Annotated in this window: 44 protein-coding genes, 1 tRNA gene and 1 pseudogene (2 of these 46 running past the window's edge); 23 read left to right on the top strand and 23 right to left on the bottom strand. The window is 49.0% G+C overall.

The window, feature by feature from the left end; all coding sequences use genetic code 11:
• Nucleotides 1-1,008 carry the 3' portion of a cache domain-containing protein gene (locus OO017_RS13195; protein WP_266052970.1) on the top strand. Its footprint begins 792 nt before the window's first position, so 1,008 of the gene's 1,800 nt are visible here — the last part of the coding sequence; the start codon falls outside the window, past its left edge; it ends in the stop codon at nucleotides 1,006-1,008.
• A 69-nt stretch (nucleotides 1,009-1,077) separates the two neighbouring features.
• Here the strand turns inward: OO017_RS13195 and OO017_RS13190 are convergent, their stop codons facing one another.
• Together OO017_RS13190 and OO017_RS13185 are read right to left on the bottom strand one after the other, a co-directional pair.
• Nucleotides 1,078-1,482 (bottom strand): hypothetical protein, encoded by a 405-nt coding sequence (locus tag OO017_RS13190; protein ID WP_266052969.1) that lies wholly within the window; start codon nucleotides 1,480-1,482, stop codon nucleotides 1,078-1,080.
• Nucleotides 1,483-2,068: 586 nt separating this feature from the next.
• Nucleotides 2,069-2,548 carry a hypothetical protein gene (locus tag OO017_RS13185; protein ID WP_266052968.1) on the bottom strand — a complete coding sequence of 160 codons (480 nt, stop codon included), beginning with the start codon at nucleotides 2,546-2,548 and terminating at the stop codon, nucleotides 2,069-2,071.
• Nucleotides 2,549-3,025: 477 nt separating this feature from the next.
• Here OO017_RS13185 and OO017_RS13180 point away from each other — a divergent pair, with 477 nt between their 5' ends.
• A complete protein-coding gene (locus OO017_RS13180; protein WP_266052967.1) occupies nucleotides 3,026-3,406 on the top strand; it encodes a hypothetical protein in 381 nt (126 codons plus the stop codon).
• A 492-nt stretch (nucleotides 3,407-3,898) separates the two neighbouring features.
• Here OO017_RS13180 and OO017_RS13175 read toward each other — a convergent pair whose 3' ends face one another.
• On the bottom strand, nucleotides 3,899-4,099 hold the full coding sequence (locus OO017_RS13175) for a helix-turn-helix transcriptional regulator (RefSeq protein ID WP_266052966.1): 201 nt from the start codon (nucleotides 4,097-4,099) through the stop codon (nucleotides 3,899-3,901).
• Nucleotides 4,096-4,503, bottom strand: coding sequence for a hypothetical protein (locus OO017_RS13170; protein WP_266052965.1), 408 nt, complete (start codon nucleotides 4,501-4,503; stop codon nucleotides 4,096-4,098). Before OO017_RS13170 ends, OO017_RS13175 begins: the two co-directional genes overlap by 4 nt.
• A gap of 501 nt (nucleotides 4,504-5,004) precedes the next feature.
• On the opposite strand from OO017_RS13170, the gene OO017_RS13165 reads away from it, so the two are divergent.
• Complete coding sequence (locus OO017_RS13165) at nucleotides 5,005-6,816, top strand: cache domain-containing protein (RefSeq protein ID WP_266052964.1); 1,812 nt, start codon at nucleotides 5,005-5,007, stop codon at nucleotides 6,814-6,816.
• Nucleotides 6,817-6,827: 11 nt separating this feature from the next.
• On the opposite strand, the gene OO017_RS13160 is transcribed toward OO017_RS13165, so the two are convergent.
• Nucleotides 6,828-7,022 (bottom strand): hypothetical protein, encoded by a 195-nt coding sequence (locus OO017_RS13160; RefSeq protein WP_266052963.1) that lies wholly within the window; start codon nucleotides 7,020-7,022, stop codon nucleotides 6,828-6,830.
• A gap of 14 nt (nucleotides 7,023-7,036) precedes the next feature.
• Between OO017_RS13160 and OO017_RS13155 the strand changes: the two genes are divergently transcribed.
• Entirely contained in the window at nucleotides 7,037-9,130 is a 2,094-nt protein-coding gene (locus OO017_RS13155) for a cache domain-containing protein (RefSeq protein WP_266052962.1), read from the top strand.
• A 437-nt stretch (nucleotides 9,131-9,567) separates the two neighbouring features.
• Here OO017_RS13155 and OO017_RS13150 read toward each other — a convergent pair whose 3' ends face one another.
• Together OO017_RS13150 and OO017_RS13145 are read right to left on the bottom strand one after the other, a co-directional pair.
• Entirely contained in the window at nucleotides 9,568-10,593 is a 1,026-nt protein-coding gene (locus OO017_RS13150) for a pentapeptide repeat-containing protein (protein ID WP_266052961.1), read from the bottom strand.
• 216 nt (nucleotides 10,594-10,809) lie between these two features.
• Nucleotides 10,810-11,214, bottom strand: coding sequence for a spore germination protein GerW family protein (locus OO017_RS13145; RefSeq protein ID WP_266052960.1), 405 nt, complete (start codon nucleotides 11,212-11,214; stop codon nucleotides 10,810-10,812).
• A 235-nt stretch (nucleotides 11,215-11,449) separates the two neighbouring features.
• Here OO017_RS13145 and OO017_RS13140 point away from each other — a divergent pair, with 235 nt between their 5' ends.
• From OO017_RS13140 to OO017_RS13130, 3 genes are all read left to right on the top strand, one after another.
• Nucleotides 11,450-11,770 carry an ArsR/SmtB family transcription factor gene (locus OO017_RS13140; protein WP_266052959.1) on the top strand — a complete coding sequence of 107 codons (321 nt, stop codon included), beginning with the start codon at nucleotides 11,450-11,452 and terminating at the stop codon, nucleotides 11,768-11,770.
• Nucleotides 11,767-12,276, top strand: a complete 510-nt coding sequence (locus tag OO017_RS13135) for an SRPBCC family protein (RefSeq protein WP_266052958.1) — start codon at nucleotides 11,767-11,769, stop codon at nucleotides 12,274-12,276. Before OO017_RS13140 ends, OO017_RS13135 begins: the two co-directional genes overlap by 4 nt.
• Nucleotides 12,277-12,581: 305 nt before the next feature.
• The gene (locus tag OO017_RS13130; protein ID WP_266052957.1) at nucleotides 12,582-12,851 is read left to right on the top strand and encodes a hypothetical protein; all 270 of its coding nucleotides are present in this window, start codon (nucleotides 12,582-12,584) and stop codon (nucleotides 12,849-12,851) included.
• Nucleotides 12,852-12,928: 77 nt separating this feature from the next.
• On the opposite strand, the gene OO017_RS13125 is transcribed toward OO017_RS13130, so the two are convergent.
• A complete protein-coding gene (locus tag OO017_RS13125) occupies nucleotides 12,929-13,474 on the bottom strand; it encodes an REP-associated tyrosine transposase (protein ID WP_266052956.1) in 546 nt (181 codons plus the stop codon).
• Between the two features lie 275 nt (nucleotides 13,475-13,749).
• Here OO017_RS13125 and OO017_RS13120 point away from each other — a divergent pair, with 275 nt between their 5' ends.
• Complete coding sequence (locus OO017_RS13120; protein WP_266052955.1) at nucleotides 13,750-16,683, top strand: NACHT domain-containing protein; 2,934 nt, start codon at nucleotides 13,750-13,752, stop codon at nucleotides 16,681-16,683.
• 67 nt (nucleotides 16,684-16,750) lie between these two features.
• The gene (gene hrpB / locus OO017_RS13115) at nucleotides 16,751-19,204 is read left to right on the top strand and encodes an ATP-dependent helicase HrpB (RefSeq protein ID WP_266052954.1); all 2,454 of its coding nucleotides are present in this window, start codon (nucleotides 16,751-16,753) and stop codon (nucleotides 19,202-19,204) included.
• A 1,034-nt stretch (nucleotides 19,205-20,238) separates the two neighbouring features.
• Here the strand turns inward: hrpB (OO017_RS13115) and OO017_RS13110 are convergent.
• The 8 genes and pseudogenes from OO017_RS13110 to OO017_RS13080 all read right to left on the bottom strand — a co-directional run bounded on the left by OO017_RS13110 (nucleotide 20,239) and on the right by OO017_RS13080 (nucleotide 30,293).
• Entirely contained in the window at nucleotides 20,239-21,381 is a 1,143-nt protein-coding gene (locus OO017_RS13110; protein WP_266052953.1) for an MFS transporter, read from the bottom strand.
• Nucleotides 21,382-21,591: 210 nt separating this feature from the next.
• Complete coding sequence (locus OO017_RS13105; protein ID WP_266052952.1) at nucleotides 21,592-22,056, bottom strand: COG2426 family protein; 465 nt, start codon at nucleotides 22,054-22,056, stop codon at nucleotides 21,592-21,594.
• Nucleotides 22,057-22,378: 322 nt separating this feature from the next.
• A complete protein-coding gene (locus tag OO017_RS13100; protein WP_266052951.1) occupies nucleotides 22,379-23,833 on the bottom strand; it encodes an alanine/glycine:cation symporter family protein in 1,455 nt (484 codons plus the stop codon).
• 396 nt (nucleotides 23,834-24,229) lie between these two features.
• Nucleotides 24,230-26,764 carry an ATP-dependent helicase HrpB gene (gene hrpB / locus OO017_RS13095; RefSeq protein ID WP_266052950.1) on the bottom strand — a complete coding sequence of 845 codons (2,535 nt, stop codon included), beginning with the start codon at nucleotides 26,762-26,764 and terminating at the stop codon, nucleotides 24,230-24,232.
• Between the two features lie 214 nt (nucleotides 26,765-26,978).
• The gene (locus OO017_RS13090; protein WP_266052949.1) at nucleotides 26,979-28,793 is read right to left on the bottom strand and encodes an AMP-dependent synthetase/ligase; all 1,815 of its coding nucleotides are present in this window, start codon (nucleotides 28,791-28,793) and stop codon (nucleotides 26,979-26,981) included.
• 16 nt (nucleotides 28,794-28,809) lie between these two features.
• Nucleotides 28,810-29,022, bottom strand: a complete 213-nt coding sequence (locus OO017_RS20095) for a TOBE domain-containing protein (RefSeq protein WP_439651315.1) — start codon at nucleotides 29,020-29,022, stop codon at nucleotides 28,810-28,812.
• Nucleotides 29,023-29,307: 285 nt separating this feature from the next.
• Nucleotides 29,308-29,793 (bottom strand): annotated as a pseudogene (locus tag OO017_RS20090) (ATP-binding cassette domain-containing protein); the annotation flags it as partial.
• A 374-nt stretch (nucleotides 29,794-30,167) separates the two neighbouring features.
• Entirely contained in the window at nucleotides 30,168-30,293 is a 126-nt protein-coding gene (locus OO017_RS13080) for a hypothetical protein (protein WP_266052947.1), read from the bottom strand.
• A gap of 30 nt (nucleotides 30,294-30,323) precedes the next feature.
• Here OO017_RS13080 and OO017_RS13075 point away from each other — a divergent pair, with 30 nt between their 5' ends.
• The 5 genes from OO017_RS13075 to katG all read left to right on the top strand — a co-directional run bounded on the left by OO017_RS13075 (nucleotide 30,324) and on the right by katG (nucleotide 39,938).
• Nucleotides 30,324-30,740, top strand: coding sequence for a hypothetical protein (locus tag OO017_RS13075; protein ID WP_266052946.1), 417 nt, complete (start codon nucleotides 30,324-30,326; stop codon nucleotides 30,738-30,740).
• A 221-nt stretch (nucleotides 30,741-30,961) separates the two neighbouring features.
• Nucleotides 30,962-32,605, top strand: a complete 1,644-nt coding sequence (locus OO017_RS13070; protein ID WP_266052945.1) for an ABC-F family ATP-binding cassette domain-containing protein — start codon at nucleotides 30,962-30,964, stop codon at nucleotides 32,603-32,605.
• Between the two features lie 551 nt (nucleotides 32,606-33,156).
• A complete protein-coding gene (locus OO017_RS13065; protein WP_266052944.1) occupies nucleotides 33,157-35,748 on the top strand; it encodes a phosphoenolpyruvate carboxylase in 2,592 nt (863 codons plus the stop codon).
• Between the two features lie 544 nt (nucleotides 35,749-36,292).
• Nucleotides 36,293-37,153, top strand: coding sequence for an EF-hand domain-containing protein (locus tag OO017_RS13060; RefSeq protein ID WP_266052943.1), 861 nt, complete (start codon nucleotides 36,293-36,295; stop codon nucleotides 37,151-37,153).
• A gap of 529 nt (nucleotides 37,154-37,682) precedes the next feature.
• Nucleotides 37,683-39,938: a catalase/peroxidase HPI gene (katG, locus tag OO017_RS13055; protein ID WP_266052942.1), complete on the top strand. Its 2,256-nt coding sequence runs from the start codon at nucleotides 37,683-37,685 to the stop codon at nucleotides 39,936-39,938.
• 306 nt (nucleotides 39,939-40,244) lie between these two features.
• Here the strand turns inward: katG and OO017_RS13050 are convergent, their stop codons facing one another.
• Nucleotides 40,245-40,973 (bottom strand): LytR/AlgR family response regulator transcription factor, encoded by a 729-nt coding sequence (locus OO017_RS13050; RefSeq protein WP_266052941.1) that lies wholly within the window; start codon nucleotides 40,971-40,973, stop codon nucleotides 40,245-40,247.
• On the bottom strand, nucleotides 40,942-41,976 hold the full coding sequence (locus tag OO017_RS13045) for a sensor histidine kinase (RefSeq protein WP_266052940.1): 1,035 nt from the start codon (nucleotides 41,974-41,976) through the stop codon (nucleotides 40,942-40,944). The genes OO017_RS13050 and OO017_RS13045 overlap by 32 nt, the downstream gene beginning before the upstream one ends.
• A 258-nt stretch (nucleotides 41,977-42,234) precedes the next feature.
• On the opposite strand from OO017_RS13045, the gene OO017_RS13040 reads away from it, so the two are divergent.
• Complete coding sequence (locus tag OO017_RS13040; protein ID WP_266052939.1) at nucleotides 42,235-43,146, top strand: ABC transporter ATP-binding protein; 912 nt, start codon at nucleotides 42,235-42,237, stop codon at nucleotides 43,144-43,146.
• Nucleotides 43,143-46,757 carry an ABC transporter permease/M1 family aminopeptidase gene (locus tag OO017_RS13035; protein ID WP_266052938.1) on the top strand — a complete coding sequence of 1,205 codons (3,615 nt, stop codon included), beginning with the start codon at nucleotides 43,143-43,145 and terminating at the stop codon, nucleotides 46,755-46,757. The genes OO017_RS13040 and OO017_RS13035 overlap by 4 nt, the downstream gene beginning before the upstream one ends.
• 892 nt (nucleotides 46,758-47,649) lie before the next feature.
• On the opposite strand, the gene OO017_RS13030 is transcribed toward OO017_RS13035, so the two are convergent.
• Nucleotides 47,650-47,808, bottom strand: coding sequence for a hypothetical protein (locus OO017_RS13030; protein ID WP_266052937.1), 159 nt, complete (start codon nucleotides 47,806-47,808; stop codon nucleotides 47,650-47,652).
• A 15-nt stretch (nucleotides 47,809-47,823) separates the two neighbouring features.
• Nucleotides 47,824-48,189 (bottom strand): hypothetical protein, encoded by a 366-nt coding sequence (locus OO017_RS13025; RefSeq protein WP_266052936.1) that lies wholly within the window; start codon nucleotides 48,187-48,189, stop codon nucleotides 47,824-47,826.
• A gap of 327 nt (nucleotides 48,190-48,516) precedes the next feature.
• Between OO017_RS13025 and OO017_RS13020 the strand changes: the two genes are divergently transcribed.
• On the top strand, nucleotides 48,517-48,945 hold the full coding sequence (locus OO017_RS13020) for a hypothetical protein (RefSeq protein ID WP_266052935.1): 429 nt from the start codon (nucleotides 48,517-48,519) through the stop codon (nucleotides 48,943-48,945).
• Nucleotides 48,946-48,954: 9 nt separating this feature from the next.
• Nucleotides 48,955-49,308, top strand: a complete 354-nt coding sequence (locus OO017_RS13015) for a hypothetical protein (RefSeq protein WP_266052934.1) — start codon at nucleotides 48,955-48,957, stop codon at nucleotides 49,306-49,308.
• Nucleotides 49,309-49,344: 36 nt separating this feature from the next.
• Here the strand turns inward: OO017_RS13015 and OO017_RS13010 are convergent, their stop codons facing one another.
• The gene (locus tag OO017_RS13010; RefSeq protein ID WP_266052933.1) at nucleotides 49,345-49,545 is read right to left on the bottom strand and encodes a hypothetical protein; all 201 of its coding nucleotides are present in this window, start codon (nucleotides 49,543-49,545) and stop codon (nucleotides 49,345-49,347) included.
• Nucleotides 49,546-50,016: 471 nt separating this feature from the next.
• Between OO017_RS13010 and OO017_RS13005 the strand changes: the two genes are divergently transcribed.
• A complete protein-coding gene (locus tag OO017_RS13005; protein WP_266052932.1) occupies nucleotides 50,017-53,718 on the top strand; it encodes a hypothetical protein in 3,702 nt (1,233 codons plus the stop codon).
• Nucleotides 53,719-53,913: 195 nt separating this feature from the next.
• On the opposite strand, the gene OO017_RS13000 is transcribed toward OO017_RS13005, so the two are convergent.
• Nucleotides 53,914-53,985: transfer RNA gene (locus OO017_RS13000), tRNA-Glu, on the bottom strand.
• A gap of 201 nt (nucleotides 53,986-54,186) precedes the next feature.
• On the opposite strand from OO017_RS13000, the gene OO017_RS12995 reads away from it, so the two are divergent.
• From OO017_RS12995 to OO017_RS12985, 3 genes are all read left to right on the top strand, one after another.
• Entirely contained in the window at nucleotides 54,187-54,462 is a 276-nt protein-coding gene (locus tag OO017_RS12995; protein ID WP_266052931.1) for a hypothetical protein, read from the top strand.
• 69 nt (nucleotides 54,463-54,531) lie between these two features.
• Nucleotides 54,532-54,876 (top strand): hypothetical protein, encoded by a 345-nt coding sequence (locus OO017_RS12990; RefSeq protein WP_266052930.1) that lies wholly within the window; start codon nucleotides 54,532-54,534, stop codon nucleotides 54,874-54,876.
• 148 nt (nucleotides 54,877-55,024) lie between these two features.
• Nucleotides 55,025-55,747 (top strand): SIMPL domain-containing protein, encoded by a 723-nt coding sequence (locus tag OO017_RS12985; RefSeq protein ID WP_266052929.1) that lies wholly within the window; start codon nucleotides 55,025-55,027, stop codon nucleotides 55,745-55,747.
• Between the two features lie 84 nt (nucleotides 55,748-55,831).
• On the opposite strand, the gene OO017_RS12980 is transcribed toward OO017_RS12985, so the two are convergent.
• Nucleotides 55,832-56,830, bottom strand: a complete 999-nt coding sequence (locus tag OO017_RS12980) for a hypothetical protein (RefSeq protein WP_266052928.1) — start codon at nucleotides 56,828-56,830, stop codon at nucleotides 55,832-55,834.
• A gap of 198 nt (nucleotides 56,831-57,028) precedes the next feature.
• Here OO017_RS12980 and OO017_RS12975 point away from each other — a divergent pair, with 198 nt between their 5' ends.
• On the top strand, nucleotides 57,029-57,671 hold the 5' portion of the coding sequence (locus tag OO017_RS12975) for an MBL fold metallo-hydrolase (protein WP_266052927.1). It continues 188 nt past the right edge of the window; the window shows 643 of its 831 coding nt (coding positions 1-643); it begins with the start codon at nucleotides 57,029-57,031; its stop codon lies beyond the right edge, outside the window.

Genomic DNA, 57,671 nt, shown 5'->3' with positions numbered 1-57,671 from the left:
AAAGAGATGTTTAACGCGGTAGCGGCCAGTGACACTGCTTGGGTGGAGTACATGTGGCCAAAACCGGGCGAGAGTGTCTCCACCCAAAAAACAACGTATGTGCACAAGGCTAAACTGGGAGACAGCTGGGTGTTGGTTGGCTCCGGGGTATACCTGGCCGATGCGCCGAAAGATACCACCGCCACTAAAACGGTGACCGCCACGGAACTGAAGTCGTTTGTGAACAACGCGGCGGCAGAGCTACAGAAGCGCGGCGATAAAGCCTTCCCTGATTTCAGGAAGAAAGGGTCTAAATGGTTCCAGGGCGATACCTACCTCTTCGTCTGGACGCTGGACGGGAAAAGGGTGTTTCATGCGGCAGACCCGACTATGGAGGGCAAGCAGGTAAACGGCACCAAAGATGCCATCGGCAGGCCTTACGGTAAGATGTTCCTGGAGACAGTAAAAAGCCAGCAAGGGGAGGGGTGGGTGCATTACATGTTCCCGGAGCCTGGCGATATCTTCCCTGCCTGGAAGTCCAGTTATGTGAAGCGGGTTACCTTTCCTTCGGGTAAACAGTACCTGGTGAGCAGCGGCATCTACAACATGCAAATGGGCAAGGCCTTTATAGAGGATGTAGTAAACCGTGCCGCCAGTCTGGTGCAGGCGCAAGGCAAGGAAGCCTTCGGCCAGCTGCGCGACAAAAATGGCCCGTTCTATTTTATGGATACTTATGTGTTTGTGGAGAGTCCGGACGGGACGGAACTGGTGAACCCGGCACAGCCCAGCCTGGAAGGCAAAAACCTCCTGGAAGAAAAAGATGTGAAAGGCATAGCTTTTGTGCGGGAGTATATAAACGCTGCCATGAGCAAGGGCAGCGCCTGGGTAGATTACTACTGGTATAAACCCGGTGAGAACAAGCCCACCCAAAAGCACACGTACGTCCGGAAAGTGCAGCACGGCGGAGAGACGTATATAGTAGGCTCAGGGTACTATGAGGCAGAAAAAGCCATGGCAACAAAAGACTAAGTAGCGGAAAATTGATCATCTGCAAGGCTACATGAACCTGTGGCAGCGAGGGCAGCAACAGCTCCGCGATTAAAAGTTATCTTCTACCCACAGCTTCCGGGCCACGCCCAGGCCCACAAAATTGCCCTTGCCACCTCCCCGCAGTAAGATGGCCACGTTTTGCCCCATGCGTAACTCACTCAGGCTGATCGACTGGCCGTCAGGTCCAAGCATCTGAGAAGTGGGCAGCACAAGCACGTAGGCCCGGTCGTAGCGGGAGTCTGGCGAAGGAGCAAAGGCTTCTACCTCCAGCATTACCTGCCCCTCGTTATAGCGGGTCGTGATAATGCTTCCCCTAATGTCCACGCGCTGGGGCGCCTGGTTTCTGTTTACCGGGGTGCCTGCAGGTGCAGTGCCTGTCTGGCAACCGGCAAGCCATAGGGCGGAAAGCAAAAGCAAGCCCAGCAGCCCTTTATGTATTGGTTTCCTATCCATTTGCTTAGCGTTTATACTTATTGTAACGGAGCTGTGCTAATGCGGGATATACTTGCCAAGCCGTAGTATGGCGGTAGCACAGGCAGGTTGCGTAGGCAGGAGGTAAAGTAAACGGGGCGTAGAGAGCTACAGGCCTCATCTACTTGAAGCTATGTTGGGAGGTATTTTTCCTCTCGGAATCAGGGTAATTGCATGCTACTAATTTGAAGTTAAAGCCTATGTCATTCTGTTAAGAAACCTGGTAAAGGCGATGTTAAGCTTTCGCTACTCGCTTACAAGATCCTTTCAGGATGACAAAAAAGGGAGATTGAAACGATCCTGTGGAGGTTAAGCCATTGCCACCAGCCAACAAATCGCCCGTAACAAGTCCGGAGTTTGCCACTCTCAGGATGACAAAAAATGATATATAATGGCCCCGCCCCTGTGGGAACCACAGATGTTTAAACACTAGCGAAGATGGCATCGCCTTATCGCTCTACAGGTACCATGCCCTCCACGAACTAAAAAGTATAAATCCACCGAAACTAAAAAAAGCACGAGCTTTATACATGCTCGTGCTTTTGGAGTGTCTCAAAATGTGCAAAGGTTACTTCCCGCGTACAAACTTCCAGGTATAAACGCCGCGCTTGGATGTTGTCTTTTCATTGTCCGGCACTTCTTCGGGGTAACCGGCCCAGGCTCTTTCCTCAACCCAAACCATGTCTGTATCCGACAAAGATGTTACCTGGTAGTTGGTTGTCACCGTGTCCTGGTGCAGCTGTATGTGGGTAGAGTCGTTTTGGTCCGGGAAGCTGTAAGTCCATACATCTTCTTCCGAGCTGCCCGGCAACGTAACGGTCATCTTCTGTCCGTCGAAATGAAAATAGGCCTGGCGTGCCACCGAGTCGGCATACATCACGGTATCGGTATCTGAGTAATAAACTCTTTTGATGGAGGTATTGGTCCAGTCGCCTCTCATGTCAGCATCTATCTCCGAAACCACCGGAATGACAGCTTCTGTGTCATCGTCGTTGCAGGAGGTGAAGAAGAGGGAAAAGCATAAAGGTATGAATAATAGCTTTTTCATAAAATAATACAAATTGGGTGAAATAAGGAAAATGGAGGAGAGGTGTGTCTATAGGGAATATGTTGTGTTTTAACAGTTTTGAACCCTTAGTACGTGCAACTACCCACAGGGTTTATACTTTGCAGTTTAAGAAAGTGCAAAAAGTATAAAAGTGGCTGTGAATCAATAAGGTAAAATGAGCACTAAGCTGTGAAGTGCAAACAGGTACGGCCCCAACCCGGGACATGTAAATTTAAGCTATAAAGAGAAATGAGCCTTCATCGCCTTAATTCCCCCCTTTAACTCAGTGTCGTTTCACTTTCCTCTTTTTGTCATCCTGAAAGGACCTTGTGGGTGTGTAGCGAAAGCTTAACATCGCCTCTACCAGGTTTCTTAACAGAATGACAAAGGTTTTAACTTCAAATTAGTAGCATGCAATAGCCCAGCTTTTTTAACTAAGACTCAATTTTAAAGTATAAAAAAGTAAAAGTCAAGGCTATGAAACTGCAACCCAAAACACAGCAGCAAAACATGTCTTTAAGCAACGGGCAAAAGCTGGTGCTGATAAAAGTGTTGCATACATTGATCTGGCTGTTCTTTAATGTAGTGATCTTTTACCTGCTTTATGCGGTGCTCGTGAACAGGATAGACAAATGGGTTTGGATTTGCCTGGGGCTTATACTTTTGGAAGGGCTTGTACTGCTGGTCTTTAAAAACATGTGTCCGGTTACGGTAGTTGCCCGAAATTATTCCAGTTCCACCCGCGACAACTTCGACATCTACCTCCCCAACTGGCTGGCCAGGTACAACAAGCAGATCTATACAACCATCGTGATCATAAGCGTGCTTATGTTGATATATCGTATGTTTCTGGAATAAACTACCTGATCCGGATATCCATGGCGCAAGCGGGACTCTATAATGTTCGTACAGAAAAATGGTCCCCCTGCCAAGCGTAAACCCCTTAAGTTCTAACTACTTCTGGCACGAATCTCCAGATTCATTTCTTAAATTGAACGTTACTTCTAGACTCAAAGGCCCGGAAGGCCAGAAAATAATAGGTCACGAGCGAGGACGCCTTATCTTGTTCTATATCTTTACTGTAATAGGCCTTGAATTAAAAAATTACCTCAAAGGGATAGTTTCCTGCTACTGTTGGTTCTGTGTATCTAAAACTTTTAATATGAAATAGTTATGGGAAATGATAAGGCGAGGGCGCTCCCCCCATCACCTTATGAATATAGAGTTTAACGCCCCTGCTTTAAAGGAGATGGTTACACCTGCGAACGATTAAAACTTTTAATAATCATACCTGCGAATCCAAACTAGAAACCTGAAAAACCAGAAACTAATCCTTCACAAACTGCAACCCTACACCGCATCATCGTCCTGGAAAATGGCTTCTATCGGCAGGTTAAATAGCCTGGAGATTTTGAAAGCCAGTGGCAAACTGGGGTCAAACTTGCCTTTCTCGATGGCATTAATCGTTTGCCTGGAAACCGCCAGCGCATCGGCAAGGTCTGCCTGCGTTAAGTCGCGCTCGGCTCTGAGTACCTTCAGTCGGTTTTTCATCTGTAGCGCATTTGTCCGATAATAGTAGCACCCAGGTAGGTGAGGCCGATCAGGATAACCAGGAAAGATATCTCAGCATCGCCCGAGATTACATTGGTTGTGTCAAGCAAGGTATAGCTAAGCCCGCCTACAACGCCCACGCCCAGAGCAATTCCCATGGCTTCCAGCTGAATCTTACGCTGCATCTCGTCCAGCCCTTTTATGTGCCGGATGTTTGCCAGGATCATAGCTACGCCAAAAGCGGCATTTATCGCTATGGCAAGTAAGGTTAGGGGCATGTTTTCTTGCCAGATAAACGTAGGGCCGAAAGTTGCCAGGGCCATCGAGGCAACCCAGGCAAATGTCCAGATGGCCAATAGCCTGGTGTTATGCAGATTCTGAGTGTTCCAATTCTGATTTTTCATATGTAAATAACGTTTGCTATAATGTAAAGTTTTATTTACATAAAGGTATGCTTTACATTTCTTAATGTCAAGCTAACTTGACAAATATATTTTTTATGATTTAAGGGTGGGGGATGATTCACTTGGCTGGACATTATGCACCAGGCATAGATGTTTTTGTCTTGCCGGCAGCCATGCCAGGATAATTGTCTTTACTCCGGAATACTTTACGGCAATACTTTGTCACCCACAGACATGCACCATACTTTGTTTCAAAGAGAAGCCTGATCCTGCATCCCACGCTTATTACGGAGCGCCTGCCAGCCCACAGGAGCTGTTAGCTAAATTATATCAGGCTCATAACCGGAATGGCCCGGTAGGAATATACATGCCACCGTTGAATTCGTAATATATTTAGGATAGTTAGGATTATTTAAAAACAATCTGTTTGGTTTGCTGGCCACGAAGCCCGGTGGTCAGGCGCTTTGGCATGTCTACAATCTTCTATTATACTTTTTGGTCATGAAAATTACTCCTTTCTTCAAACTATTGCCCTTTGCCATACTTCTAGTTTACAGCACCCAAAGCTGGGGCAGCAACAGTCCTGTATGGCCTGTTGCTATGGCAGAGGAAGTGAGAGGCAGCGCGGTGCAGGATTCTACCCGCCAACTCACAGCCCTGGTAAAGGATGCTGCGGAGATGGTTCGCACCAAGGGCGAAGCGGCCTTCGATGATTTCCGCAAGCCAGGCAGCCGCTGGCGTAAGGGCGAGAGCTATGTGTTCGTGCTCGATCCGGAGGGCAACATGCTGGTGCACCCCGACACCTCCATGGTGGGCAAAAACCAACTGGAGCTAGAGGACGTGAACGGCAAGCCCATCATCCGCGGCCTCATCTCTTCGGCCACCGCCACCCCAAACAAGCCCGAGGGCTGGTACCACTACGAGTGGCCGGTGCCGGGCGGCCTGCTGCCCCGCTGGAAGAGCAGCTACGTGCAGCTGGTGAAGACCCCCTCGGGCAAGCAGTACATCGTGGGCAGCGGCATGTACAACGACCGCATGGAGCGCGCATTCGTGGAGGACATGGTGAACAAGGCCGCAGCAGAGGTGGAGCAGCGCGGAGAGGCTGCTTATAAGCTGTTCCACGACCCGGCAGGCCCTTACCTCGCCAAGGACACCTACATCTTTGTTTTTACCCCGGAAGGCGTTGAGATCGTGAACCCGATGTTCCCGAGCATTGAAGGTGAAAATAACTACGACATGAAGGATACCCAGGGCAAATACTTCGTGCGGGAGATACTTAAAACAGCGCAGACCAAGGGTGCCGGCTGGGTGGATTACTTGTGGCCCAAGCCCGGAGAGAGCATCCCTACCCAAAAATCAGCTTATGTGAAAGCCGCCAACCTGGATGGAAAGCAGGTGGTAGTGGGGGCCGGTGTGTACCTGGCGGATGCGCCGAAGGCAAGCGCTACAACTAAAAAGATGAGCGCTTCGGAGCTGATGAGCTTTGTAAACGATGCGGCTGCTGAACTTAAGAAGCGCGGTGAAAAGGCATACCCGGACTTCCGGAAAAAAGGGGCCAAATGGTTGCAGGATGATAAGTACCTCTTCGTCTGGACGCTGGACGGCGACAGGGTTTTTCATGCTGCCAACCCGTCTATAGAAGGTCAAAAAGTGGATGGTACCAAAGATGCGTTCGGCAGGCCCTATGGCAAGATGTTCCTGGAGACAGTCAAAAGCCCGAAAGGGGAGGGATGGGTGCACTATATGTACCCGGAGCCGGGCAGTATCTTCCCCACCTGGAAGTCCAGCTACGTGAAGCGGGTTACCTTCCCTTCGGGCAAACAGTACCTGGTGGGCAGCGGCCTCTACAACATGCAAATGGACAAGGCCTTTATTGAGGATGAAGTGAACCGTGCCGCAGCGTTGGTGCAGGAGCAGGGAAAGGAAGCTTTTGACAAACTCCGCGACAAGCATGGGCCATTCTATTTCCTGGATACTTATGTGTTTGTCGAAGACAGCAGCGGTGTGGAGTTGGTGAACCCGGCCCAGCCAAGCCTGGAAGGCAAGAACCTGATCAACGAGAAAGATGTGAAAGGCAAGCCCTTTGTGCGGGAGTACACAGCTGCCGCCCTGAAGAACGGCAGCGCCTGGGTAGACTACTACTGGTACAGGCCAGGCGAAAACATACCTACCCAAAAGCACACCTACGTGAAGAAAGTGCAGCATGGCGATGAGGTATACATCGTCGGGTCCGGGTTCTATCCGGAAGATGGTGCGGAAGGAGTTGAAGGAGCTAAACGAACCACAAATGAAATAGGGACTAACAAGGAATGAAGCCTGGAAAATTAACTGGCAGAGTGGTCTTTGATGAGTGGGAGGCTGCCCTGAAACCAGGTGGGGTGCTGGTCAATCCTGCTAACGTTCCACACGCCGTGGCCATGCTTCAGGATATCCGGTTCGTTGATTTCTTTACACAGGTACGGGAAGAATGGCTCATGGGAGAAGACCAGCACCTGCGTCACCCTCAGAAGGACAAACAATAAGAGGTATAGCTATGAAGAAGAACAATCATCCGTCGGTGGGGCGACAGACTGCACCAGACACAGCGGGAGTTTCCGCCGAAAATACTCAACCTGCAACCGCCGGGCATGAGTACAGGGAGACACGTGAGCTTGTTCAACTCGTGCAGGAGGCGGCAGACCTGCTCCATGTAAAAGGAGAGGCGGCCTTCGAAGATTTCGGTAAAGCCGGTAGCCGCTGGCGTAAGGGCGAGAGCTATGTGTTTGTGCTCGATCCGGAGGGCAACATGCTGGTGCACCCCGACACCTCCATGGTAGGCAAAAACCAGCTGGAGCTGAAGGACATGAACGGCAAGCCCATCATCCGCGGCCTTATTTCCGCGGCCACCGCCACCCCAAACAAGCCCGAGGGCTGGTACCACTACGAGTGGCCGGTGCCGGGTGGCCTGCTGCCCCGCTGGAAGAGCAGCTACGTGCAGCTGGTGACATCGCCTTCGGGTAAGCAGTACATTGTGGGCAGCGGCATGTACAACGACCGCATGGAGCGTGAGTATGTGGTAGACATGGTGAGCAGGGCTGTTACAGCAGTAGAGCAGCAAGGAAAGGATGCCTTTAACCTGCTGCGCGACCCGGCAGGCCCTTTCAGGGTAAAAGATGCTTACATCTTCATCATCGGCATGGATGGCGTTGAGATACTCAACCCGGCCTTTCCTAACCTGGAGGGGCGCGACCTGCTCGATATGAAGGATACACAGGGCAAGCTGCTGAACCAGGAGATGATCCGGATGGTACAAGCGCAGGGTGCAGGCTGGATGGATTATATGTGGCCAAAGCCCGGCGAGAATGTATCGACGCAGAAGTCAGCCTATGTGCACAAGGCAAAGCTGCAAGGCAAGGATGTGATGGTAGGTTGCGGTGTGTACCTGGCGGACGCGCCGAAAGAGAAGCAGCCCGCTACAAGTATGACAGCGCAGGAACTGGTGAAACTGGTGAACGAGGCGGCGGTTTTACTGGAGCAGAAAGGGGAAGGAGCTTTCCCGGAAATGCGGCAGCAAGGCTCCAAATGGTTGCACGATGAGATCTACTTCTTCGTCTGGTCCCTGGACGGTGTAAGGGTTTTCCATGGCGAGCTTCCGGAAGGGGAGGGCAAGGATGTACGCGGGCTTAAGGATGCACTTGGAAAGCCGATCGGCAGGATGTTCCTGGAGATCGCTTCCGCTCCGGAGGGGCAAGGCTGGTTGCATGCCATGTGGCCGAAACCCTTTGAGATTTTCCCTACCTGGAAGTCCTGCTACGTGAAGCGGGTTACCTTTCCGTCGGGCAAGCAGTACCTGGTGGGCAGTGGCCTCTACAACATGCAGCTGGACGAGCATCTCCTGGAAGATGTGGTGAACCAGGCCGCAATCCTTATAAAAGAGACGGGCAAAGATGCTTTTAACCTGCTCCGCGACAAAAAAGGACCTTTCTATTTCATGGATACCTACGTGTTCGTTCAGACCCCTGACGGTACCGAACTGGTGAACCCGGCACAGCCCAGCCTGGAGGGAAAGAACCTGATTGATCTGAAGGACCTGCAGGGAAAAGAAGTGGTAAAGGAAGAGATTGCCGCAGCTATGGAGCAGGGCAGCGCCTGGTTGGAGCACTACTGGTATAAGCCCGGGGACAACACGCCTGCGCTGAAGAAAACCTTTGTGCGCAAGGTGCAGCACAACGGGGAGGCCTACGTGGTAGGTTCAGGAATCTATATAGAAAACAAACAAGGAACTGATATGAACAAGGACATTAGTAAATTTTCGTGGGATACCGTTGAGAAAGAGGAAATGAGCGACTCAGTATCCCGGCAAGTGATCAACGGGGAAAAAGCTACGTTAGCACATTTCACCGCTAAAAAGGGCTACGAAATCCATCGCCATTCCCATCCCAACGAGGAGTATATGCTGGTAACACGGGGGGCGATGCAGTACCAGGTTGATGACCATGACGTGGAGGTACGTGCCAACGAGGTGCTGGTGCTGCCGCCTGATAAGCCACATTCTATCGTGGTGCTGGAGGATACAGAGTTTCTTGTCTTTTTTGCTCCGGCGCGTCAAGACTGGCTCAAGGGTGAGGATCAGTACCTGCGTAAGTAGCTGCATGCGTTAACAGGCATTACGTCTCAGTAGGGAATGCCCCACCTACGCTGAAGCATTTCGGAGCCGCTTGCGAAGTAGGGCCTTTTGATTCTGATAAATTTGGTTGTTATGGCGCAAGCGTCCACGCTTGTGCCATACTTTTTACTAGCCCTCGGCCAGTTGAGTCGGATATCCCACATTTACTTTAAGATATTACATTCAAAGGTAGCGGTATCTAAACTATCCCCTTGAGGGGAGCCAGGGGGTGGTAACGCTTGATTAAATGCTTGGGCTATTGGCTTTACACCTGTATAATCCCCTCCAGGGGATAGTTTTTATAGGACTTAACGGCCCTGCTTTAAGGGATAGGGTTATGAAAATCATTCACGAAAATCACATAGCCCACTAAAACCAGGAGGAATAATAACCCGTTCCAAAGTAAAAATCTAACACAACTACCGCAGCAGTACACCAGTGGTATCGGCATGTTGTAAAGCGGAATCGCTCAGGAAGCGGACGCTCCGCAGGTCTGCACCGCGCAGGCTGGCATTTTTAAGATTTACGCCTCGCAGGTTGGCACCTCTTAGATTGGCATTATCCAACACAGCGTTTTCTAAGTTGGCATCTATTAAAATGGAATTATTCAGGTCGGCCCCCCGCATCATAGCACCGCTTAAGTCTGCGTTAACCAACATGGCGAACGTAAGCGTTGCGTTTGTCAGATCGGCATTAAATAACTTAACACCCCGCATGTCGGCCAGTGACAGGTCGGCATCACTTAGCTTAGCCCTGTTTAAATCAGTACTGTCTAACTTGGCAAACTGAAAGGTAGCACCGCGCAGATCAGCAGCATGGAAAAATGCATGGCTTAGCCTGGCTTCATTAAAGTTGGCAGACCGCAGACTGGCTCCGCTTACAAAGGCACGGCTGAAATTAGTGAAGGTGAGGTTGGCCCTGTCAAGTACGGCGTAGCGAAGCCAGGCACCCGTCAGGTCAGAGTTGGCTAATATGGCGGCCTTTAGGTTGGCGCTGTCCAGCACGGCTTTGTTTAGTTCGGAATTGGTGAGGGTGGTGTGGCTCAGGTTTGCCTTTGCCAGCTTGGCATTAGACAGGTCGGCTCCGTATAAGTTAGCCCCTTGCAGGTCAATACCCTCAAAGAAGCCATACTCCCCGTTAAAGCCCCTGAGATCAACGCCTTCCTGGCGGAGGAATAGCAAGGCCTCCATGCGGCCGCCCCCTTTCTCGTAAAGTACAGCCCAATTCTCGCGAATGGAGGCATTCCGGCGTGTGGGTGCCTCCCAAAACCAGCCAATAATAGCGACCAATATGGCCAGCTTGCCCACATACTTCAGAAGCTTAAACACAGCAAGGTGGCTCATCCAGTAAGTGAGCCAGTTCATTCCCCACTCCATCCACAGAAACGGAGCTTTCAACATAGAACCAGTTACTGGCTTGGACGGCTTCTGGATCTTTTTGCTCATAGGGGAGAAGCAAACTGCTTATAGTATGTATACATCCTGGCAGGGACACAGTTGCGGTAGAAGTATATAATACTGATCGGGGGATTTGGGCTGATAGGGAAAGGCAGTAACCTGAACCGCTCGCGTGTTGATAGTACAGCTGGGTGGGAGCTAAGGCACGAGCTGCAAGCTCGCGCCAGCGGGGGCTGTATTTTCATCTGGCCTGCCACCGTAAACTTACTTCTTCAATAGCTTTACAATGCTCTTATTCTTGAAAATTTCTACGATGGTCTTAGTAGTCAGAAATAAAGCCAGGCTGCTGATAGCTACTATTTTTACTACCGTTTGCGGGTCGCGGATGGTGCGGAAACGGGTTGCTCCCTGCTTTATTTCAATATAACCTATTGGAGTAAGTGCCATGCCACCGCCACCGCCAGATCCTGATCCTTTTCCTTCTGTGCCTGCACCTTCTCCACCACCAAAACCATATGATGCCTTAGAAACGGGAATGACGGTAACACCATCCCGTTCTACCGGCTCACCATAAATAGTAGCGCTATTAGCTGCCATGCTTAATTTTTCGGCCAGCCTTTCCGCGATACGGGGTTTAGCAGGGCCAGTCAAACAGTTATCTTTTTCCATATATTTTGCCTTATTTTTAGTTTAATAGGGATTATATAGGTACGAGCGCCTTTGCCTGAAGTTCAGGTTTAGCAACATTAGCCTTTATGGATGGTAGCCTCGTGGAAAGGAAATTCACGTGCTACAAGCTCGCACAAGCGGGTATTTAGATAAAAAAATAAATCAAAAATATTATACGCAACCGAATAATTGCACGTATATTAGCAAACAAACGGTTGCATATTTTGATTGACAGATGAGGAGAGACATTTTCCAGGCGATAGCAGACCCTACCCGAAGAGCCATAATTGGTTTAATTGCCCTGCAGGCGATGACTCCGAATGCGATAGCCGAACATTTTGACACCAGCAGGCAAGCTGTTTCTAAGCACTTGCAGATACTTGTAGAGTGCCAGCTTGTGAAACAGGAACAGCAGGGGCGGGAAATTTACTATCAGCTTGAAGTTGCTAAAATGAAAGAGATAGACAAATGGTTGGAACAGTTCAGGAAGATCTGGGAAGACCGCTTTAACCAACTTGACACTATATTTTCTAACATAAAACAAAATAAGCCATGAAACACGACCTGGAATTTGAGTTCTCCGTGAACGAGGAAAACAAAACGATAACAGTTAAAAGAGAGTTTGCAGCAGAGCTCCCGCTTGTGTGGGATGCTTACACAAAAAGCGAGATACTGGACCAATGGTGGGCGCCTAAGCCATGGAAAGCCCGCACCAAAACGATGGATTTCAGGGAAGGCGGCTACTGGCACTATGCTATGGTTGGCCCCGAAGGGGAAGAGCATTGGGCATTGGCTAACTACAAGACCATTGATCCTAAAAAGAGCTTTACCGCCCTTGATGGCTTTGCAGATGCGGAAGGAGTGGTAAACACAGAAATGCCGCAATCGAAGTGGGAGGTAAGCTTTACACCCAGAGAGGAGGTTACTTTAGTAGAGAACCTGATCACATTCGATGACCTGGCACAACTCGAAACCACCATCGAGATGGGCTTTAAAGAAGGCCTGACCATGGCCATGGAAAACCTCGATGCATTACTGGCTGCCCAGAAACAGGAAGCTTAAGGTCGGTAAGGGGCAGAAAAGAGATCATTTTTAATAGCATACATAAAAGCGGGGCTGTTGCGTAACCTTAAAGCCCCGCTTTTATACTTTATAGTGCTCATTTATCACATTGCTAGTGCGAGCTTATAGCTCGTACTGAAGGTGTGGAAAAGAAAAGGCACGAGCTGCAAGCGCGCGCCATCGGAGAAATTTTTGTTTTTGTGGAGAAGCGAATAGAATATTAGATAAGAGGCATGTTCTTTGAGAGCAAGTTAATTAGCTTTCAGACTATTCTTGAAACAGGATTATCTAAAATTACTTGCCATATGAAAATAGTTATTACGCTTCTTTTGACCTTTCTCATGACAGCCTGCGCGCTTGTCCGTAATACCGTTGATATTGGTATGACCGAAAGTGAGTTTAAGAAGAAAAACGTCGGTGTCTATTTGTCTGAAAAGACGGCAGAACATACCGTGTACCGACTACCTCAAAGTGATGATAGGGATTTATATGTTTTCTTTGAGAAAGGTAAATTGATCCGGGTTCAGGAAAGTATCTACAGGCCAGACATTGTGATAGAAAAACGCTTGGATTAAGTGGCTTCTGCTTTTTTTCAGAATGATCGGCTGCACTCTCCTCGCTGGTGCGAGCTTGTAGCTCGTACCTCCACTTTTCAAACCAAATCAATTTCCAGCAAACCCTTCCCGCCGCTATAGTCTACCGCGCTGCTATACTTCCAATGCTCCGGCTCCGACACAAAGCCGGCTTCTACTGGGTTGTTATGGATATAATCGATTTTCTGATCTATTACCGTAGCGCTCCACAGCTCGATAGGTTTGTTGTGTTGCTGCCAGAACTGCCGGTGCTTCACATTGCTGTTCTTCAGGCCGGCTCGCTCCATCAGCCATAGCATCCATTCTTTCCGGCTTTCCTGGTTGTGTTCGGTAATGGCTTTTTGTAGCTGCTTGGAAGTATAAGTTTTCAGCTCCTTCAGCAGCGTGCTCGGGTTATTGTCTTTGGCACGGAAGATAAGATGCGCGTGGCTGGGCATGATGCACCAGGCATAGATTTCCATGCCTTTGTTCTTCCGGCAATAGTCCAGGCTGTCGGTAAGTATGGCAAAGTACTCCTCCCGCGTAAACACGTCTATCCAGTACACCACCGCAAAACTCACAAAGTATAGCCCTTCCTTGTTATGAAATTTATACTTCCTGCTCATGTAAGGCTTATACTTTAAATAGCAGTTTGCGGGTCTAGGTATTTGTACGCTAGTATTGAAACGCTAGTGCGAGCTTGTAGCTCGTACTGTTACTTTAGCTGAAGGTATAGCTGCGTGGAAAAGAAAAGGCACGAGCTGCAAGCTCGCGCCAGCTTAAAGAGAATTTTGTTTATAAAGTAAACCTACTAGATGATAGTAGCTACGTACTGCGTTATAAGTTTTGTGACAGGTTATTTTTGATGTTCATCTACAGATAAAATCTTTAAATATAGAACATGTTAAATATTAATTATAATTTCAAGCTTTATAGGGATAGTTCTGCAATAAAAACCAATAAAGTACAAATGGAATTATATAAGATAGATACTATAAAGCACTTAGAAAAAGAAAAACTTTTTGAGTTAATTCAAGCTTTAATATCTAAGCTTGGGTATACAAATTTACAAAGAGAGGAAAATCTAATTGTAGGAGAATTAGTAGGTCCATTATCGAAGTATAATCATGCTTTTGTTTATCTAGATGAAAAACTAATTGCCTCAGAGAATGTTGCTACATATAAGGAAGATATAGTTAATTATTCCAAAAAGAGATCATACTCTTCTTTTTTTGTTTTTTCTAACAATGTAATATCAAAGGGGTTTAGAAATGCACTTGCTTCACAATTAACAAATATAGTTCTAGAGTTCATAGATCGTGATCCAATTATAAATCTTATAAACACTCATTTGCCAGATTTTTGGAAGCATGATGATGTAAAATTAATCGAGTATGAAAAGCACTATTGTGGTTCGATACATGGAGACAACGAGCTTAAAAAGCTACAAATATTTAATGAAAAGTACGATAAGCTTTTAAAGATTTTTATAGAGCCTAATTACTTTCATTTTTATGAAGACAAGGCTACTAACACTCCTATAAGAAAGAAGGTAACTTTAGAGAACATTGCAGAAAACAAAAACCCAGTTATCCTATCAGGAAATGCGGGAACTGGAAAAACTACATCTTTAAAAAAGGTAGGCGAAATTCTGATAGGGAAGAACCAAGATCTATCTGGAATTAAAAATTTGCCAGTATTCATTACAACAACAGAGATTTTTGATAATGGCTATGACATATACAAATGCTTACTGAACAGACTCGCACCATATTTTGACATAAAAACTGTTTTCACAGAATATAAAATTGTAATACTAATTGATAGCATAGATGAACTGGAGGATGCAAATCAAAAAGCTATTCTAGAACAATTGGTAAAACTTTATAAGAACAAAAAAATAAATTTCTTTATAGGTACTCGAAATTATGAGAAGTTATACTCAGAAGTTTCTTTAAAAGAAATAGATAACTTCTCTATCGAGAAGTTTAACAATGACCAAATCAAAAGATTTATAAGCACGTTTTTTCAGAATGAGGAATCACGAGCAGAGAATCTTCTTGATGCTTTAAGAGATAACAGAATACTAGAGAAGCTACCAATTACCCCGCTGACTTTGTCTTTAATTTCAATTCTGTATGAAGAAAACAATTTAGAGATTCCTGCAACGATAACTGATATTTATGACAACTTCAACTCATTATTACTAGGTAAAGCTATAGTTTCATCAAAAATAGATTTTATTGATGTCTCTTTTAGGGAAAGGATTTTGTCGCTATATGCTCTAGGGTTATTGGAGAGAAAAGAACATTCTCCAATGGATATAAATGAGTTCTATAACTTTTTCTTATCCTATTACAGAGATAAAACTATACCTATAAGGAAAGGCAATTTAGAAGATGTATTAGATTATCTAATCAAAAATACCGGTATACTTCTGTTGAAGGATAATAAGTACATTCAGTTCAGTCATGATTCCTTTATGGAATATTATGGTGCAATAGAAATATTTAAGCACCAAAGAGATAAAGAACAACTGCTAATTCAGAACTTTCTCGATATAAACTGGCAAAATACTGCTATTTTCTATGCTGGTAAGTCGAAAGATATGGGGCATTTCCTTAAGCAGATAATCGAAAGAATTAAAACTTCTGTAAAGTTAAATGATTACTTTATGAGCGTAATAGGCCTAGGTTATTTAATGCAGGCCTTATATCAAACAGACAACAAACTTAGAAAAGAAGGTGTCGATGTGGCTGTAGAATCAAATATACAGACATATGAAACATTACTTAAGTTAAGCGGAGATGATGAGTTTCATTTTAAAAATTACAAGATTCCTGTTTTGCAACTCATGAACTTAATGTACTTCTATGAAAACTTTAACTCTGTAACTCTTAAGGAACCATTAAAGCTCTCATTCAATGATTTTCTAACTAAATATAAATCTTCGAAATTTGAAACAAATTGGGGATACAGAGCTTTAAAATTGGCTTTAACATTGAATTCTAAAAGAATAAATGAAGAAGAGCCAATAAATGATTTGATTCTTCAAACTGATCTTCCTAATGATCCTAGTCTTGCCATTATAGCTGATTTGTCTTTAGATATAAATAAAGGAGAAAACTATAAAGAGCTTAAAAAAGAACTAAAAAAAGGTTTTCACAAACTAAATGCTCCTTTAAAAAAACTTACTGCTGTTCCAGCAAGTAAACTCAGATTTTCAAATTTTGACAATATTAGGGCAGATAGAAAAATTATACTTGTCACAGAAGGTACAACTGATGCTGAAATATTGGAACATGCTTTTATGGTTCTAACAGGAGGTAGTGTTCCTTATTGGGAAATCAGGCCTTCAGGAGTAACATCGGGAGGAGCTGCTGAATTAGCTAAAACACTTATGTCGGCCTTTCCTATACTTGGGCCAGGTCAGAAGATAATTGGAGTTTTCGATAGAGATGCTAAGGGTATACAGGAATTTAATGGCCTTAAAAACTTTGATGTTTTAAAGAATCAAACATTAAAGAAACATAGTTCTAGTGAGATTTATGCAGTTTGTTTACCTGCAATTGCAGAGAGGCAGAACTATATTCAAGACAAACAAAGCTTCAATTTTTTAGAAATAGAACATTATTTTTCAGATGCGTTATTGGAACAGGAAAATAAATTAAAAAGAACTTCAATAGATGGTGTTTATGAAATAGGAGGTAGTAAGACCGCTTTTGCCTCTAAAATTAGAAAAATTCATGATCCAAAAGTTTTTGTAAATTTTATCGAGCTTTTTGAAGTTATAGACCATATTACCAATATTCAAATTGAGTATTCTCGCACATAATGTTTTACAATTTATAGCCTTAGAACTAATCAATTAGTTTTAAGGCTATTTTTTACTTTTACCCCCCTTGCCCTTCAATCCATTTACCATAGACTTACCCGTTCGGGAAATTATACCTGCCGTTAGGGAGCACCTTTCGGCGCAAAATACTCTGATCGTGAACGCGCCTCCCGGAGCCGGTAAAAGCACTTTGCTGCCGCTGGCTATACTCGGCGAGCCTTGGCTGAAAGATCAGAAGATCATTATGCTGGAGCCCCGGCGCCTGGCGGCCAAAACCATTGCCGAGCGCTTGGCGCAGCTGCTGGGCGAGGAGGTAGGCCAGACCGTCGGCTACCGCATCCGTTTCGAGACGCGCATCTCCGAGCAAACCCGCATCGAGGTCGTAACCGAAGGCATCCTGACCCGCATGATCCACAGCGACCGCGCCCTGTCGGGCATCGGCATCGTGATCTTCGACGAGTTTCATGAGCGCAGCATCCACGCCGACGTGGCCATGGCCCTGAGCCGGGAGGCGCAGCACACGCTTCGCCCGGACCTGTGCATTATGGTGATGTCGGCCACTCTGGATATGCCCCAGCTGACCAAACTGCTGCAGGCCCCGGTAGCGCAAAGTATGGGGCGGCAATACCCCATCGAAACCTTTTACACCGGCGACGCCGACGACCGCATGCTGCCCGAAATGACGGCCAAAGTAGTGCAGCAGGCCGCCAAAGAGCAGGAAGGGGATATCCTCGTGTTCCTGCCCGGCGAAAACGACATCCGGAAAGTAGAGCAACTACTCCGCAGGCAACTGCGCGATTTTAAGATACACCCGCTGTTCGGTATGCTGCCCTTCGGTAAGCAGTACGCTGCCATCATGCCCGACCGCCAGGGCAAACGCAAAATAGTGCTGGCGACAAGTATAGCCGAGACCAGCTTAACCATAGAAGGAATTTCGGTGGTGGTGGATACGGGCTTCGGCAAAACCTCCCGCTTCGATCCGAAGTCCGGTTTGTCGCGTCTCGAAACGGTGCGCATCTCCAAAGACGCCGCCGACCAGCGAGCCGGCAGGGCAGGGCGTTTGGGTCCGGGCACGGCTTACCGCATGTGGAGCAAGACCACGCAGGAGCGCATGGCCCCGCACCGCACCCCCGAGATCATGGAAGCCGACCTATCCAACCTGGTGCTGGACATGGCACAATGGGGCATTATGGATATCCGTGGCCTTACCTGGCTGAACCCGCCGCCGCGCGCCGCCCTGCAGTACGCCACCGACATGCTGCACCAGCTGCAGGCGCTGGAGAACGGCCGCATGACCGAGCACGGCAAAAAGATGCACGCGCTGCCATGCCACCCGCGTATCGCGCACATGCTGCTCAAGGCCGAGGAAACGGACCAGGTGGCGCTGGCAAGCGATATTGCCGCCATCCTGGAAGAGCGCGACCCGCTGGACCGCAACGCCGGCATCGACATTAACTTAAGAATTGAAGCCCTCAGAAGGTATAGAAAAGAGCAGGGGCAGGGCAAGCGTTTCGGCAAGATCGAGAAGATCGCCCGCTCGTACCGCTCCATGTTAGATCTGCACCCTGATAACAGCACTTTTGACGAGTATGAAACGGGTGTGCTGCTGACGCATTGCTACCCGGAGCGCATCGCTTATGCTCGCCCCGGCAATAACGCGCAGTTCCAGCTGGCAAGCGGCCAGTATGCGTCTGCCGGTCACCGCGACGACCTGGCGCACGAGCCCTGGCTAGCCATCGCGCACCTGCACGCCGGTACCGGCGACAACCCGGGCCGCATTTTCCTGGCATCACCGCTTAACCCCCGCGACCTTGCTCCGCTCGTAAAGCAGCAGGAAGTATACCACTGGGACGTAAACGACGGCGAACTGACTGCCTCGATGGATACGCGAATCGGAAGCATCGTTCTGCAAAGCAAGCCGCTGCCACCACCCGACGAGAAGCACCGCGTACCGGCCATCTCCGCAGCCATAAAAGCAGAAGGCGATCACCTGCTGGACTTTAACCACGAGCTAACGCAATGGCAGAACCGTGTGCTGAGCCTGCGTAAATGGCGCCCTTCCGAGTTCTGGCCCGACGTAAGCACCAGCACTTTGCTCATGACCAACATGGACTGGCTAAAGCCATACTTATACGACATCGAGCACCCCGACGACCTGATGAAGCTCGACCTCCAGCCGATTCTGGAAGCCAAATACCTGAACGAGGAGCAGCGTGCAAGGCTGGAGATGCTGGCCCCAGCAAGTATAAACCTGCCGGATGGCTCAAGTATAGAACTAGAGTATAAACCAAACGGAGAGCAGCCCAAGCTGGAGATTCGCCTGCAGGATGTGCTGGGCTGGGAGGAGAGTCCGACCGTAGATGAGGGTGAGATGACCGTGGAGCTGGCCTTGCTTTCGCCGGAGCTAAAGCCGATCACTACTGTGTCTGATCTGGCGAGTTTCTGGAAGGGGAATTATAGGGTGATTAAGCGGCAGCTGGAGGTGGTGTTTCCGGAGGTTGATTGGGAGAGGGGAGGTTAGAAAGTTGATTTTTAGACCTCGCGGTGTCCGGAGGCCCCGCGAGTGTCTGGCTTGTCTGAATCAGGATTTTCAGGATTTTTAAGGGCTCCTACCCCGGGATGGACAGGATTGTTCGTGATACACGCTGTTTATTTTCTGGCGCGCGTCTCCAGACTCATGTCCTACAAATGATGTGAAGTCTCCGACTTCCCTGAGGCCAGAGGCCTCAGCGTGGTTTCTGTTGCCGACTGTTATTCTTACTGGAAGTTAAGAGTTAGGGAACGATGAACCCACCCCTAGAGCTACGCTCGCTAGCTCAAAACTCCCGTTTTGGTTTGTCCAGAGGAGGGAATTCAGCAGTTGATTATCCAACCACCCCTGCCCCTCCTGGGGGTGCAGGGGCCCCCTTTAGAGGCTAAAGAGGGGAGCCTGTAGTTACTGATGTTGAGGTGTAAGTTTCATCGTTCGGGATGGCTGTCATCAGCAAAAGTATTAACCCACCCCTGCCCCTCCGAGGAGGGGAATTATACTTGTTCCATGGTAGAGCACAGTGGCTATCGAACTGATCCCAGTCTTTCCGTGGGGGGAGGGGCCCTCGTATAAAGAGCGCCTTGTGAGATCCGGTGCCCGGCAAGGGCAGCCGCAGCGCAGCGGAGGCAGGAGGGAACACAGCGCGATGCGGGAAGACGAGCCCTCCCGGGCTGGAGGGAGCCAAAGCCAGTGATGCAACTGTAGGTTTGTAAGACTGAGGATCAGCAGTGACTAGAGCGGATAGCTTGTTTCAAGCTGAGGGAAGCAGCGGCTAGACGAGGCAAGTATAAGTACGCGGATTTGGAAATCCGCGGCAGGAAAGTTCCGGACAAGGACGTCCGGAACAGCGGGTAAGGCAGGTATAAAAGTATAGCTAAGTATAAAGTATGGCTACAGTTGAGTTACAAACTCAACATCATTGTAGGACACAAGTCTGAAGACTTGCGCCAGAAGTGGAGCAAGTGTAACGTATAGCCAAAGTATAAACAGCAGCTACAAAGTACAGCTATAACTACCCCTGCACGCTACACCTTCTTCTCCAACCTGAAAAACAGTTGCGAAATAGGTATCAGCATGATACCGGCGAAGGCGAAAAGTATAAACGATACTTTCAGGTTGAAAGCGTGGGCGAGGTAGCCAATCAGGGGCGGACCGATCAGCATGCCGATGATGCCATATGTAACGATAATAGAAAGCGTAACTCCGGGCGAGTATTTGGTAGAAGTACCCGCTAAGGTATAAGTCATAGGAATAACCGAAGCAGTGCCAAAGCCTACCAGCGAGAAACCGACCATGGCAGGCCAGAAACTAGGGAGAAGTATAGCCAGGGTAATGCCTGAGAAGATCAGCAAGGCACTTAACACGTATGTCCGCGCCATACCGATCCTGTCGATGATGCGATCGGAGATAAACCGCGAGAGCGCCATAAAAGACATGAAGATCAGGTAACCGGCTGTGAACACCTCTTCCTTAATTACCTGCTGAAAGTAAATGCCGCTCCAGTCGAACATACCTCCCTCGCAAACGGCAGCAAAAAATACCAGTAATCCTAAGTACACAATGGCTGGGTCTGGTTTGCCAAGAGATAGTTTATTGCCGGAGGTGGAGCGGTCGTTGCGCAGCAGGTATTGGGTCGTGATGAGGGTAGCCAGGACAGAAAACACGGATACCGACAACAAATGCGGCACGATAGTAACCTCCAGAGACACCAGTAAGGTGGTCACACCCACACCCACAATCCCGCCAAGGCTCCAGAGCCCGTGAAAAGAACCGTTTATCTTTCGTTCAAACTGCTTCTGCAGGGTTATGGCCTGCGTGTTTACCGCAATGTTAAAAATACGCATACTTAAGGCGAACAGGAACAGCGCAATGATCAGGTAGAAGGAAGTATCAGCCAGCCCAATCAAGGAAAGTGAAACCGCGTTTAGCAGGAAAGCTGCCGTCAGCGGAATCCTGCTGTCATACCTGGTTACCAGCCAACCCGACAAAGGAAGCCCGATGAGGGAGCTGACCGGCATCGTTAAAAGTATGGAACCCAGTTCGGCTTCGTTCAGGTGTAAGGCACCCGCGATGGTGGGGATTCGGGAGGTCCAGCTGGCAAAGTTGAAGCCCGCCAGAAAGAAGAATACGCTCAGCGAAAGCCGCTGCTTGTTCATTGTGATTTCCATAGCCTGTTAAAGCTGCAAAGATGCAGTATTTTAGGGTATTATAGTAATGGTTACCTGTTGCATCTTACACCTGCACACTCTTTTGCTTGCAAGTATAAACCGCTTGAAGGGAATCAAAAAAATCGGGGCGGCAGAACCTTGCATGGTCATACCGCCCCGATTTGATGTATGATACAGCCAGCCTGTGAAACCTGTGTATCCGTTTTTATCTTATAGTTTTTCCCAGCCTAGCATACCCAGGTAAGAACCGGCACCAACAAATACCGAGGAGATAAGAACCCCTAGTGAAATTGCCAGAAAGGCTCTTTTGCGTTCGATCTTAAATATGTTGGCCGCAATCGTGCCCATGTAAGCACCGGTACCCGGAAGCGGGATCATGACAAAAACCATAAGCCCCCAGAAACCATAACGCTGCACATTGCCGCCAACAATCTTTTTGGCTCTCTTAGAAAAGTATACTACTCCTCTCTTATAAGCCCGAAAAGGCCAGAACTTCTTGCTAAACGTATCGATCATCCACATAAAAAGCGGGAAAACCAGCGTATTGCCAATTATACCGATCAAGATGGCCCAGATCAGGTGCACATTGTTAAGTATGGCATAGGGTATTCCGGCGCGCGCCTCACCGAAAGGGGAAAGGCTGAGTAAAAAAGTATGGATTAAGGTCTCCAGCATATTCAATTATATGGCAAAAGCACCTGCAACGTGCTTTTTAGGTAATTTGTGTAAAGTAAAAGCCTTGCACCTCAGGTTGTTACAAGTGCTGTGGTGCTTCGGTTTTGTAACAGGTCAGAAACAATAAAAATTCATATGTTATACACCAGATTCCACTAATTCTTTAGATTCATACTTTATCCGGGACGAGTTATACTTTGGTGAAAAACGGCTCCAGGCTGCTGCAGGGGATGATTTGAAAAAAGAAACCTGGCAAAGCGTGAGCTTTCTCACCTCTATGCCAGGTTGTGTAAGCGATTGTTAAGTGTTACCCAAGGCCGTGTTATACTGCCTGCAGGGCTTTGTCCTCCTGCACATCCTCGTTCCATTCCTCTGCGTTCTCAATTCCTATCGCAGAAGGGTTAAACACAGGGTCGAGGCCGGCTGCGCGCTGGGCCTGGTAGTCGCGTAGGGCGCGAAGGGCTGGCTTGCGCAAAAGTATGATGGCCACCACGTTCAGCCAGGCCATGATGCCTACACCGATATCGCCCAGCATCCAGGCAGATTCTGCTGTTTTGATGGACCCGTAGAAAGTTGCCGCCAGTATGAGTGCCCGCAGTACCCAAATCATCCATTTGTTGCCTTTGGTGTTCAGGTAGCTGAGGTTTGTTTCCGCAATATAATAATAGGCCATGATGGTGGTGAAAGCGAAAAGCAACAGCGAAACGGCCACAAAGCCGCTGCCCAGCGAAGGGAAATAGGTATTTACTGCCATCTGCGTGTACTCCGGGCCAAACGATACGCCCGGCAGGTTCTCCACGATAAAGCCTCCCTCCGGGTTCACCACGTTATACTGACCGGTAAACAGGATCATAAAGGCGGTTGCGGTGCAAACAAACATGGTGTCTACGTACACTGAAAACGCCTGTACCAGTCCCTGCTTGGCCGGGTGGCTTACCTCTGCCGCCGCCGCAGCGTGCGGTGCAGTACCCTGTCCGGCCTCGTTGGAGTAAATGCCACGCTTCACACCCCAGGAGATAGCCATACCGAACACGCCGGCAAAAGCAGGCTCGATATCAAACGCGGAACGGAAGATAAGGCTGATAACGGCCGGCACTTCCGAAATATTCATGGCGATGATGATGACAGTCATGAGGATATATGCACCAGCCATAAACGGAACGGCCACTTCCGCTACCTTGCCGATCCGCTTAACGCCTCCCATAATAATAAGGGCCAGAACGGCTGTTACGGCGCCGCCTGTAACGGCCACAGGTATGTCAAAAGCTGTATTTACACTAGAAGCGATGCTATTGCTCTGTACGCCTGGTAAGAATAGAGCCATACTTACAATGGTAGCTACCGCAAAAACAACGGCATACCACTTTACGCCCAGTCCTTTCTCGATATAGTACGCCGGACCACCTCTGTACTCCCCGTCTTTCACCTGCTTGTAAATTTGGCCCAAGGTAGCTTCTATAAAGGCAGAAGAACTGCCCAGGAAGGCGATCACCCACATCCAGAACACGGCGCCCGGCCCGCCCATGGCAATGGCTGTGGCCACCCCTGCAATATTACCCGTGCCTACACGGCCGGCAATGGCAACGGTAAAAGCCTGAAAAGAGCTGATGCCTTTTTGAGACGATTGGCCGTTAAAGAGCAGGCGCAGCATTTCGCGAATGTAGCGAACCTGTAGGAACTTAGTAACGACTGAAAAATAGATCCCTGCCCCGAGGCAAAGTATAATGAGGGCATTGCTCCAGACAATATCGTTGATTGAAGAGATGAGGTTTTCCATGAGGGAGAGAAAGCTGAAATTTTCCTTTAATTAACTATACTTTGCTTTGGACAATTGATTCCGTCCCTAAAAATAAAGGAAATTTCCCGAAAACTACGATAATACCTTTGGTAAAAAGGTTAGGCTACTTTGAAAAGGAGTGTGTCTCTCAGGAGGCTATATAGGAAGGGGGAAGTATAGTATAAAGTATGCAGCAGTTTAAAAACTGGTTCTGCTCGTTTACCTTTCATCATTTGGGTTTCCATGATCCTTTGCTACTGAACATCTTATTAAGCAAAAATGGAGTTGTGCAGATTTTCAAGCATAGGTTGGAAACAAGTTATTAAAAAGGTAATCCAGCAAGCCATAGCAAGAACCACATACGAAAAGGCAGGCAGAGTTTGAGCGAGCAACTGTTTACCCCGGCCTTTTCTTCGTTCCCCGGGTTGGGGGTGCTGCTAAGGGATCATCGGGCCAGTGGTGTTTGGGATAGCGGCCGCGCAGGTCTTTGCGCACCTCAAAATAACCGTTGCTCCAGAAGCTGCGCAGGTCGCGGGTGACCTGTACCGGGCGTGAGGCAGGGGAGAGCAGGTGCAGGAGCAGCGGCACTTTGCCACCGCCTATCCTGGGTGTATCCAGCAGCCCGAATACCTCCTGCAGGCGCACCGCCAGCACAGGCGCGGCAACATCGGAGTAATCCAGGGTTATGCGCGAGCCGCTGGGTACCTGCAGGTGCGAGGGGGCCAGCCTGTCCATTTCCTGGCGCTGCTCCCAATTAAGGTCAGAGAGCAGTATCTCACCTAAGTCTAGCCGCGCTACCTGGTCCAGAGAGCGAAGTCCGTACAGGTGCGGGGCGAGCCATACTTCCATATTTTCTGCCAAAGCCACATCCGACACGTCGGGCCAGTTCTGGGGCTCCAGCTCGTGCAGGAAGGCAAGCCGCTGGCGTATCGCGGAAGCCTCTTTAGTCCAAGGCAATCTTTCTACTCCTTTCCCGCGCAGCGCCTGCAACAGTGCCTCAGCTACCTGCTCAGGGTTCGGTTTAGAGATGTTGGACTCTTCCAGAACCAGTGCTCCCAGCTTTGTTATCTTTCTGGCCACCACCTGTGCCGTTGCCTCATTCAAACGTACTTCCTGTGTGGCTTCTATTTGCTCCGGAAAATGCTTCAGCAAGTCTGACTTAGCCAGGGGGGCGGCCAGAAGTATACGGGGCTGCTTGCCCAGGTCCAGGTGCGCTATACTGTAAAAGTCCGCTTCGCCGAAAAGCTCTGTGGCCAGGATTGCCCGCTGCCCCGATACCAGTCGCACACGCCCCGAGGTTTCGCGCTGCGCAATACGGTCTGGGTAGGCCAAAGCGGTGAGTAAGCCTGCCATTTCTGGATTTAAACTTGCATCCGTTTCCCGGAGCCGTTGGCGGAGGTTCTGCGCCTGTTCTTTCACACGCCGAAGCGCATTTTCATCCAGCACAAAGCCTGGCGTAGGGGGGCGCTTACCGGCCAGCAGTTCTAGGCGCAACTGCAGGTCAGGCAACCCTTCTCCCCAGGATAATTGCTGGGATTTTAGTATGTCGCGCTCCGAAAGTATGGCCGCCAGGGCACAGGCTGTGGCGCCTATCCCCAACTCATGTCCGCGCATAACCAGGTGGCCCAGGCGCGGGTGCATTCCCAAAGAGGCGAGTGCTTTGCCGTGCGTGGTGGGTTTACCGGCAGAATTGATGGCCTGCAGGCGCAGGAGCAGGTCTTTCGCCAGCGACAAAGCGGCGGCAGGGGGTGTATCGAGCCATTTGAGGGTAGCGGCATCTTGCACCCCCCAAAGTGCCAGCTCCAGCATCAGCCCCGATAGGTCTGCATCAAATATCTCCGGGTCCTGGCGCTCGGGCAGCTGCAGCTGGTCTGCCGCAGACCATAAGCGGTAGCAAACACCCGGTCCAAGCCTGCCTGCGCGTCCACGCCGTTGGTCGGCTCCGGCCTGCGACACCGGCACCGTGGCGAGTGTGGTAAGGCCTGTGCGTGGCACGAACTTCGGTACGCGGGCAAAGCCCCCGTCAATTACAATCCGGACTCCCTCAATGGTTAAGCTGGTTTCGGCTATACTCGTGGCTAAAACTACCTTGCGTTTTTTCTGGGGAGATGGCTGAATGGCGGCTACTTGTTTGGAAAGCGGCAGGTCGCCGTGCAGCAGGTGCAGCTCAACATCCGGGGAGAGTTTGCCCTCCAGTTGCTGGGCCACCTTCCGGATCTCACCCATGCCCGGCAGAAAGGTAAGGATATCGCCTTCTGCTTCCTGCTGCAGCGCCGTCCGGATGGCCTTGGGTACGAGGTTTACCAGCCGCTGGGCGGGATAGTTGCCGGCGGCAGCCACATCAGCCGGCGAGAGGTAATGCGTTTGTACCGGGAACATACGGCCCTCGCTGCTTATAACAGGTGCATCCAGCCAGTTGCCGATGGCACCTGCATCCAGCGTGGCACTCATCACCAGTATGCGGAGGTCGGGGCGCAATACGGCCTGTGCATCCAAGGCCAGCGCAAGCCCCAGATCGGCCTGAAGATTACGCTCGTGGTACTCGTCAAAAATGATAGCGGCGATGCCCTCCAGCGCGGGGTCATCCTGAATGATGCGCGTCAGGATGCCTTCCGTCACCACCTCTACCTTTGTTCTGGCAGATACCTTATGGTCCATGCGTACCCAATAGCCGATGGTTTGGCCCACGGGGTCGCCCACCAGGTCGGCCATGCGCTCTGCCGCTGCCCGGGTAGCCAGCCTGCGGGGCTCCAGCACGAGTATCTTACCATCGTTGCGCCAGCCAGCCTCCAGCAGGGCCAGGGGCACCAACGTGGTTTTGCCGGCGCCCGGAGGTGCTTCCAGCACGGCGCGGTTGCTTGCTTCCAGCGCCTCCAGCAGGCGGGCGAGCACTTCTTTTACAGGTAGATCAGGTAAGGTCGTAATAGGCATCGTATCCCAAAGTTCGGGATTGTTTTTGAAAAAGCAGTGGGATGAGGCGGCGCCATACTTCAGATAAAGTATAGGCGGGGCAGGAAGTGCGCAGAATGTATGAGTTGAAACTTAAAAGTATGGGCAGGTCTGGTGCAAGTATAAAAAGATAACGCAGAGGGATAAACTAGCAAATCATACTTTATCCCTCTGCGTTATACTTAGCCCGGAAACATTAATGGGGATACATGGATCTGATCAGGTCGCCATACTTCTCCATGATCACTTTCCGCTTTACTTTGAGGGTGGGCGTTAACTCACCTCCGCCAATCGTCCACTGGTGCGGCATCAGCACGAATTTCTTCACCTGCTCCACGGGGTTAAAGTCCTGGTTATACTCCTTCACTGATTTATTGATCAGGGCGCGTACCTGCTGGTCTTTCACCACCACATGGTCGCCGGGGTAGGGCATGCCTTGTTTGGTATACCAGTCTTTCAGGGCATGAAAAGCCGGCACGATCAGGGCCCCTACAAACTTCTGCATCTCACCCACCACCATGATCTGCTCAATCCAATGGCTCTCCACCATTTTGTTCTCGATGGGCTGCGGGGCCACATACTTTCCGCCGCTGGTCTTAAAAAGCTCTTTCTTCCGGTCCGTGATCTTCAGGAACTTGCCGTCCACCATGGTTCCGATGTCGCCGGTGCGCAGCCATTTCCCGTCCATCACCTCGGCGGTCAGGTCAGGGCGTTTGTAGTAGCCCATCATCACGTTGGGGCCTTTGCAGAGTATTTCTCCGTCTTCTGCTATTTTCACCTCCACGCCCTCCAGCAAGGGGCCTACCGTGCCAAACATCCTGTTCTTCTCGCTGTAACGGTTACCACTGATGATGGGGGATGCCTCGGTTAGCCCGTACCCCTCCTGAATAACGATACCGGCTGCCGTAAATACTCTGAGCAGGCGCAACTGGCAGGCTGCCGCCCCGGTAATAACAGCTTTGACCTCACCGCCAAGGGCTTCGCGCCACTTCCTGAAGATGAGTTTATCGGCCAGGGCCAGTTGTAGTTTGTAGCTTGCGCTCTGAGGTTGGTTTATTTCGTACTGCTCGGCCAGTCTAAGCGCCCAGAAAAAGAGCTTCTTCTTCGTGCCTGTCAGCTCGTTTCCTTTTGCCACGATGTTCTCGTATACTTTCTCCAGCACGCGGGGTACTGTGGTGAACAGCGTCGGCTTTACCTCCTTCAGGTTGCTCCCGATCCGCTCAACCGCCTCGGCATAGTAGATCGACACGCCGCTGTAGATATAACAGTAGGTGGCCATGCGCTCGAAGGCGTGGTTAAGGGGCAGGAAGCTTAGTGCCCTTTTCCCGCGGACCCCGATTTCCTGTATAACCTTGGAGCTGGCGAACACATTGCTGACGATATTGTGGTGCGAGAGCATGACACCCTTCGGGGTTCCGGTGGTGCCGGAAGTATAAAGTATGGTGGCCAGGTCGGACTCACGAATCAGGCCGCGGCACTGCTGTACCTGCTGCATAGCGGCAGGCGTCGGGTTCAGAAGCAATTCTGACCAGAGGTGCGTGTCCAGAACAGGTTCAAAAGTATAGATTTCCTCCAGGTCGGGCAAAGCGTGCAGGATACTGCCCAGTTTCTGGTAAAGGGCCTCATCGCCCACGAAAACCATTTTTACGCCGGCGTCCTGAAGTATAAACTGTAGCTCGTTGTTGTTGATGTTCGGGTAAACGGGCACCGAGACAGCGCCTATCTGCTGAATGGCCATGTCCGCGAGCATCCACTCGGGGCAGTTTTGGCTGATAATGGCAACCTTGTCTCTGCCTTCGGTTGTACCGTCGCCCCTGGAGATGCCCAGCGCGAGCAGGCCCGCGCTCAACTGGTTCACCTTCTGCTGTACTTCCTGGGTGCTATACTTGCGCCAGGCGCCACTTTCCTTGGAACAAAACATATCCTCCAGCGGGAAATGCTCCAACTGGTAGCTAAGGCAGTCGAACAGTAGCTTCGGCTCGCCCATTGGCACCTTATTCTTGGTTTGCATCAATCACTATTCATACTTAAATATGCCATACATCCTCCGGCGATACGCTAACCTGCACGGTGTCGCCTGGCGAGTAGTGGCCCTCAGTTGTTCTTACGTAAACCGCACCCTCCGGAAGCTGCACCTCCAGCTCATAAAAACTGCCAAAGAAGCCTATGCTGTTTACTTCTCCGGTAAGCGCCTTGTTGCCTGCAGGGCTTAACTTAAAGCTCTCAGGGCGCACCAGCATGTCTTTACCGTTGGTGCTGATGCCGAGCAGGCGCGAAAAGGCGGCGGTGCCTGCCTTGCTGAGGCGGTTATAGCTCCCGAAAAGCGCGGCGGCATACTCGTTTACCGGCTGTTTGTAAATCTGCTCCGGCGTGCCTTGCTGTATCAGTTTGCCTTCCTGCAGCACCAGGATCTCGTCTGCCCACGAAAGCGTGTCGTGCGGGTCGTGGGAGATCAGGGTGCAGGTTATGGCCAGTTCCTCGCTGATGTCGCGGATAACGGCTTTGAGGATGTTCTTGTGTGCCGTGTCCAGGTTGGAGAAGGGCTCGTCCAGCAGGAGCAGTTGGGGCGAAGTGCTAAGCAGGCGCGCCATGGCGATGCGTTGGCGCTCGCCGCCCGACAGCTGGTTTGTTTTGCGCGGCAGCAGGTGGCTCACACGGCAAATGTCGTAGAGAAATCCGGCTTCCTCATCGGTTAGGGTGTTGGCATAGCGCAGCACCTGTTCCACGCGCAGGGAGTGGGGCAACTCAAAGTGCTGCGAGAGGTAGGCGATGCCCGGGTGCCCCGGCACCAGTTTGTCGGCCGGGCCGATCACGGTTTCCCCTTCAAACTGCACCTGCCCGGCGGTTGGCTGCACCAGGCCGGCAATGGTTTTGAGCAAAGTACTCTTGCCCGAACCCGTTTCGCCGGAGATGGCCACTTTCTGAAACTCCTGCTGTGTAAAGCTAATGTCTTGCAGCACTGTTTTACCCGCTTCCTCTACACGGATTCCGGATACGTTTAAAAAGGTCATACTTTTAAAGAAAGGCTTGATAGTTTAACCAGGTTGCCTGGCAGGGGAAGCTGCGGTTTTAAACTATGTGAGGTTAACGGTAAATAGTAAGAGATAGCAAAAAGTACACGGGCCTCCATAAGTATGTTTCATCCTGTAACGTCCTGCGTAACGCAACTTGCCTGAAGGCGCCCGAAACAGCCTGTAAAGGTAAAGCTATTTTAGCTTTTATACTTACGCAGAAAGATAAAAGGAGACGGTCAGGCAAATATACAGTGGTATAGCGCGGTAGTTTTGGCTCTGTAACTAATGTCACAAAACGGCAGGAGCTTCTGCGTTACTTTTGTAGGATAACGCATTTACATCTCTAGACCGATATGATGAAAATAACTTCCTTAAAGTATAGCGGCACCTATCCTGCTCTGATTAAAGTATGGGTTTTGTTCGTCATTCTTTTCTTCTCCGCCTATACTGCGCCAGCCCAGCACCACACAGAAAGCAGCGCGGCTGAACCAATTCATACTTTTAAACCCTGGAGGGTAAGCGCGGTCATGTACCATACCTACATCGCCACCCATACTTCTGAGGGCAAGGAAACGCTGATCGTCCCTTCCCTGGGGCTGGATGTGGAGTACTGGTTTAACGATAAGTGGGGGATAGGCTCGCATAACGACCTGGAACTGATTAATTTTGAGGTGGAGCGCGGAGACTCCCGAATTCTGGAAAGAGAAACACCGCTGCTGCTAACCCTAGATGCGCTTTGGAAACCCTGGAAAGGGCTGGTGCTGCTGGCAGGTCCGGGCATAGAGTTTGAGAAAGAGGAGAACCTGTTTGTGGTGCGCGGCGGCGTGGAGTATGAAATTGAGCTGGGAAGGCATTGGGATGTTGCCCCCACTGTTTTCTACGATAACCGCAAAAACGCCTACGATACCTTCTCTGTCGGCATTGGCCTCGGCAAGCGCTTTTAGAAACAACTCAGTAGTTTATACTTTAAAACCAGACCGGAAGATCCAGTCTGGTTTTTTTATACCCTTCCGGCTGTACTGTTTAGAGCAAAGTATACGCAAACGCTTTATCAGGTAAGTATAGAGCCTGAGGCTTTGCGCCTGCCATACTTTATTCTTGTTTTAAAGTTCTGATACATACGCAGAAATATCTAGTATCTTTGCAGCCTTAAAAATAAACGATTATGATTTCAGTAGACGCGGTTGCAGTTGAGTTTAACGGGGCGGCCCTTTTCAGCAATGTTACCTTTAACATCAACGAGAATGACCGGATTGCCCTGATGGGTAAAAATGGGGCAGGAAAATCTACCTTACTAAAGATAATTGCGGGCGTAAACAAGCCAACCCGTGGCAAAGTGTCGGCCCCCAAAGAGGCCGTGATTGCTTACCTGCCGCAGCACCTGCTCACCAACGACGACTGTACCGTTTTTGAGGAGGCCTCCAAAGCTTTCGCCAAGATTCTGGAGATGAAAAGGCAGATGGAGCACCTGAACTCAGAGCTGGAGACCCGCACCGATTACGAGTCGGAGGAGTACTATGCCATTATTGAGCAAGTGTCGGAGCTAAGCGAGAAATACTACTCGGTAGAGGAAATTAACTATGATGCGGAGGTAGAGAAAACGCTGAAAGGCCTGGGCTTTTCCCGCGCAGACCTGACGCGGCCTACCAAAGAGTTTAGCGGTGGCTGGCGCATGCGCATCGAGCTGGCCAAGATACTGCTGCAGCAACCCGACCTTATACTGCTCGATGAGCCCACGAACCACCTCGATATCGAGTCCATTCAGTGGCTGGAGGATTTCCTGGTGAACAACGCCAAGGCCGTCATCGTCATCTCGCACGACAAGACATTTGTAGACAACATCACCAACCGTACCATCGAGGTGACCATGGGCCGCATCTACGACTACAAGGTGAACTACAGCCAATACCTGCAGCTCCGGAAAGAGCGCCGCGAGCAGCAGCAGAAGCAGTTTGAGGACCAGCAAAAAGAAATAGCCGAAATTCAGGCGTTTATAGATCGCTTCAAGGGCACGTACTCCAAAACGCTGCAGGTGCAGTCGCGGGTGAAGATGCTGGAGAAAATGGAGATAATTGAGGTGGACGAGGTGGACACCTCCGCGCTGAACCTGAAATTCCCGCCGGCGCCGCGCTCGGGCAATTACCCGGTTATAGTAGAGGAGCTTACCAAGAAGTATGGCGACCATACTGTTTTCAAGGATGCCTCGCTTACCATTAACCGCGGTGAGAAAGTTGCCTTTGTGGGGAAGAACGGGGAAGGAAAATCGAGCCTGATCAAAGCCATAATGGGGGAGATAGACTATGAGGGGAAACTGCAACTGGGGCATAACAGCATGATCGGGTACTTTGCCCAGAACCAGGCCTCGCTGCTGGATGAGAGCCTGACTGTGTTCCAGACCATTGATGAAATTGCCATCGGAGATGTAAGAACCAGGGTGAAAGACCTGCTCGGGGCCTTCATGTTCAGCGGCGAAACGGTGGAGAAAAAGGTAAAGGTACTGTCGGGTGGCGAGAAAACGCGCCTGGCCATGATCAAGCTGCTTATGCAACCGGTTAACCTCCTGATACTGGACGAACCTACCAACCACCTGGACATCAAAACAAAGGATATCCTGAAAGATGCCCTGAAAGCATTTGACGGTACGATCATACTTGTGTCCCACGACAGGGACTTCCTGGACGGGCTGGCCACTAAAGTGTTTGAGTTTGGCAATAAACGCATCCGTGAGCACTTCGAAGACATTAACGGCTTCCTGCGCAACAAAAAGCTGGAAAACCTGCGGGAGATAGAGCGAAGCGTAGCAAATTAGGAACTAGCGCTCCAATTTATACTTATATAAGTCATTCTGAAAGAATAGTCTTGAACGGGAAGGTGAGGCAGCTTATGGCCTTGCCTTCCCGTTTTTAGTGTTGTTTAATGTATACAAGGGATACGGGTAAGACGCAGGCTCATACTTATTTGCCACCCGATTTTATACTTTGCCAGATGTTGAGCTGCAGCTATTTGCCAGAGGGCGGATTACAAGCCCTCTTAATAAGTGCTTCAGGAATGTAACCCTGAGGAGCAAAGCTGTTTTATACTTTTGACCTGGACATAAAATAAGCTCTTGAACAGCGCCATCCCACTTTATACTTTTAGACCTGCGCTTACCCTGCGCATCGCTGGAACATCCCTGCATTTTCTTTTAAGTTGGTTTTTATTGAAGCATGAAGTGCACAGACCGTAGCATTTAAGGCTTTGTGTTCGTAAGCGTTTTGGAGGCGGTTATACTTTATCAGGCCGGTCAGCAGAGCCTGAAAAGCGAAAGAATGTTGGAATAGTGCTGCATTTATCGCTATCTTAAGTAAAACTTGTAAGCGTATGACTATTCCTGAAAAGCGTATGGATACTACCTCGGAGGCATTCAGCAACCTGGTTGGTACGCGTTATGAAATGTATAACAGCCTGTTCTCGTCCCTGCCTTTTCATCGGGTAGAGAAAACAGGTGTTCTGCTCTCGTTGCTTGTACTGCATTGTGAAGACGGCTATCAGCGTCATCTCAGTCCGCAGGAGATCATCCAGAGTTTTTTTGAGCAGTATACCCACTACCGCACCGAGCAGGAACAGAACGACCTGCTCTTCCGGTTTGTGCAGTATGCCGAGCGCCAGGTGGTATTATTTGATGCCCTGGAAGAGGCTGCTTTCCGGGATACGCACGACATGCATGGCATGGGTACTTTAAAGCAGCTCAGCACTACGGTGCAGCAGCAAAAGGCACAGGAGCAACTTGCGCATAAGTTACAGGACTTTGCCGTGCGGATGGTACTGACAGCCCACCCAACCCAGTTTTACCCGAGCAGTGTGCTGGGTATTATAAACGACCTTTCGCAGGCACTGGCAGAAGACAACACCTCGCTGGCGCACTCATACCTGAGGCAACTAGGCAAGACGCCCTTCTTCAAAAAAGAAAAACCCACCCCCTTCGAGGAGGCAGTCAGCATGATCTGGTTTCTGGAAAATGTATTCTACCGTGCTGCCGGTAACATCCTCTCTTACCTCACCGCTCAGTTTCCTGAGGCTGTACGCGCGGGTTCTAAAATGATACGGATGGGCTTCTGGCCAGGAGGAGACCGGGATGGAAACCCTTTTGTGAAGGTAGATACGACGCTGCAGGTAGCGGATGCCCTGCGCGGTGCCATCATCAGGGCGTACTATACGGATGTGCGACGGCTCAGACGGCGCTTAACGTTCAGAGGGGTGGAGAACATGGTGAAGGACCTGGAAGCCAGGCTGTATAATAACCTGTTTGTGCCGGACTATAAGCTGGATATAAAACAGGAAGCCATTCTGAATTCTTTGAAGGAGATAAGGAAGCTACTGCTGGAGGAACATAACAGCCTTTTTTTAAACCATGTGGAAGCGCTGATAACTAAAGTAGAGCTCTTCGGCTTGTTCTTCGCATCACTCGATATCCGGCAGGACTCTTCCGTGCACGCGCAACTGTACGAAGAACTTTCGGGGCGCACCAACCTCTTGCCCCAAGACTATACGGAGTTGCCGGAAAACGAGAAAATAACCGCATTACTAAGTATAGGCGAACACACAGATGTGGCCGATGTGTTTAACGACGATGAGCTGCTGCAGGACACGGTTCGGACGGTAGCTACTATCCGGACCATACAGGAGCGCAACGGGGAGGAGGGATGCCACCGCTATATAATCAGCCACTGCACCAGCGCCTTGAATGTGCTGGAGGTTTATACTTTGTTCCGGCTGGGCGGTTGGCAGCCCGAGGCAATCAGCGTGGACATTGTACCGCTCTTCGAGACGATAACAGACCTGCGCCAGGCCGCGAGCGTGATGCGGGAGCTTTACGAAAATCGGGTTTACAGAAGCCACCTGGCCCGACGAAACCATACACAGACCATTATGCTGGGCTTTTCGGACGGCACCAAAGACGGCGGCTATTTTATGGCGAACTGGAGCATCTATAAGGCAAAAGAGGCGCTGACGCAGGTTAGCCGCGCCTATGGCGTAGAGGTGATCTTCTTTGATGGCAGAGGCGGGCCACCGGCACGGGGCGGGGGCAAGACACAGCAGTTTTATGCGTCTATGGGCAACAACATTGCCAATAAAGAGATACAACTCACCATACAGGGGCAAACCGTGAGCTCTAACTTTGGCTCAGTGGATGCCGCCCAGTTTAACCTGGAGCAACTCATGCACGCCGGTATCAGCAACACGCTGTTCAGCCGCAATGCATCAACCTTAACGAAGGAAGAAGACCAACTGCTACAGCATCTGGCGGAGGTGAGTTACGAGGCATACTCCCAGCTGAAGAACCACCCCGAATTCCTGGAGTACCTGAACTTTGTAAGCCCGTTGCGCTACTACGGCGAGGCCAATATTGGCAGTAGGCCCTCCAAGCGAAAGGCCGGAAAACTTAACCTGGATGACCTGCGTGCCGTGCCCTATGTAGGTGCCTGGAGCCAGCTGAAGCAGAACCTGCCGGGGTACTATGGCGTGGGCAAGGCCCTGGAGGAGCTGCACCAGAAAGGAGAATGGGCACGCCTGCAGCAGCTTTACAAGAGCTCGTTATACTTTAAAACCCTGCTCGACAACTGTGAGATGGCTATGAAGAAGTGCTTTTTCCCGGTTACCGCTTACCTGACCGAGCACCCAAAGTATGGCCTGCTCTGGAAGCAGATCTATGAGGAGTATGAGCGCACGAAAAAGTATGTGCTCCTGCTGGCTGGTGTGGACTCTCTGATGGCAGACAAGCCGCTGGATGAGCTTTCTATTCGGATGAGGCAGCGCATAGAGTTGCCTCTGATCACGATTCAGCAACACGCATTGGCCAAAATAAGAAGTCTGGAAGAACAGGACCCGCAGCAGGAGGCAAAGAAAGTATACGAGAATCTGGTGGTACGGTGCTCTTTCGGCATCATCAACGCAGAACGAAACTCAGCCTAAGCTTATTTGTAGGAAGTGTGGTGCCGGCACACCTGGCAGCTTCTAAGGGCGTTCATACTTTAATGCTATACTTTACACGGTGTTGTTCAACTGAAAACAGCCTGTTATATAGTTAGCAAAACAGCACAATATAAATTTCGTATATGATTATATGTGTTTCTGCTTAGCGCATTTATGTGTGGTGTCACAATTTTTATAGGCCTTTTCTGTGCATTCTATTTAGCACAGAAATTTTAAGACGTACACCAATCCTTACTTGCTGCATAACCATCCCTAATGCAGTTATGATACATGCACTGAAATGCCCCTGTAAGTTCAACACTTAAGCCAGAGTTAACTAACTTCGAATTAATTTTGAGCTTCTTCAAAATTCATATCCGTTCCGGATACCTGCTCTGAAAGCGCTACCTATCACTTAAAATAAAAGGGAACTAAGTCTCTTTTTAAAACTCCTCCATTTCCATTTTACCGGAGAAGCAGCCTTTGTAAGAGGCTGTACTGTGTTGTATGCGTTTTGATTTATAATTTTTTAATACCTGCAGCTATGAAAAAAAATAAACTGGTACTCTTGCTGCTGCTTGCGGCATCCCTGGTGGCATGTGATGAAGACGACGATGTTGTGCCCGACATGGTGAGTCCTGAAGTAGAAATTCTTTCTTCTACCGATAACGCAACATTTTTAGTGATTGAGATGATCGAAGGAAAAGTAAAAGTTGTGGACAATAATGCAATTAAAGGGTATCGTGTATTTCTGGTGTACCCTGATGGCAGCAGCAAACTCGTTAAGGAGCATGATGAGTTTTACATTAAAATCACATCCAGAGATTACCCTATAAGTATAAAGCTACCCAAAGGCGCCACTATGGGGGAGTACATCTTAGTGGTGGAGGCAGAAGATCGTGCTCAGAATGTAGCGAAAGACTCTCTGGCTGTTACCATTCATGCACCGGACATCAGCAGCGCAGAGTTTGCCAGGGCCTTCAATAATGTAGCCAACTTAACTGCATTCGATGCAATGTATTGGGATTGGATGGGATATGATCTCCAGTATGGGATTGTATTTGAAGAGTATGGGTTCGAATCCGGCTTCTTTGATATGGTGGATATAGATTACGATCGTGCTATATCTGGAGCAGAGTGGGAAAAGTTTATCGCAGATTTTAATCTTGATAGCAAATCATGGGCTTCACTGGATGAAGATAATAACGGCACCCTGGACTCCGTAGAGTTTGGCGATGGCTTCAGGAACCTAATCTCCTTTGAGGGTTGGGATTTAGATAAAGATGGCTGGGTAAACAAAGATGAATTTGCGAATGGGATTTTTGGGCATTGGGATACAAACAAGGATAACTTGTTAAGTAAGGAAGAGTACCTGGAAAGGTTCTTTACCTACTTAAGCCGTTAAAACAGAATCAGCCACTAAGTATAACTAAGTATAATACTATGTCAGAAGAAGGCTTTCAACTATAGTCTGAAAGCCTTTTTACAAAATAACTAGTCGGTTAGCTAAAAGAAAAACTATAAACGCAAAGTATAAATCTTACGCCTGGTAAAGCACCTAAAGGGAGAACGCACTGGAGGGGAAAGATAGAGAAAACTTAATACTTACATTTTAAGTAAGCCTTACCAACAGCCTAGGCTTAGCAGCAGGATACCGTAAATTGATCAATTATGATGTACCGGGATAGTACATCATAGGCCTTTCTTCTATGAACTTCAAAACTTAATTCGCTGATAAGTATTCGGTTGTAATACGGCTATAGCTGTGTTGACTATATTGATTTGATGTGGTTATAGGTTTTGTCTATGATAAGATAGGAATTTAGAATCAAGAAAAGTTGGCATACAGGTCTATTAATAAGTATATTTATTTCAAATAGATGTTGTTAATGTTATACATCCATATCTAAAACCCAACATACTAAATCATAACCATGGAACACAAAAAAGACAGACATGTAGCCCCCAATACCCCTGTATGGGATACCAATGAATCCAGAAGATGCCCATTTCTGGGTGGTGCTGTAAACTTTACGGCTGGTAGCGGACGGTCTAACAGGGATTGGTGGCCAAATATGCTGAACCTTAGAATATTGCACCAGCATTCCTCCTTGTCGAACCCGATGGAGAAGGATTTTAACTATGCCGAAGAGTTTAAGAGCCTTGATCTGAATGCGGTAAAGCAGGATCTCTACGACCTGATGACCGACTCACAGGACTGGTGGCCTGCTGACTATGGTCATTATGGGCCGTTTTTTATCCGGATGGCGTGGCATAGCGCGGGTACCTACCGCATTATGGACGGCCGGGGTGGCGCCGGCTCAGGTACGCAGCGCTTTGCCCCGCTCAATAGCTGGCCCGACAATGCAAACCTTGACAAGGCACGCCTGCTGCTTTGGCCTATCAAACAGAAGTATGGCAGGAAGATTTCATGGGCCGACCTGATGATTCTGGCTGGTAACTGTGCCCTGGAGTCTATGGGTTTTAAAACTTTTGGCTTTGGTGGCGGAAGAGAGGATGTATGGGAACCGGAGGAGGATATTTACTGGGGCTCGGAAGGAGAGTGGCTGGGCAACAAGGAACGTCATGCAGGCGGCGTATTGGAGAGTCCGCTAGCCGCATCGCACATGGGCTTGATTTACGTGAACCCGGAAGGCCCGAATGGCAACCCTGACCCGGTAAAAGCTGCTCATGACATACGCGAAACCTTTGGCCGTATGGCGATGAACGATTATGAAACAGTTGCTCTGATTGCAGGTGGCCATACTTTTGGCAAGACGCACGGAGCCGGAGACCCGCGCGAATTTGTAGGTGTGGAGCCTGCAGGCGCCGACATCGTGGAAATGGGCCTCGGTTGGAAAAATACGATGGGCAAAGGCCACTCGGAGCATACCATCACCAGCGGTTTGGAGGGTGCCTGGACTGTAACGCCCACCCAGTGGAGTAATAACTTCTTTGAGAACCTTTTCGGCTACGAATGGGAGTTAACCAAGAGCCCTGCTGGTGCTCACCAATGGAAGCCGAAGGGCGATGCCGGCGCAGGTTTAATTCCGGATGCACACGACCCTGCTAAAAAGCATGCGCCATTTATGCTGACCACCGACATCGCCCTGCGCGAGGACCCGGCTTACGGGAAGATCTCCAGACATTTCCTCGAAAATCCGGATGAGTTTGCCGATGCCTTCGCCCGCGCATGGTATAAGCTCACGCACCGTGATATGGGTCCGCTTTCGCGCTACCTTGGCCCGGAAGTTCCGGAAGAGGAGTTGCTCTGGCAGGACCCTCTTCCACCAGTTACTCATGCTGTGATTGATGAAAGCGATATGAGTGAGCTGAAAAGCAGAATACTGGACTCTGGGCTTTCTGTGTCGCAGTTGGTAAGTACCGCCTGGGCCTCGGCTTCTACGTATCGTGGATCCGATAAAAGGGGAGGTGCAAACGGAGCGCGTATTCGCCTTGCCCCGCAGCGGTACTGGGAAGTAAATAACCCGGAAGAGCTGGCCAAGATTTTGAGCACCTATGAGCAAATCCAGCAGACATTCAATGAGGCACAGTCTGGCGGTAAACAGGTGTCTATGGCTGACCTGATTGTGTTGGGTGGATGCGCAGGCATTGAGAAGGCTGCAAGAGATGCGGGCGTTGACGTAAAAGTACCTTTCAGTCCTGGTCGTGTAGATGCCTCTCAGGAGCAGACCGACGTAGAGGCATTCTCTATTCTGGAGCCGATAGCCGATGGATTTCGCAACTACTACAGGAGCCGTGACAACATTGCCACTTCCCAGGAAGAAATGCTGATTGACCGTGCCCAGTTGATGACGCTTACAGTGCCTGAGCTGACTGTCCTCATGGGTGGTATGCGTGTGCTAAACACCAACTACGACCATTCTAAGCATGGCGTGTTTACAGATCGCCCAGAGACTCTCACAAACGATTTCTTTGTAAACCTGCTCGATATGAGAACCACCTGGCGGGCAACTTCAGAGGCTGATACAGAGTTTGAGGGCCGTGACCGTAAAACCGGTGACCTGAAATGGATTGGTACCCGCGTTGACCTGATTTTCGGTTCGAATTCTGAACTTCGTGCTGTTTCAGAGCATTACGCCAGTTCAGATTCTAAAGAGCGTTTTGTAAAAGACTTCGTGAAAGCCTGGGCCAAGGTGATGAACCTCGACCGCTTTGACCTGAAGTAAAAGTAGAATGCTGGCTTAGTTTTAAAGTATAGCTTGAAAACCAAGCGAATAGTGAAAATGGCGCTCCAACAGGGCGCCATTTTTATTACTCAGTTAGCAAATGTTTAGAATAGATAAGTAACTCTGTTATACTTTTGAGTTTGTGCATTCTGTGTGCTGCGAGTCATACTTTAAAAAAAGCCGTTCCATTGGATACGAAGCGGCTCTTTTTACTCAGTAGACCAAAGGATTGAATTTTCAAACCATTTCCATATGGATCTGGCCTACTTTATCCGATGTTACCTTTCGAGGAAATATTAAAACCCTTTAAATCAATCCTCTTAGTTTCTTATAGAAGCTATCTGAATAAGTTTCACTGATTGGTATAACATTTTCACCGATCCAGATCCTGTTTTTCTCGATATGATCAATTTTCTCAATGGCGACCATATAAGACCGATGAGTGCGGGCAAACTTAGAAGTGGGGAGTAGTTCTTCCAACTTTGCAAAGCTCATCAGGGTCATGATCTTTTCTTTTGAAGTATGAATGCGCAGGTAATCCTTCATCCCCTCTATGAAAATGATTTTGTTTACTTCAACTTTCTGGATACGGTGCCCCACCTTCAGGAAAATAAAATCCTGCTCTGTAAGAACCTCTTTTTCAGCTTCACTTGCAGCTGGCTGCTGTTTGCTGCTCTTTTCCTGGTAGAGGCGTAGTACCCCTTTGTAGAAACGTTCAAATGAGAAGGGCTTCACCAGGTAATCTTTTACTTCAAGTTCAAACGCCTTTAGGGCATACTGGTCGTAGGCTGTGGTGAGGATAATCATGGGCTTTGACTTGAGCATCGGAATAAAGCTGAGCCCGTTCAAGTCTGGCATATTGATGTCCAGGAAAAGCAAGTCTGGCTTGTCTTCATCCATTTGGGCGGCTGCTTCTAGAGGGCTCACAAAAGTGCCTTTCAGCTCCAGGAACGGGACTTTAGCTACATACTCTTCCAGTATCTCCTGAGCCATGTGCTCGTCGTCAATGATATAGCAACTGAGTTTCTCTTTCATGAGGCTGTGACTGAAGGCCGTGAACTGTTAAAATAACTGAGAACAGATCGCCTGTGTTGTTGACCTCCAGGTGATGCTGTTCCGGATAAAGCAAAGCTAGTCTTTTACGGACATTTGGCAACCCAATGCCACCGGGCTCTTCCAAGGAATTATCCGGGTTTTTATTGATTGGGTTCTGAACACTAAAGCTCAGGGTATTCTCTTTTACCTCCACCTTGACTTTAATATCACCGGGTTCCAGTCTGGCAGGACTGTGTTTGTAGGCGTTCTCCATTAGGTGTATGAACAGCAGTGGAGCAATATGGCAGGATGATGTATCTCCTTTTATTTCCAGGTCCACCACTGGAGCTTTTTTATACCGTAGTTGCTGCAAACTGATATAATCCTGCAGGTAGTTGATCTCTCTTGATAGCGGCACCGTGGCTGCATTCGACTCATAGATCATGTAGCGCATCAGGGAAGATAGGCCAAGTACAGCTTCTGGTGCAGTAGGGGCCTGCTTATATACCAGCGTATGGATGTTATTGAGAGTATTGAACAGAAAATGCGGATTGATCTGTGACTTCAGGTAATGTAATTCAGTCTCTACGGCCTGCTTCTCCAGTTGCTCTTTTTTGATGGTATTAAGCACCAGGTTTTCTGTAACCCTTGCCAGCCATCCGAGAAGAGTAAACAGAGGCACAATAGTGACTAAGGTCATCATATAGTAATCGGAGGAATTATCCCATGTAGCCAATCCTTTAGGATGTAAAAACACAAAGGGAAGTGGGCCAATCAGCATGATAGCTGCCAGCCTGAGATAATAACTTCTTTTCTTCTTTTTACCCGAATAGCTGGTGAGCAGATAGAAGTGACCGTAAAAAACAAGCAGACATGTAAGTATAAAACCGGAGGTTAAGATCAGCCAGGCACCTTCATCGCTTAGCTGTAAAACTACCAGCAGGCTAAACAGCGTCCACAACACGAGGTGGACCAACACAAACACCTTTTTAACTCTTTCCATAAAGCAAAGATATTTTTTCCTGCCATTTTCTTGCTAGTTACTCTGCAGGAGCCTGCTACCGATCTACGAAACCGCCTCTTGAGCCTGCAAGCGCATTGGCGGAAGCAAACCAGCAGTTGGTAGATTAAACTACAGTAGTAGCATATTGCTTTTGGATTTTCTGTGGTGTCCTTTTTCATTTATTCTGAAAATGAGCGGGAAAGCGCTATAAAGGTGCTTTCCTTTCTTCCTGATTAATAAAACAAAATCATAATAACTATGGAAAATCACCAGATCAACCTGTCCATCCGGAATGTCTCTAAAACTTATGGCAATGGAGTACAGGCACTAGATAATGTGTCGCTGCACATACCGCCGGGCATGTATGGACTTTTGGGCCCTAACGGGGCAGGCAAATCTACACTGATGCGCACACTAGCCACGCTTCAAGACCCGGATGAAGGAAGTATACGTCTGGGCGAAATAGATGTGCTACGCCAGAAGGAGGAGGTGCGCCAGACGCTGGGTTACCTGCCACAGGAGTTTGGTGTTTACCCAAAGGTGAATGCAGAGGACCTGCTGGATTACTTCGCCGTGCTTAAAGGTATTACGAATCGTGCTGCCCGCAAAGAAGTGGTAGGGCGTTTACTTAAGCAGACAAACCTATGGGACAAGCGCAGACAGAAGCTGGGAGGGTACTCTGGTGGTATGAAGCAGCGTTTCGGGGTGGCAGTGGCACTGCTGGGCAATCCGAAACTGCTTATAGTTGACGAACCTACGGCGGGACTGGACCCGGCCGAGCGCGTGCGTTTCCTGAACCTGCTCAGTGAGTTGGGCGAGAACAGCGTGGTTATACTTTCCACCCACATTGTCGAAGATGTGTCAGAACTGTGCACCAACATGGCAATCATCAATAAGGGAAAAATACTTTTGGAGGCTGAGCCGATGCAGGCTGTAGACGCGCTGAAAGGCCGTATCTGGCGCAAATTGATGCCCAAGAATACGCTGGAACAGGATCAGCAGGTTATTTCTGCCAAACTGTTTAGCGGGCGCACCATCGTGCATGTGTATAGTGAGGAGAATCCCGGAAACGGTTTTGAGTTGGTGGAGCCGGACCTGGAAGATGTATACTTTAGCACCATGGCAGGCTTTAACAAGTCCTGCCAGCAAGTGGAGGAGGTAAGCATATGAAGTTCCGGAAGACTTTTCAGCTGGAGTTTGCCTACCAGATAAGCAGCGCTGCTACCTGGCTTTACTTTTTGGTAGTGGCAGTGCTTGCTTTTTTATGGGTAATAGGCAATTACCTAAGTGATGCCCGGGAAGGCTATTTCTTATTGAATGCGCCTATTGTGATAGCGGCTGTCACCGCTCTATGCATTTTGTTCTGGCTTCCATTAGGCGGATCCGTAGCTGGCGATGCCGCTGCCCGAGACGTACAGACACGCATGTATTCGCTCACATACACCACGCCAACCAGCAAAGCCACTTATCTGGGAGGGCGGTTCCTTGCCGCTTGTCTTCTTAATTTAATTGTTCTGCTCTCCATTCCGCTGAGTATACTGTTTTCCCTATATTATACTGGTGTAGAGCCTGAAGTTATTGGCCCGTTCAGTTCGGCAGCCTATCTGACTACCTTTTTCTACCTTCTGTTGCCAAACATTTTCATAGTTACAGCTATCCAGTTCTCCTTGGCGGCACTTACCCGTCGGGCCATGGCAAGCTACCTGGGTGGGGTGCTTCTTTTTGTGGCTGCATTTGTTTTGGAATTGGTTACACAAGACGCTGCAGAGTGGAATAAACTAATAGACCCCATCCATTTCAGCTCCATTTTAAATCAACTGTCAGGTGAATGGAGTCCGCTGGAAAAGAATACCCGCATGCTCACGTTGGAGGGGCCGTTGCTCATGAACCGTATACTTTGGCTTAGTATCTCGGTTGGCCTGCTGGCTTTCACTCACAGGCGTTTCAGTTTTGTTCAGCCCGAAATAGGAGTAGGGAAGAAGCAGTTAAATCAAACCTTAACCAACCTGCCAGTAGAGGAGTGGCTGAAATGGAGGCCAGAGAATACTTTAACGCAGATAAACGGCATGTTTGGTTTTAGAACTTACTTACTACAGCTACGTGTCATTACATGGAGAACGTTTCTGCAGCTTGCTAAAGGCCGTATCGGTTTACTTTTACTAGTTGCCCTTGCATTGCTTGTAGGTTTTGCCATACCCGGGAATATGGAAGCCAAAGATGTGCCTTTGTTGCCCAGAGCGGATCAGATGCTAAACTTTCTGACGGCACCTTTGGTAGAAATTAAGTCCTTTTGGATATTGATTACCCTGCTTACTGTCTTTTATGCTGGGGAATTGGTCTGGAAGGAAAGAGAAGCAGGTATGAATGAGATCGCCAACGCGGCCCCGGTGCCGGAATGGGTGCTGTTCCTGAGCAGGTTCCTGGCGTTAAGTTTTATGCTTATAGTTTGGTTAACGTTCCTGATGATAGCAGGTATAGTTGCTCAGGTAAGTATAGGCGGCGCTCCTGTTGAATTCGGGCTGTTCGTAAAGGCGCTTTTTGGGCTTCAGCTAATCGAATGTTTGCTCTTCGCCCTGCTCGCGCTTGTGGTTCATGTGCTGGTCAATCAAAAATACCTGGGCCACTTTTTTGCCCTGCTTGCTTATGGATTTATCTCGTTTGCTCCTAATCTTGACATCAGCCATAAACTACTCATCTATAGTGCCAGCCCGGGTTGGTCATATACTAACATGGCCGGCTTTAACTTATCACTGGAACCATGGCTTTGGTTTAAACTATACTGGTTATCGTGGGCGCTATTGCTGGCTGTAGTAGCAAAATTATTCTGGGTGCGGGGCAGGGAAGAAACTCTTATGTCACGGTTAAACTTAGCTGTCTATCGCATCACCCATTCCACGATGGTTGTTGCTTCAGTAGGAGTAACGGGCATTTTGATATTTGGTGGTTATATTTTTTACAACACAAATGTCCTGAACAATTACCTGTCTTCATCTGAGATTGCAGAGCAACAAGCGCAGTACGAAAAGCTGTACGCAAAGTACTCCGGTATTCCGCAGCCCCGGCAGACAAATGCAACCTTGCAGGTAGAGATTTACCCGGAAAAACGGGAAGCAACAGTTAAAGGTACTTACCTGCTCGTGAACCAGCATAAGGTGCCGATAGATGCTGTACATGTAGCCACTGTGCCGGGAGTTGAAACAAAGGCCATAACTTTTAACCAACCTGCTGCCAAGGTGCTTGAAGATAAAAAGCTGGGCTACCAGATTTATACTTTGCGAAAGCCACTCCAGCCTAGAGACTCCATACAACTCAGCTTTGAAGTACTTGTGGGCACACGTGGCTTCACTAACAACGGGATTGATGTCTCGGTAACACCTAACAGTACAAATTTCCGAAACTATGAATGGTTGCCTGCCATCGGCTACCAGTCCTATCGGGAGTTGGATGATGCTGGTTCCCGAAAAAAATACGGGCTTGCTCCACGTCCCGCAACTCCTTCACTTTACGATGAAAAGGCACGGCTAGAATCACCTTTTGCGGAGCGGATTTTATTTGAAGCAGTAGTGGGCACAGACAAGGACCAAGTAGTTGTGGCACCCGGCGTGCTGCAACGGACTTGGATGGAAGGTAACCGGCGCTATTTCCATTATGCCACAGATGCTCCTATCCGGAATGAGTATAACTTCTTCTCAGCCAACTATGCAGTGCATGAAGGAACATGGGAGAATCCTTCCGAAGGTTCAGGAAAGGAGATCAGCATACAAATCTACTATGATCCGGGGCAAACACTTAACCTGGAGCGTATGGTGAAGAGTGTGCAAGCTTCTTTAGACCACTACAGTAAAGAATTCGGTGCATACCCACACCGTACCATCCGGTTTGTAGCCTATCCGGGGTACGCGTTTGGAAACCATGCTGCCCCCATAAACATCACAGCCGGAGAAGGATTCTTTCTCATGAACCCGGACAAAGACGAACGAAAGTTTGACCTGATAACGGCGGTGGCGGCACACGAGGTAGCGCACCAGTGGTGGGGCAACCAGGTTGACCCGGCCCATGCAGAAGGAGCAGGTTTGCTTTCCGAAAGCCTGGCGTGGTATTCCGCTATGGGTGTGCTGGAGGATAAGTATGGGCCTGAGAACGTTCAGCGACTGTTAGGCTTTTTGCGGGAAGAGTATGAAAACCCAAAAACACGTGCTGCCGTGCCGCTGCTGCAGGCTAATGACTGGTACCAAAATTATCGTAAAGGCCCTTTTGCGCTGTATGCACTGAGTCAGTATATCGGCAGAAACAAGGTAAACAGTGCGCTACGGAATTTGCTGGAGAAGCATGGCTCTGGAAATTTTCCACTACCTACTTCTCTTGATTTGTACCACGAACTGCAGGCAGTCACTCCTGACTCGCTCCAACCGCTGCTTCATGATCTCTTTGAGAAAAATACCTTCTGGGAGCTTAGTACCGAGCAGGCCACGGCCAAGCAGGTGAAACCCGGTAAATGGCAGGTGACCCTTAACATACAGACAAGGAAGTTTGTAGTTGACAGTATAGGAGTAGAGACTAAATTACCAGTTAATGATTGGGTGGAAATAGGGATATTCGCCCCTGCGGAAAAAGGACAGGAGATAGGAAAGTTGCTTTACCGGCAGAAACATCGAATAAACTCCGCTAAGCAGACGATAACTGTGACAGTTCCTGGCAAGCCTGCACTAGCTGGCATTGATCCGAACATCCTGCTCATCGATTGGGAGATAAAGGATAATTTGGAGGATGTGAAGTTGTAGGCTACCCAAGTAGCGCTGGCATGAAGAAGTGCTGGCGCCGCCTATTGTTAATGCTTATGGAGGAAAAGGGTGACTTGCAAAGGCGCTTAGTGGTCAGGCCTGGCTAATAGTTACTTTTGTAATCTTTATTCTGTGGTCAACTTTATTTACTGAAGCTGCCCATGCCACTAAAGGGGAAATTTATCGAACAAAAAAAGCCGCTCCATTTGACGTGGAGCGGCTTTTTTACTGTGGTAGACCGAAGGATGGAATTATCGAACCTTTTCCACAGGGACTTTCGTCTAGTTGTTGAGTGGCTACAAAGAATAGGTAAATAGGCTGTAACCTTCTTATTAGGCGAATATGGTTCCTGCTTAAACTGTAGAATGCTGAACAAAATAGTTGCAATATTGCTCTTCAGACAGATAAATCGGTGTAAACAGGATCTTTTACTATTCTTGTGCCTGCCTTGCTCCCTCTAGTATGCCTTTATCTGTGATTGTACAGGTGCAGGGAGAGACCCCATCCAGAATCTGAATGTGACCGCTTTGGACCAGTTCATCTACCAAAAGCTACAAGTGGTTGCCGCCTGGCGATGCGCCGAGGTTATACTCTTTGGCGAGATCGTCAATGGTGAGTGTCTCATGCTTGATTAAGGCGTTCAAGACGATGGCTCGGTTTAGTGTAGCCATGGTGGTTGTGTTTAAATGGTAAATGGGTTATTTTCAGTTGATTAGTTTGTAAAGTAAGCTTGCTTGAGGCCAGACCCGATGTTGGGCGGCATTGCTACCTCTCAGGCCATTTTCGAATTGGCATATCATAAGAAGAGGTAATGGTAGAGCGACAGCTACCGGCACTTTGAATGACATGTATCCAGCTATGTTACGGCTTAACGCTGTACCAGCGCTATATTTTACACAAGTTCATGCTCAAAGTATACAAGTTCTTTTTCTTGTGGATGCTCCAGGTTAGTGCAGTAGTAGATGCGTTTTATGTAGCGCCTTACCGCCAGCTTAAGGCTGGGGTTAATTTTGGCATACACGATGGATCCCTCGGGATATTTGTTTTCCATGGCTGAATAGGTGAATTAGTTATTACCTGACTTCTCTGCTGCTTTGTCTGCTTTCTTAGCCTGCTTGTCGGCCTCAGCACGGTTACGCTGCGCCTTTGCCTCCATTCGGGCGGCGCGTTTGGCATGCTTGGCTGCATAGGCAGCCTCCTTATCGATGCGCTTGGCTTCTTTTGCGTTCGCCTTAGCTACTCGTGCGTCAGCTTTTGTGTCTTTTCTTAGATCAGAGGCATCGTCAAGGCGCTCCTTGTCCGCTTTCGCTTTGGCTTCCTGCTGTTCGGTTTTACTCTCTTGCCCGGCTTGCGTAGTCTGGGCAAAAGTATAAGTGGAGGCTAATGACAGCATTCCGGTGAACAGCATAAGTAACAGGGTCTTGTTTTTCATATTGGTAGGAAAAGGTTTATTCTATTATCCTGCTTAGTTATACGAGTAATTAAATTTGTAAACCGGAAAATCTTGATAATAAGTGATTTATATTCAAGTAAGTCTTGCCAAACCATACCAGGGTGCTTTTATAGCAAAGAATTTAGCTTTTTCGAAACAGGTAAAGTAAAGCACTCTCTTACTAATGGAATAAACCGACTCATTTCTAAACTATTACTGACCCGGCGCTTGTTATAGAGGCGTAACACCCACTCGGCCCAATGGCCTAAACCGACCAGCCGATCGGCTGCCCCCGCTTTTATTCGTCCTGCTGTTAACATGTCAATCATGAAAAATACCTACACTAACTACAGCACCTATACAGCCTACCTTACACATTTATTTGGAAGGGAGCCCAGCCCGGCAGAAATAGCTTGCTTTGAGGGCAATCAGAATCTGATATTGATTAACAGGCGATCTCCGAAGAACAATGCCTACCACATCAACTTCACTAACGGCACGGCTGTGCAGCTTGTGGCTGACGGGGTCATCCTTGGCGGGGCCATACAGCTGCACAGCCAGGAAGCGGGGCACCGTTTCTACTCGGTCATGTTTGAGGAGCAGGGAACGGTGGAGGAGCATTACCTGATGTTGGACGCCACCGTAGAATCAGTGGTGGTAAACGCAGTGAGAATTATGCTGGTGCAGAGCGTGCGACTGATTACCATCGAGGACCTGGTGCTGCAGTACAACCCAGTTATGTACAACCTTACTTAACTATCAATAATGACACAGGAGCAGTTTTACTATTGCCTGAACAGGATTCTGGAGCTTAGGGATAAGATCAATGAGACATGCAACGTGCGTAGAAGAGCTCAGGTAACAGAGTCGACTATGTATGAAGGGCAGCAGGTGGACTTCGATTCGCTGAGGCGCTATGCCGAGAACAAAGAGAACGCTGACCGGAATACTGCGGAGGCCCACGCTCTGATCAAAGAGCTGGCGGCGCAGGAGGCGAAGATCAGGGTTTTTGTACCCGTTTCTTTTTATGGCTCAAAGATAATGGCCTCTCAACCAGGGAAACCGCCTCTATACGTGGTGGTGGAGCCCAAGAATATAGATATCGAAAAATGTGCTTAAGGAGAGGCTCATGTGAGCAAGCAGTATGTTTTAGGCTTAGTTGAGTTTTGCGATGAATTTTGAAAGCTGTTTGGAATAGCCTCCCTTAGTCAGGCATACCATTTCCCCGGTGACGTCGTTTCTGAGCCAGGTAAGCATGTTGTCTTGTGCTCTGTTCTGGGAAACATATTCTTTCCTATATTCCTGAGCGGCCGCCAATGCGTTCCGCTCGAGTTCATTTAGTCTGTCCTCTACCATGTCTTTCAGCTCTTTGCATGCATTGTATACGCTGCCTTCCCGGATGCTATCAATAACCAATTACACATTCCTAGAAATAATTATCTCATCTTAAGCATGATGTATAAAAAGGAGTAGGGTTTTAAACCTGTACTTTTGCACATTAATATTCCAGTAATAAAGCTGTAAGCTTCTGCCGATAGAAGCCCAATAGCAAAATACCCCAAATTGCTACAGCCCGTAAAACACAACAAGGCATTACTAATTGCCTTCCTGGATATTTAGCGTACTATGTCAGAGCCAGCAATATCCGGCTTAAGTCGGAAAGCTTTGAGAACGGCAGGTATTGTACTTGCAAGTATGGCTGCTTTGTTTTTGGTGCCGATAGTGGCACTGTATTTCTTGGCAGAACCATTGGTGGAGCGTTATCTTAAAAGACAGGTGGTCAGGCAGACGGAAGGGCTTTATCATATAAGTTTTGACGATTTACAGATGCACCTGCGTACTCGTAGCATCACGTTGCAGGGGCTGCGCTTCTACCCGGATACCGCAGCCCACCGCCGGCTAAAGGAGAAAGGGCAGGCTAGCCGTACTCTTCTCGATATACAAAGCCCTCGAGTAAAGATCTCTCACATTAACCTGGCAGACCTGCTTTTTAGGAACAGCTTAAGTATGAATTCCGTCGTGGCTGAACTCCCAGTGATCACGCAGCTGCTGGATGAATCGGTAGAGAATAAAAGAAATCGTAACGGTAAAGGTAGCGGTAACCTGAAAGCCATAAACATTCAAAAGCTCGTTGTAAAGAATGCAAAATACCAGTACCTCGTGCTGGGACAGCAGAACAGGCTTCGTCATGAAGTACCCCAGTTTTCGCTACGGGTGCAGGACCTACGGCTGGAGGTACAGGAGCAGGAGGGCCTCACCAAAATGCTCCATGCTGCTGCGCTTGATCTGAGCCTTCAGGATTATACCTATCATTCTTCTGATAGCGTGTATACCGTCCAGGTCAGACGGCTTTCCTACTCCTCCGGGCAGCAGGTGTTGAAAGTAAGGGACGTGGCCGTGCAGCCTGATCTCCATGCAAACACGGAGCTCCCCAAAAGCCAGCGACACCGCATGCTATACCACTTCAGGACGCCCCTGCTAAGCCTGCAGGGCCTGGATGTGGCAGCGGCTTGCGGCACAAAGCAACTGCAGCTCGACCGGTTGATGCTGGAACACAGCGACCTGCATATACTGGAAGACCTCACCCTGCCCGATTCTGCCGCCTTGCCCGGGCTTTCTGAAATTTACACTGACCTGTCGCCTTACCTGCGGGAGATCAACGTGAGGGAACTGCGCCTGACCGACGGCAGCTTCAGCTACCGCCACAAAGACGGCACCATCCACAATGCCCACAGCCTGAAGAATGCGAACATCACCCTGCAGGCCTTGCGGCTCGACTCAGCCACTCTTTTTACACCGAAAGACAAAGCCTTTGCCCAAGCAATAGAACTGGCCACTGGGAGTTATACTTACAACCCACGTAACAGCCCCTATACTCTGAAGGCAGGTGGCATAAGCCTTTCTTCTCAAGCCAAAACTATGCAGGTAGAGGAACTGCACCTGACCGGCGACTGGGACAAAAACGATTACCTGAAAAACAGTGGCAAAGCCAGGCGCAACTTATACGATATCAAACTTCCGCATCTGAGCTTCCTAGGTCTAGACCTGCTCCAGGTACTGCGGACATCACGGCTGACAATAGGAAGTATAAGTACAGCCCAACCTGTGATAGATGTGCGTACCGACCTGCTAGTGCCAAAGACGGAGGAGGGGCCCGGTTTACGGGAGCTGTACCAGCAGCTTTCTGGTTTGGTTACCAGCCTGGAAGTAGGGGAAATAAGTATAGCGGATGCCTCCATTACACAGCATAACAATACGCGGGATATTCAGCTGCTGCAGCAACTGGAACACGCCTCCATGACAGCCACTGGCCTGTTGGTAGATTCTGCCTTTATTTTTAATCCGGACGTAACGCTGCCTTTGCAGGATGCAGTTGTAACAGCCCAGAATTACCGCTACCAGATGCCTGACAATACCTATGTCTTTATCCTGGCAGGACTGCGTTACTCCACCCGCCAACAGGAATTCTCAGCCAGCACAGTTGATGTGATTTCCAGCCTGAAAGCCAACAAACGACAGAAAAGCTTAGGCAACGCCAGCCGCAACCTCTATAATCTTTCTGCCGGTACTTTGAGGATAACAGGGGTGGATATGATCAGGGCTCTGAATACGGGACATTTGTCGGCTGACATTCTGCTGCTCCGGCAACCGGACGCGGCTATCCTGCTGGACCGTACGGTGGCAGCGTCTGAAAAAGGGGATCAGACAGCAGGGAGGGGGCTGTTCGGGCTACTGGATAAAATTTCTGTAAACACCATCCGGCTGGAAGATGGCTCCTTTATGCTTTACGAAAAACTGGAACCGGTAATGCGTACGCACTACCTGGAGCATGCTACGGCCACGGTATCAGCCTTCGAGCTGACGCCTGCCAGTTTTGCTAACCTAGACAATGCCCTCCCGATGCAGGAGATGACCCTGCTGGCAGCAGATTATACTTACCAGTCGACAGATAGTCTCTACACTATCCGGCTGGACAGCGTGCATTATTCCAGCAGCTCGCAGGAGGTCGTTGCCCATGCTTTCACGGTAAAAGCCAACAGGAAGGTGAATGAACGTCTGAAAGTAGTACATCCGGAACTCGCCAGCCGAAATTTGATCGACATAGCAGCTGAAAGGTCCTTTATTAGCGGGTTTAACCTGATCCATTCCTATGCAACAGGGCAGTACGAAATGCGCCACTTACTGCTCGCAGGCCCCAAGGTAACTATACTACAGGACCAAAATGTTTTACAGGCAAATGGCAAAACACCTGCCGTCCAGGATACGACAGCAGCAGGCAGCGCGGTGCAACAGCTCAACGATATGGTTACAACGATGCGGGTAGGACGCCTGGAAGTAATAGATGGGACCTTTGATTTTCACATACTGGAGGATACCATCCGCATAAGCCAGACCCTGGAGCATGTCACGCTGGCGATCGATCAGCTCCGGCTGGTATCGCTGGAGGAAACTGATCCGCTTGATATTTTTGATGTGGATGATATAGACATACGGGTGAAGGGCTACACCTTCTTCACGCGCGATAGCCTGTATGCGCTGGAGGTGAAGGAAATAAAGGCGTCGATGCAGAATAGGTCACTCACGGCAGACAGCCTACGCCTGAGGCCGCTATATAGCAAAGAAGCGTATAGCAGCTTGTTTACCTATGCCCGTGACCGTGTAGACATGACAGTGCCAAAAATTGCTATGCAGGGCATCAGCCTGCGGGCGCTTTTCAACAACCAGGCTATTATAGCTCATAAAATGATTATAGAGAACCCGGTTGTAGAGATCTACCGTGATAACAGGCTTGGCTTTGATCCGGAGCTGAGGCCTCCAACCTTGCAAAGTGCGCTGCGGGGGGCGGGGATTTACGTCAGGCTGGACACCATATTAGTGGAAAAGAACAACTTCCTGCACCCAGTTATTGCCAAAAACGGCATAAAGCCGGCCGTGTTTGTGCTGGACAGCATACAGATGCAAGCCTATAACGTCACAAACGACGCGGCCCTTATCCGCCTGAATAATGTAATGACTGTAAACGCTTCCGCTCTGTTCATGGGCGTCAGCACGCTGCAGGTCCACTTCTTGTTTGAGATGGACCATCCGGAGGACCGGTATACTTATGAAGGTACACTGGAATCTATGGATTTTGCGGCTTTAAACCCATTATTAGAGAATATGATCTTCATCCGGGTAAAGAGCGGCTGGATAAATAATGCCTCGTTCTCGGTAGAGGCCACCGGAGAAGAGGCCAATGGCCAGGTGCACTTTCCCTACAAAAACCTGAAGGTGCAGCTCCTTAACAAGAAGGATCTGGAAAACCCCGGCTTTCTGTTGAAGGCAGGTTCACGGCTGGTGAACTTGCTTATCATAAAAACCAATAACCCGTCATCCTGGGGCAGATTCCGGGAAGGAGAAGTGGAAGAGGAGCGGGACCCGAAGCGCTCGGTATCTTACCATATGAGCCAGTCCGTGCTAGACGGTGTAACCTCCAGCCTTATGACGAAGCTGGTGCAGCGGATAGTCTCTAAATTCGTTGACTTGTAAAAGATTATACTTTGTTTGAAGCTGCCAGTGCCAAAGGGTGATACACTGGTTTATATGGTGTTGGTAAAGCACTACACCGGCAAGTAATTTATACTTCTGATGTGGAGCAGAGACGTTTATAGAAATGGCGCAGGATATAGCGATAGGTTTAGAGGCAAAAAAAGCCGCTCCAGTTTTACCTGAAGCGGCTTTTAGTAGCCCGTAGGGGAATCGAACCCCTGTTACCAGAATGAAAATCTGGCGTCCTAACCCCTAGACGAACGGGCCGTTCTGTCTGATTGTGGTGCAAATATAGCGGGTGTTTTTTTATCCGCAATAGCTCATCAGAATCTTTTTTGCTGGAAAAAAGGATGTGGTTGATTATCAATGCGAAAAATTTGAGTATGCTGCCGGTGTTGGCAAATGTTAACCAATAGTGCCTTCTTGCGTTAGTATAAACCTGTAATTTTAACCCAAACCGCATCAGTAATGGCTAAAAACCTGTATTACGAAGGCATTAAACCAGAAGCTTTCGACCAACTTAAAAATAAGCTGCAAACGTATGGAATAAAGCTGGAAGCCAACAACGGTAGCTTCAGCGAAAAAGGAGTATCTGGAAGGTATGACTATAACCCGGATGCAGAAACCTTAAAACTTGATGAACTGACGGTGGGCTTTCCGGCAAGTATGATGGTAAACGAGGACTCGCTGCAGGCACGCATGGATGAACTGATGGTACAGCATGGCGGAAGGCCACAGCATTAATACCTATTAATATACTTTTTGCCTGCGCCTCGTATACTTTTATATCACTACAAAAACTCTTAAAAGACTATGGAAAATAATACATCTCAAAACCAAGGCATTAGTAATAACGATAACAACAATAAAAACTCCGGTAACCAACAGAATACCGGGCAGAAGAAGCAAGACAACACTGTAATGTCGGTACTACAGCCGCATGATATGTCTAGAACTGTGGAGTCAGCTATGCATGTGTTTCAGGGGCGCCATGAAAAGCTGCCTGACCTGATGCAGGACCTGGGCCACATCATTGTAAAGGCAACGAAGCGTTTTACAACCACTCAGCTGATTGTGGCTGCCGGTGCCCTTACCATTGGCGCTATACTTGTTTCACGATACAGCGGTGGTGACGAGTATGCCTATGAAGCGGAATAAGCTTATCTGAAAAATATGGGAAACCCTTGGTCTCATGGCTAAGGGTTTTTTGTTGCCTATTATACTTGTGGCATAGGGTTTGATATGATGCGCTATATAGCTAATGGCTATATTAGAACAAAAAGTATAAACCATAAACTTAACAACTATGAAAAAGATGAGTCTGATGTTGCTTCTGTGCCTGTTCTTTGTAGCCGCGCTACCGGTGCAGGCACAGCAGGGGCAGGTACTACCGCCTTTGGTAAGCGTAAACGGGACCGGCGAGGTGCGGGTGCAGCCTAATGAGGTTGTCGTGAACCTTGGAGTTGAAACACGCGGCAAATCCCTGGACGAGGCGCGTAAAGAAACCGATAAGAAGGCCGCGGCCATAATCAGTTACCTTAAAAAGCAGGGTGTGGATGCCAAGCATATTCAGACTTCTTATGTAACCCTCCGACCCGTTTACAGCAGTGGCGAGTATGGTCGTACCTCACCGGATTTTTACCTGGCTCAGAAAAGTATGACGGTGATTATTAAAAAACTGAATAAGTTTGATGAACTGCTATCCGGACTGTATGAAGTGGGGGCAAACCACGTAGACGGTGTGCAGTTCCAGGTTTCAAACTCTGAAATTGAAAAGTATAAAGCGGAGGCACGTAAGAAAGCGGTGGCCAATGCCAAGGAAAAGGCAACACAGCTTACATCGGAGTTGGGCGCTAAGCTGGGCCGCGTGTACGCTATCAGCGAGAGCGGAAGCAACGGCGGGCCACGGCCAATGTATAAAATGGCGGTAATGGAGTCAGCAGGTTACGACAGTGCGGGTGGGCCAACAATCGCCGGCGGCGAAGTGGTGATTACCTCAAACGTAGATGTTAGCTTCGTGATAGAATAAGCTTACTAGTATAAACTAAACCGACAGCGGCGGCACTCATACTTGTAGGGTGCCGCCGCTGTCTATTTATACATTGCTCTGTTTTTATACTTGCTTCACGTACCGATCCATCTGTTTATACTGGTTCTGCTCATCCAGTAAGAAACTAAGAGGCTGTTGCGGGTTCTGAAGTATTTGCTGCTCTCGTATACTCCATGGCTTCAGCATCTCCTCCAGCATGTGGGCGTAAGCCGGCATCTCCCAGGGGTTAAATATCTCATTCGTTACATCATCAATCAGCGTGTCCAGCACCAGGTGGTCGTCCTCTGGTTTTACGGGGCGGATAAAGTACTCTGGAACCACATTGAAGATATAAGCGGCGTAGAATACACGTGCTTTAAACTCGGCCAATTGCATAGGGTGTAACTGCTTGCCCTCGGTAAGCTGGCTTAACCTGCCGAGTGCTTTTTTAATGATGCCGTTATCTAATAAGGTGCACACAATAGCCACGGATCCAAGTTTTATACTAAACACCATGGTTGTCAGTTCATCCTGGTACTCGAAAGGAAGCTCATCCTCAGTTGGGCTCACCTCCAGCAGGAAAAGCGAGCAGGGCAGGAAGTTATCAAACACCATCGGCACCCGCAGCGACTGCAGCACCTGAAAAAAGGAGCGAAATTTACCCAGCATTTTCGGGTCCTCGCTCACGGCATACTCCGGCATCACGAGCGGGTTGGTCTCCTTTATCAGTTCAGTAACAAGTGAGCCATAATACATTTTGCCAATCCACTGGAAAAGGCGTTGGGGCGGCAGGGCCTGTAGTCCCGCTTTGCCGCTGGCGGCGGCCTGCTCTACTTCGTGCTCCAGGGGCAGCAGGTAATGGGTGTGGCAGCGGTCGCAGCAGGGAATGCTGAGCTGGCCGAAGGTGGTCACGCTCTTGTCGAGCAGCAGCAGTTCCTTGTGCTTCAGGTTATACTTTTGTTGCAGCCATTCGCCAAAAACAGGTGCACGGTGTTCTTTTGTGATGATAGTGCCGCACAGGAAGCAGTTAGTGTCAGTAAACTGCATCTTCTCGAACGGGTCATATAGTGTCAGGTCAATCATAAGCTCTTCGGTTCTGATGCACAAAGATACACAAGCCAGGGCGAGTTCCGCAAAAACAGCCTTTGTTAAGGCCCGTTATCACACGACAAAGTATAAAAGTACACAGCGCAGCAGCAGGGGAGTGCCCGCAGGTTTTTGTATTCTATTTGGATAACATAGGTTGAATAACTGCTTGATTTGTGGTTACTTTGCAGCCCTATGCAATTGTCCATCACATCATTAAATTCGGGAAGCAACGGCAACTGTTATTACATCGGCAACGACCGTGAGGCGGTGCTGGTGGATGCAGGCATTTCGTGCCGCGAAACAGAGAAGCGTATGAAACGCCTGGGGCTCTCCATGGGCAAAGTCAAGGCTATTTTTGTGTCGCATGAGCACGCTGACCATATTCGTGGCCTCCCGGTGCTGGCCAGGAAGTATAACCTGCCGGTATACATAACCCCGGGCACGCTGCACAACTCGCGGCTGGATTTAAGTGGCGTGCAGGTGCTGCACTTCCAGGCACACGAGGCGGTGCAGGTAGGGCGTATTTCCGTGCTTGCCTTCCCGAAGCTGCACGATGCCCGTGACCCGCATAGTTTCGTGGTGTCCTGCCAGGAGGTGAGAATTGGTGTTTTTACGGACATCGGCGCTCCCTGCGATCAAGTGATCGCGCATTTCCAGCTGTGCCATGCTGTTTTTCTGGAAGCCAACTATGACGAAGGGATGCTGGAGAAAGGCCGTTACCCATACTATCTGAAGAACCGCATTCGCGGCGGTCATGGGCATCTTTCCAACAGGCAGGCCCTGAGCCTGTATACGGCATACAAGCCCCCCTTCATGAGCCACGTGCTGTTATCCC

The sequence above is a fragment of the Pontibacter anaerobius genome (assembly GCF_026241195.1).
Classification (GTDB): domain Bacteria; phylum Bacteroidota; class Bacteroidia; order Cytophagales; family Hymenobacteraceae; genus Pontibacter; species Pontibacter anaerobius.
This window is presented reverse-complemented; position numbering and strand designations above follow the sequence as displayed.

Bases quoted from the DNA above. Each gene is read 5' to 3' on its own strand.
- OO017_RS12985 (WP_266052929.1), top strand. From the start codon at position 55,025: ATGAAAAAGATGAGTCTGATGTTGCTTCTGTGCCTGTTCTTTGTAGCC.
- hrpB (WP_266052950.1), bottom strand. From the start codon at position 26,764: ATGCCTATTACGACCTTACCTGATCTACCTGTAAAAGAAGTGCTCGCC.
- OO017_RS13010 (WP_266052933.1), bottom strand. From the start codon at position 49,545: ATGGTAGAGGACAGACTAAATGAACTCGAGCGGAACGCATTGGCGGCC.
- OO017_RS13025 (WP_266052936.1), bottom strand. From the start codon at position 48,189: ATGAAAAACAAGACCCTGTTACTTATGCTGTTCACCGGAATGCTGTCA.
- OO017_RS13120 (WP_266052955.1), top strand. From the start codon at position 13,750: ATGTTAAATATTAATTATAATTTCAAGCTTTATAGGGATAGTTCTGCA.
- OO017_RS13050 (WP_266052941.1), bottom strand. From the start codon at position 40,973: ATGAAAGAGAAACTCAGTTGCTATATCATTGACGACGAGCACATGGCT.
- OO017_RS13090 (WP_266052949.1), bottom strand. From the start codon at position 28,793: ATGCAAACCAAGAATAAGGTGCCAATGGGCGAGCCGAAGCTACTGTTC.
- OO017_RS13020 (WP_266052935.1), top strand. From the start codon at position 48,517: ATGAAAAATACCTACACTAACTACAGCACCTATACAGCCTACCTTACA.
- OO017_RS13180 (WP_266052967.1), top strand. From the start codon at position 3,026: ATGAAACTGCAACCCAAAACACAGCAGCAAAACATGTCTTTAAGCAAC.
- OO017_RS13065 (WP_266052944.1), top strand. From the start codon at position 33,157: ATGACTATTCCTGAAAAGCGTATGGATACTACCTCGGAGGCATTCAGC.
- OO017_RS13100 (WP_266052951.1), bottom strand. From the start codon at position 23,833: ATGGAAAACCTCATCTCTTCAATCAACGATATTGTCTGGAGCAATGCC.
- OO017_RS13125 (WP_266052956.1), bottom strand. From the start codon at position 13,474: ATGAGCAGGAAGTATAAATTTCATAACAAGGAAGGGCTATACTTTGTG.
- OO017_RS13105 (WP_266052952.1), bottom strand. From the start codon at position 22,056: ATGCTGGAGACCTTAATCCATACTTTTTTACTCAGCCTTTCCCCTTTC.
- OO017_RS13110 (WP_266052953.1), bottom strand. From the start codon at position 21,381: ATGGAAATCACAATGAACAAGCAGCGGCTTTCGCTGAGCGTATTCTTC.
- OO017_RS13170 (WP_266052965.1), bottom strand. From the start codon at position 4,503: ATGAAAAATCAGAATTGGAACACTCAGAATCTGCATAACACCAGGCTA.
- OO017_RS13045 (WP_266052940.1), bottom strand. From the start codon at position 41,976: ATGGAAAGAGTTAAAAAGGTGTTTGTGTTGGTCCACCTCGTGTTGTGG.
- OO017_RS13145 (WP_266052960.1), bottom strand. From the start codon at position 11,214: ATGGAAAAAGATAACTGTTTGACTGGCCCTGCTAAACCCCGTATCGCG.
- OO017_RS13040 (WP_266052939.1), top strand. From the start codon at position 42,235: ATGGAAAATCACCAGATCAACCTGTCCATCCGGAATGTCTCTAAAACT.
- OO017_RS13165 (WP_266052964.1), top strand. From the start codon at position 5,005: ATGAAAATTACTCCTTTCTTCAAACTATTGCCCTTTGCCATACTTCTA.
- OO017_RS13015 (WP_266052934.1), top strand. From the start codon at position 48,955: ATGACACAGGAGCAGTTTTACTATTGCCTGAACAGGATTCTGGAGCTT.
- OO017_RS13005 (WP_266052932.1), top strand. From the start codon at position 50,017: ATGCACCTGCGTACTCGTAGCATCACGTTGCAGGGGCTGCGCTTCTAC.
- OO017_RS13080 (WP_266052947.1), bottom strand. From the start codon at position 30,293: ATGAATTGGTTCAGCCGCGCTGCTTTCTGTGTGGTGCTGGGCTGGCGC.
- OO017_RS13130 (WP_266052957.1), top strand. From the start codon at position 12,582: ATGAAAATAGTTATTACGCTTCTTTTGACCTTTCTCATGACAGCCTGC.
- OO017_RS13035 (WP_266052938.1), top strand. From the start codon at position 43,143: ATGAAGTTCCGGAAGACTTTTCAGCTGGAGTTTGCCTACCAGATAAGC.
- OO017_RS12995 (WP_266052931.1), top strand. From the start codon at position 54,187: ATGGCTAAAAACCTGTATTACGAAGGCATTAAACCAGAAGCTTTCGAC.
- OO017_RS13075 (WP_266052946.1), top strand. From the start codon at position 30,324: ATGTACCATACCTACATCGCCACCCATACTTCTGAGGGCAAGGAAACG.
- OO017_RS13060 (WP_266052943.1), top strand. From the start codon at position 36,293: ATGAAAAAAAATAAACTGGTACTCTTGCTGCTGCTTGCGGCATCCCTG.
- OO017_RS13135 (WP_266052958.1), top strand. From the start codon at position 11,767: ATGAAACACGACCTGGAATTTGAGTTCTCCGTGAACGAGGAAAACAAA.
- katG (WP_266052942.1), top strand. From the start codon at position 37,683: ATGGAACACAAAAAAGACAGACATGTAGCCCCCAATACCCCTGTATGG.
- OO017_RS12990 (WP_266052930.1), top strand. From the start codon at position 54,532: ATGGAAAATAATACATCTCAAAACCAAGGCATTAGTAATAACGATAAC.
- OO017_RS13185 (WP_266052968.1), bottom strand. From the start codon at position 2,548: ATGAAAAAGCTATTATTCATACCTTTATGCTTTTCCCTCTTCTTCACC.
- OO017_RS12980 (WP_266052928.1), bottom strand. From the start codon at position 56,830: ATGATTGACCTGACACTATATGACCCGTTCGAGAAGATGCAGTTTACT.
- OO017_RS13070 (WP_266052945.1), top strand. From the start codon at position 30,962: ATGATTTCAGTAGACGCGGTTGCAGTTGAGTTTAACGGGGCGGCCCTT.
- OO017_RS13190 (WP_266052969.1), bottom strand. From the start codon at position 1,482: ATGGATAGGAAACCAATACATAAAGGGCTGCTGGGCTTGCTTTTGCTT.
- OO017_RS13030 (WP_266052937.1), bottom strand. From the start codon at position 47,808: ATGGAAAACAAATATCCCGAGGGATCCATCGTGTATGCCAAAATTAAC.
- OO017_RS20095 (WP_439651315.1), bottom strand. From the start codon at position 29,022: ATGCTGGTGCGCCCTGAGAGCTTTAAGTTAAGCCCTGCAGGCAACAAG.
- OO017_RS13140 (WP_266052959.1), top strand. From the start codon at position 11,450: ATGAGGAGAGACATTTTCCAGGCGATAGCAGACCCTACCCGAAGAGCC.
- OO017_RS13150 (WP_266052961.1), bottom strand. From the start codon at position 10,593: ATGAGCAAAAAGATCCAGAAGCCGTCCAAGCCAGTAACTGGTTCTATG.
- OO017_RS13155 (WP_266052962.1), top strand. From the start codon at position 7,037: ATGAAGAAGAACAATCATCCGTCGGTGGGGCGACAGACTGCACCAGAC.
- OO017_RS13175 (WP_266052966.1), bottom strand. From the start codon at position 4,099: ATGAAAAACCGACTGAAGGTACTCAGAGCCGAGCGCGACTTAACGCAG.